Annotated in this window: 50 protein-coding genes (2 of these 50 only partly in view); 25 read left to right on the top strand and 25 right to left on the bottom strand. The window is 67.0% G+C overall.

Annotation, left to right across the window (positions count from 1 at the left end):
* Positions 1 to 804, bottom strand: the 5' portion of a protein-coding gene (locus ACI766_RS13105; RefSeq protein ID WP_003113297.1) for an LLM class flavin-dependent oxidoreductase. The gene continues 198 nt to the left of window position 1, outside the view; 804 of the gene's 1002 nt are visible here — the first part of the coding sequence; its start codon is at positions 802 to 804; the stop codon falls past the left edge of the window.
* Between the two features lie 150 nt (positions 805 to 954).
* Positions 955 to 1569 carry a TetR/AcrR family transcriptional regulator gene (locus ACI766_RS13100; RefSeq protein ID WP_003089808.1) on the bottom strand — a complete coding sequence of 205 codons (615 nt, stop codon included), beginning with the start codon at positions 1567 to 1569 and terminating at the stop codon, positions 955 to 957.
* 187 nt (positions 1570 to 1756) lie between these two features.
* On the opposite strand from ACI766_RS13100, the gene ACI766_RS13095 reads away from it, so the two are divergent.
* On the top strand, positions 1757 to 1876 hold the full coding sequence (locus tag ACI766_RS13095; RefSeq protein WP_003089810.1) for a PA2485 family small membrane protein: 120 nt from the start codon (positions 1757 to 1759) through the stop codon (positions 1874 to 1876).
* Between the two features lie 16 nt (positions 1877 to 1892).
* Positions 1893 to 2087 (top strand): type III secretion system co-regulatory protein PtrC, encoded by a 195-nt coding sequence (gene ptrC, locus ACI766_RS13090; RefSeq protein WP_003089814.1) that lies wholly within the window; start codon positions 1893 to 1895, stop codon positions 2085 to 2087.
* A gap of 25 nt (positions 2088 to 2112) precedes the next feature.
* Here the strand turns inward: ptrC and ACI766_RS13085 are convergent, their stop codons facing one another.
* Positions 2113 to 2385 carry a hypothetical protein gene (locus ACI766_RS13085; protein ID WP_003089816.1) on the bottom strand — a complete coding sequence of 91 codons (273 nt, stop codon included), beginning with the start codon at positions 2383 to 2385 and terminating at the stop codon, positions 2113 to 2115.
* 97 nt (positions 2386 to 2482) lie between these two features.
* On the opposite strand from ACI766_RS13085, the gene ACI766_RS13080 reads away from it, so the two are divergent.
* The 8 genes from ACI766_RS13080 (at position 2483) to ACI766_RS13045 (ending at position 11940) form a co-directional block, all read left to right on the top strand.
* On the top strand, positions 2483 to 3247 hold the full coding sequence (locus ACI766_RS13080) for an AraC family transcriptional regulator (RefSeq protein ID WP_003122659.1): 765 nt from the start codon (positions 2483 to 2485) through the stop codon (positions 3245 to 3247).
* Positions 3248 to 3273: 26 nt separating this feature from the next.
* Entirely contained in the window at positions 3274 to 4089 is an 816-nt protein-coding gene (locus ACI766_RS13075; protein ID WP_003113300.1) for an AraC family transcriptional regulator, read from the top strand.
* An 80-nt stretch (positions 4090 to 4169) separates the two neighbouring features.
* Positions 4170 to 4544, top strand: coding sequence for a cupin domain-containing protein (locus ACI766_RS13070; protein WP_003089825.1), 375 nt, complete (start codon positions 4170 to 4172; stop codon positions 4542 to 4544).
* Positions 4545 to 4920: 376 nt separating this feature from the next.
* Positions 4921 to 5400 (top strand): hypothetical protein, encoded by a 480-nt coding sequence (locus ACI766_RS13065; RefSeq protein ID WP_124082652.1) that lies wholly within the window; start codon positions 4921 to 4923, stop codon positions 5398 to 5400.
* 426 nt (positions 5401 to 5826) lie between these two features.
* Complete coding sequence (locus ACI766_RS13060; RefSeq protein ID WP_079392681.1) at positions 5827 to 6978, top strand: JmjC domain-containing protein; 1152 nt, start codon at positions 5827 to 5829, stop codon at positions 6976 to 6978.
* Between the two features lie 154 nt (positions 6979 to 7132).
* Positions 7133 to 8359 carry an HlyD family secretion protein gene (locus ACI766_RS13055; protein ID WP_023094006.1) on the top strand — a complete coding sequence of 409 codons (1227 nt, stop codon included), beginning with the start codon at positions 7133 to 7135 and terminating at the stop codon, positions 8357 to 8359.
* Positions 8360 to 8368: 9 nt separating this feature from the next.
* A complete protein-coding gene (locus ACI766_RS13050) occupies positions 8369 to 10528 on the top strand; it encodes a peptidase domain-containing ABC transporter (RefSeq protein ID WP_003105688.1) in 2160 nt (719 codons plus the stop codon).
* Positions 10528 to 11940 carry a TolC family protein gene (locus tag ACI766_RS13045; protein ID WP_115282364.1) on the top strand — a complete coding sequence of 471 codons (1413 nt, stop codon included), beginning with the start codon at positions 10528 to 10530 and terminating at the stop codon, positions 11938 to 11940. Before ACI766_RS13050 ends, ACI766_RS13045 begins: the two co-directional genes overlap by 1 nt.
* A 139-nt stretch (positions 11941 to 12079) precedes the next feature.
* Here the strand turns inward: ACI766_RS13045 and mexS are convergent, their stop codons facing one another.
* On the bottom strand, positions 12080 to 13099 hold the full coding sequence (gene mexS, locus ACI766_RS13040) for an oxidoreductase MexS (protein ID WP_003103552.1): 1020 nt from the start codon (positions 13097 to 13099) through the stop codon (positions 12080 to 12082).
* Positions 13100 to 13319: 220 nt separating this feature from the next.
* Between mexS and mexT the strand changes: the two genes are divergently transcribed.
* The 4 genes from mexT (at position 13320) to oprN (ending at position 20334) form a co-directional block, all read left to right on the top strand.
* Complete coding sequence (mexT, locus tag ACI766_RS13035) at positions 13320 to 14234, top strand: multidrug efflux system transcriptional regulator MexT (RefSeq protein WP_003089829.1); 915 nt, start codon at positions 13320 to 13322, stop codon at positions 14232 to 14234.
* A gap of 230 nt (positions 14235 to 14464) precedes the next feature.
* Complete coding sequence (mexE, locus tag ACI766_RS13030) at positions 14465 to 15709, top strand: multidrug efflux RND transporter periplasmic adaptor subunit MexE (protein ID WP_003103549.1); 1245 nt, start codon at positions 14465 to 14467, stop codon at positions 15707 to 15709.
* A 21-nt stretch (positions 15710 to 15730) separates the two neighbouring features.
* Positions 15731 to 18919 carry a multidrug efflux RND transporter permease subunit MexF gene (gene mexF, locus ACI766_RS13025; RefSeq protein WP_412828507.1) on the top strand — a complete coding sequence of 1063 codons (3189 nt, stop codon included), beginning with the start codon at positions 15731 to 15733 and terminating at the stop codon, positions 18917 to 18919.
* A complete protein-coding gene (oprN, locus tag ACI766_RS13020) occupies positions 18916 to 20334 on the top strand; it encodes a multidrug efflux RND transporter outer membrane subunit OprN (RefSeq protein WP_003113303.1) in 1419 nt (472 codons plus the stop codon). The genes mexF and oprN overlap by 4 nt, the downstream gene beginning before the upstream one ends.
* A 154-nt stretch (positions 20335 to 20488) precedes the next feature.
* Here oprN and ACI766_RS13015 read toward each other — a convergent pair whose 3' ends face one another.
* Both ACI766_RS13015 and ACI766_RS13010 read right to left on the bottom strand, forming a co-directional pair.
* Positions 20489 to 21004, bottom strand: a complete 516-nt coding sequence (locus tag ACI766_RS13015) for a DinB family protein (RefSeq protein ID WP_003089838.1) — start codon at positions 21002 to 21004, stop codon at positions 20489 to 20491.
* A gap of 58 nt (positions 21005 to 21062) precedes the next feature.
* Positions 21063 to 21941, bottom strand: a complete 879-nt coding sequence (locus ACI766_RS13010) for a LysR substrate-binding domain-containing protein (protein WP_003122653.1) — start codon at positions 21939 to 21941, stop codon at positions 21063 to 21065.
* A 127-nt stretch (positions 21942 to 22068) separates the two neighbouring features.
* On the opposite strand from ACI766_RS13010, the gene ACI766_RS13005 reads away from it, so the two are divergent.
* Genes ACI766_RS13005 through ACI766_RS12995 form a run of 3 tightly spaced genes read left to right on the top strand, consistent with a single transcriptional unit; the run spans position 22069 to position 24397 of the window.
* The gene (locus ACI766_RS13005; RefSeq protein WP_003109549.1) at positions 22069 to 22701 is read left to right on the top strand and encodes an ankyrin repeat domain-containing protein; all 633 of its coding nucleotides are present in this window, start codon (positions 22069 to 22071) and stop codon (positions 22699 to 22701) included.
* 17 nt (positions 22702 to 22718) lie between these two features.
* On the top strand, positions 22719 to 23174 hold the full coding sequence (locus tag ACI766_RS13000; protein ID WP_034010404.1) for a nucleoside deaminase: 456 nt from the start codon (positions 22719 to 22721) through the stop codon (positions 23172 to 23174).
* Positions 23171 to 24397, top strand: coding sequence for a CynX/NimT family MFS transporter (locus ACI766_RS12995; RefSeq protein ID WP_034010406.1), 1227 nt, complete (start codon positions 23171 to 23173; stop codon positions 24395 to 24397). The genes ACI766_RS13000 and ACI766_RS12995 overlap by 4 nt, the downstream gene beginning before the upstream one ends.
* Positions 24398 to 24440: 43 nt before the next feature.
* Here the strand turns inward: ACI766_RS12995 and ACI766_RS12990 are convergent, their stop codons facing one another.
* Positions 24441 to 24608 (bottom strand): hypothetical protein, encoded by a 168-nt coding sequence (locus ACI766_RS12990; RefSeq protein ID WP_003089849.1) that lies wholly within the window; start codon positions 24606 to 24608, stop codon positions 24441 to 24443.
* A gap of 103 nt (positions 24609 to 24711) precedes the next feature.
* On the bottom strand, positions 24712 to 26052 hold the full coding sequence (locus tag ACI766_RS12985) for a leucine-rich repeat-containing protein kinase family protein (protein WP_003162904.1): 1341 nt from the start codon (positions 26050 to 26052) through the stop codon (positions 24712 to 24714).
* A 117-nt stretch (positions 26053 to 26169) separates the two neighbouring features.
* On the opposite strand from ACI766_RS12985, the gene ACI766_RS12980 reads away from it, so the two are divergent.
* Complete coding sequence (locus ACI766_RS12980) at positions 26170 to 27423, top strand: ankyrin repeat domain-containing protein (protein WP_003116870.1); 1254 nt, start codon at positions 26170 to 26172, stop codon at positions 27421 to 27423.
* A 3-nt stretch (positions 27424 to 27426) separates the two neighbouring features.
* On the opposite strand, the gene ACI766_RS12975 is transcribed toward ACI766_RS12980, so the two are convergent.
* Positions 27427 to 28044 (bottom strand): DUF2185 domain-containing protein, encoded by a 618-nt coding sequence (locus tag ACI766_RS12975; RefSeq protein ID WP_003089860.1) that lies wholly within the window; start codon positions 28042 to 28044, stop codon positions 27427 to 27429.
* A gap of 251 nt (positions 28045 to 28295) precedes the next feature.
* Positions 28296 to 29642, bottom strand: coding sequence for an OprD family porin (locus ACI766_RS12970; RefSeq protein ID WP_003109544.1), 1347 nt, complete (start codon positions 29640 to 29642; stop codon positions 28296 to 28298).
* Positions 29643 to 30004: 362 nt separating this feature from the next.
* On the opposite strand from ACI766_RS12970, the gene ACI766_RS12965 reads away from it, so the two are divergent.
* The gene (locus tag ACI766_RS12965; protein ID WP_003120082.1) at positions 30005 to 30223 is read left to right on the top strand and encodes a hypothetical protein; all 219 of its coding nucleotides are present in this window, start codon (positions 30005 to 30007) and stop codon (positions 30221 to 30223) included.
* Positions 30224 to 30380: 157 nt separating this feature from the next.
* Here the strand turns inward: ACI766_RS12965 and catA are convergent, their stop codons facing one another.
* The 3 genes from catA to ACI766_RS12950 are packed head-to-tail and all read right to left on the bottom strand — an operon-like array spanning position 30381 to position 32801.
* Positions 30381 to 31313, bottom strand: a complete 933-nt coding sequence (catA, locus tag ACI766_RS12960; protein WP_003122649.1) for a catechol 1,2-dioxygenase — start codon at positions 31311 to 31313, stop codon at positions 30381 to 30383.
* Positions 31314 to 31357: 44 nt separating this feature from the next.
* Positions 31358 to 31648: a muconolactone Delta-isomerase gene (gene catC / locus ACI766_RS12955; RefSeq protein ID WP_003089864.1), complete on the bottom strand. Its 291-nt coding sequence runs from the start codon at positions 31646 to 31648 to the stop codon at positions 31358 to 31360.
* A gap of 31 nt (positions 31649 to 31679) precedes the next feature.
* Positions 31680 to 32801, bottom strand: a complete 1122-nt coding sequence (locus tag ACI766_RS12950) for a muconate cycloisomerase family protein (RefSeq protein WP_009876532.1) — start codon at positions 32799 to 32801, stop codon at positions 31680 to 31682.
* 161 nt (positions 32802 to 32962) lie between these two features.
* Here ACI766_RS12950 and ACI766_RS12945 point away from each other — a divergent pair, with 161 nt between their 5' ends.
* Complete coding sequence (locus tag ACI766_RS12945) at positions 32963 to 33835, top strand: LysR family transcriptional regulator (protein ID WP_003089870.1); 873 nt, start codon at positions 32963 to 32965, stop codon at positions 33833 to 33835.
* An 8-nt stretch (positions 33836 to 33843) separates the two neighbouring features.
* Here the strand turns inward: ACI766_RS12945 and ACI766_RS12940 are convergent, their stop codons facing one another.
* Complete coding sequence (locus tag ACI766_RS12940) at positions 33844 to 34845, bottom strand: AraC family transcriptional regulator (protein ID WP_003116868.1); 1002 nt, start codon at positions 34843 to 34845, stop codon at positions 33844 to 33846.
* A 316-nt stretch (positions 34846 to 35161) separates the two neighbouring features.
* On the opposite strand from ACI766_RS12940, the gene antA reads away from it, so the two are divergent.
* Genes antA through antC form a run of 3 tightly spaced genes read left to right on the top strand, consistent with a single transcriptional unit; the run spans position 35162 to position 38085 of the window.
* Positions 35162 to 36556, top strand: a complete 1395-nt coding sequence (antA, locus tag ACI766_RS12935) for an anthranilate 1,2-dioxygenase large subunit (protein ID WP_003113310.1) — start codon at positions 35162 to 35164, stop codon at positions 36554 to 36556.
* Entirely contained in the window at positions 36553 to 37044 is a 492-nt protein-coding gene (gene antB / locus ACI766_RS12930) for an anthranilate 1,2-dioxygenase small subunit (RefSeq protein WP_003116865.1), read from the top strand. The genes antA and antB overlap by 4 nt, the downstream gene beginning before the upstream one ends.
* 18 nt (positions 37045 to 37062) lie before the next feature.
* The gene (antC, locus tag ACI766_RS12925; RefSeq protein ID WP_003109538.1) at positions 37063 to 38085 is read left to right on the top strand and encodes an anthranilate 1,2-dioxygenase electron transfer component AntC; all 1023 of its coding nucleotides are present in this window, start codon (positions 37063 to 37065) and stop codon (positions 38083 to 38085) included.
* Between the two features lie 5 nt (positions 38086 to 38090).
* Here the strand turns inward: antC and ACI766_RS12920 are convergent, their stop codons facing one another.
* The 8 genes from ACI766_RS12920 to ACI766_RS12885 all read right to left on the bottom strand — a co-directional run bounded on the left by ACI766_RS12920 (position 38091) and on the right by ACI766_RS12885 (position 49028).
* Positions 38091 to 38852 (bottom strand): 1,6-dihydroxycyclohexa-2,4-diene-1-carboxylate dehydrogenase, encoded by a 762-nt coding sequence (locus ACI766_RS12920; RefSeq protein ID WP_003113313.1) that lies wholly within the window; start codon positions 38850 to 38852, stop codon positions 38091 to 38093.
* A 25-nt stretch (positions 38853 to 38877) separates the two neighbouring features.
* Positions 38878 to 39891: a benzoate 1,2-dioxygenase electron transfer component BenC gene (gene benC, locus ACI766_RS12915; RefSeq protein ID WP_023084194.1), complete on the bottom strand. Its 1014-nt coding sequence runs from the start codon at positions 39889 to 39891 to the stop codon at positions 38878 to 38880.
* A gap of 33 nt (positions 39892 to 39924) precedes the next feature.
* Entirely contained in the window at positions 39925 to 40413 is a 489-nt protein-coding gene (benB, locus tag ACI766_RS12910; RefSeq protein ID WP_003120077.1) for a benzoate 1,2-dioxygenase small subunit, read from the bottom strand.
* Entirely contained in the window at positions 40410 to 41777 is a 1368-nt protein-coding gene (benA, locus tag ACI766_RS12905; RefSeq protein WP_023089180.1) for a benzoate 1,2-dioxygenase large subunit, read from the bottom strand. Before benA ends, benB begins: the two co-directional genes overlap by 4 nt.
* A gap of 116 nt (positions 41778 to 41893) precedes the next feature.
* Positions 41894 to 42850 (bottom strand): AraC family transcriptional regulator, encoded by a 957-nt coding sequence (locus tag ACI766_RS12900; RefSeq protein WP_003109534.1) that lies wholly within the window; start codon positions 42848 to 42850, stop codon positions 41894 to 41896.
* Between the two features lie 206 nt (positions 42851 to 43056).
* The gene (locus ACI766_RS12895; RefSeq protein ID WP_023086172.1) at positions 43057 to 46212 is read right to left on the bottom strand and encodes an efflux RND transporter permease subunit; all 3156 of its coding nucleotides are present in this window, start codon (positions 46210 to 46212) and stop codon (positions 43057 to 43059) included.
* A 22-nt stretch (positions 46213 to 46234) separates the two neighbouring features.
* On the bottom strand, positions 46235 to 47689 hold the full coding sequence (locus ACI766_RS12890; RefSeq protein ID WP_087823686.1) for an efflux RND transporter periplasmic adaptor subunit: 1455 nt from the start codon (positions 47687 to 47689) through the stop codon (positions 46235 to 46237).
* 52 nt (positions 47690 to 47741) lie between these two features.
* On the bottom strand, positions 47742 to 49028 hold the full coding sequence (locus ACI766_RS12885) for a TolC family protein (protein ID WP_003113317.1): 1287 nt from the start codon (positions 49026 to 49028) through the stop codon (positions 47742 to 47744).
* Between the two features lie 511 nt (positions 49029 to 49539).
* Between ACI766_RS12885 and ACI766_RS12880 the strand changes: the two genes are divergently transcribed.
* Positions 49540 to 50214 carry a heavy metal response regulator transcription factor gene (locus tag ACI766_RS12880; protein WP_003089900.1) on the top strand — a complete coding sequence of 225 codons (675 nt, stop codon included), beginning with the start codon at positions 49540 to 49542 and terminating at the stop codon, positions 50212 to 50214.
* Positions 50211 to 51629, top strand: coding sequence for a sensor histidine kinase (locus ACI766_RS12875; protein WP_019395967.1), 1419 nt, complete (start codon positions 50211 to 50213; stop codon positions 51627 to 51629). Before ACI766_RS12880 ends, ACI766_RS12875 begins: the two co-directional genes overlap by 4 nt.
* A gap of 8 nt (positions 51630 to 51637) precedes the next feature.
* Here the strand turns inward: ACI766_RS12875 and ACI766_RS12870 are convergent, their stop codons facing one another.
* From ACI766_RS12870 to muxC, 3 genes are all read right to left on the bottom strand, one after another.
* Positions 51638 to 51892 carry a hypothetical protein gene (locus tag ACI766_RS12870; RefSeq protein WP_003111752.1) on the bottom strand — a complete coding sequence of 85 codons (255 nt, stop codon included), beginning with the start codon at positions 51890 to 51892 and terminating at the stop codon, positions 51638 to 51640.
* 112 nt (positions 51893 to 52004) lie between these two features.
* Positions 52005 to 53504 (bottom strand): multidrug efflux RND transporter outer membrane subunit OpmB, encoded by a 1500-nt coding sequence (gene opmB / locus ACI766_RS12865; RefSeq protein ID WP_003120075.1) that lies wholly within the window; start codon positions 53502 to 53504, stop codon positions 52005 to 52007.
* On the bottom strand, positions 53501 to 55925 hold the 3' portion of the coding sequence (gene muxC, locus ACI766_RS12860; protein ID WP_087823688.1) for a multidrug efflux RND transporter permease subunit MuxC. It continues 686 nt past the right edge of the window; 2425 of the gene's 3111 nt are visible here — the last part of the coding sequence; the start codon falls outside the window, past its right edge; it ends in the stop codon at positions 53501 to 53503. The genes opmB and muxC overlap by 4 nt, the downstream gene beginning before the upstream one ends.

Raw genomic sequence — 55925 nt, 5'->3', positions numbered from 1 at the left:
CAACGGCGCCATGCTTTCCACCGGCGGCTTCTGTTTCAGGCTCTCGCCGCGGATCAGCGCCAGCACGCGCTGGAAGGCGGTAGTGGCGAGGAACTCGGCCTCTTCGTCGGTAGGTGCGGCGATCAGCGGCACGCCGATCATCGCGTAGGGTTTGTCGAGTACCGCCGAGGGCTGGAAGTTGCTGCGGTAGATGCGCAGCGCCTCGTGCAGGTAACGCGGTGCGAAATGCGAAGCGAAGGCATAGGGCAAGCCTTTCTGCGCCGCCAGGTGAGCGCTGAACAGGCTCGAACCGAGTAGCCAGATCGGCACCTGGGTACCCTCGCCCGGCACCGCCAGCAGGCTCTGCTGGGAACGGCGCGGGCCGAGCAGCATTTCCAGCTCGGCGACCTGCTCGGGGAAGTCGTCGCCGTTGCCCAGGCGGTCGCGACGCAAGGCGCGCATGGTCGCCTGGTCGGCGCCGGGGGCGCGGCCAAGGCCGAGGTCGATGCGGCCCGGGTAGAGCGTCTCCAGGGTGCCGAAGTTTTCCGCCACCACCAACGGCGCATGGTTCGGCAGCATCACCCCACCCGAGCCGACGCGGATCCGCGAGGTGCCGCCGGCGATATGGCCGATCAGCAGCGCGGTGGCGGAGCTGGCGATGCCATCCATGTTGTGGTGCTCGGCCAGCCAGAAACGGTTGAAGCCCAGGCGCTCCACATGGCGCGCCAGGTCCAGGGAGTTGTGCAGGGCTTCGGCCACGCTGCCGCCGGTGCGCACCGGCACCAGGTCGAGCATGGACAGGGGAATATCAGCAAGCGTTGTCATGAAGGCTCCAATCGGCAGCGGGCGATGGCCAGGGCGCGAGACACGCGCGGAAGGACCTCGCCCGGGGTTTGGATCAATTCTATATCACGCGTTATAGTTTTTGCCCACGGAGAATCCATGGGCTTTTTCCAGTCAAGGCGCGCTGTGGCGTCAGGCGGCCTCGACCGCCAGCAGGGAATCCCAGGCCGCCATCGCGCAGCGGCCGATGGCCAGCAACTGCTGGCGGCTGGCGCCGTCGCGGGCCTGGATCGACAGGCCCTGAAGCACGCTGCTGTAGAAACTGGTGAGCGCGTCGAGATCGGCTCCGGCCGGCACGTCGCCGTCGGCCACGCCTCGTGCGAAACGCTCGCGCAGCAGGCGCGCGGCGCGCCGCCGGTGATCGCGCAGGTAGTCTTCGACGCCTTTGTTGGCCGGCGAGAAATTGGTCGTGCTGAGGTCGACCAGGCAACCGCGCGGCTTGCCTTCCGTGGTGTAGCTGACGGCGGCGCTTTCCAGCAGCGCGGCGATCGACTCGCGCGCCGTCGGCAGGGCGAAGGCGCCCTTGGAAAGCTGGCACTCCTGGCTCAGGTAGAGTTCCACCGCCGAACGGAACAGCGCCTCCTTGGAACCATAGGCGGCATACATGCTCGGCGCGCAGATGCCACCCATGGCCTCCTTCAGCGCGGCCATGGTCGCGCCTTCGTAGCCGGCCTCCCAGAACACGTCGAGCGCCCGGCGCAATGCCTGTTCACGATCGAAGCCGCAGGGGCGTCCACGCTTGGCCATGGGAATTCCTGAGAAAAAAACACGTCATATGGTAACACCGGCGAACAGTCGCAAGGCTGGAGGGGGTCGCTTGATCCATCACCGCGCTCGATATACACCATGCAGGCTTTTTACTTCTGCCGGTTCTCCCGCTGGGCAAACATGCTCTCCAAGGGCAGACGCCCACCCTTCCCCAGGAGAACCGATCATGTCCAGCTTCAGCGCCCTCGCCAGCTACTTCGCCGCTTCCGCGTTCTACAGCAATGCAGTGACCCCTACTCGCCCGGTTCAGGCCAGCGCGCCCGCGCCGACCAGCGAGAAGAAATGAGCCCAAGGAGGCATCCATGCTCTCAGCCCGCTCCCGCAAGGCCCCGACCTATGGCGTCACCTATGTGAGCCTCGAGGATTGCACCCTGCACTTCGAGACCGAGTACATCATCGAGCGCCGCGACGGCAGCCTCGCGCACATGCCGATGCGCACGCCGGTCAGTGAGCGCGAAGCCCTGCAACGCCTGATCGAAAGCTGCATCGACGACTGATACCTCCAGTGCCCGTGTGCCGCTCTCAGGAGCGGCCAGCGGCGTTTTCCCAATCCGCCACCAGCGTCCGCAGTCGCGCGTCGCGCAGTTCGAAGAGTTCCAGCAGCCCCAGTGCCCGGATCGCCGGCAGCAGGGCGCGCAGGTCTTCTTCAGCCTGCCGCCGTTGCGCCGCGGGCAGTTCCTCCTCAAGCAGCAGCCGGGCGTTGGCGATGAACGCGCCGACGCTGCCCTTGCGTATCTCCACGCCGCCCAGGCGGATGCGGTCCTGTCGGTCGGGAAGGATGTCTTCGGCTTTCATGGCGTGCTCCAGGCAAGAATGATGAGCCGCCAGGCTACATCCGCAGTCGAATGGCCTATTATCCATCCCGAGCCAATCATCGTCGCTTTTCCGCCAAATGCTTCCGGAACCCCTGCCCGTCCCGCTCTTCGCCCTGCGCATCGACCGCGCAGCCAGCCGCACGGCCTCCCACCGCCATGCCTGCGGCCAGCTCTACTGCCTGGAGCGCGGTCTTCTGGTGGTCGAGGACGAGCATGGCCGCCAGGCCCTGCCTCCGCGCCAGATCGCCTGGATCCCACCGGGTCACCCACACTCGGCGCACTCCCACGGCAGCCTGGCGGGCTGGAGCGCCTACCTCGCCGCCGAACACTGCCGCGACCTGCCCCGGCACCCCGGCGTGCTCGCCTGCTCGGCTTTCGTGGCGCTGATCGTCGAACGCGCCACCCGCTGGCCGACCGGCTCCGCCTGGAGCACCGAACGCGAGAACCTGCTGCGCGTGCTGCTGGACGAACTGCGCCACGCCGTGCCCCAGCGGACCCGCCTGCCCTATCCGGGGGATTCGCGCCTGCGCAGGATCGCCGAGGCATTGCTGGCCAACCCCGGCGATCCGCGACCGGCGGCCGAATGGGCACGCTGGGCGGGCCTCAGCAGCCGTAGCCTGAGCCGGCTGTTCGGCGCCGAGACCGGTATGAGCTTCGCGCAATGGCGGCAACTGGCGCGACTGCACGCGGCCGTCGAACGGCTGGCAGCGGGCCAGGCGGTCGGCGAGGTCGCCTGGTCGCTCGGCTACGAAAGCCCGAGCAGCTTCGCCAGTGCCTTCCGCACAGTATTCGGCGAGACGCCGTCCGGCTATTCCAGTCGCGCCAACGAAGCGCTAGCCTGAACCTTCCGCGCCACGAGCCTTTCCCCATGAGCCACGCCAATACGCCCCGCGACTGGGTTCGACGCGCCCCGCAACACGGTGCGGTGGAACGCATCGAGGCTTACTTCGCCGGCCACGGCTACGATCCGCATCGCCACGACACCTATGCCATCGGCCAGACCCTGGCCGGGGTGCAGAGCTTCCGCTATCGCCGCAGCCAGCGCCACAGCCTGCCGGGCGGCTGCCTGGTGCTGCATCCCGACGAGCTGCACGACGGCGAGGCCGGCAGCCAGGAAGGGTTCCGCTACCGGATGCTCTACGTCGAGCCGGCGCTGATCCAGCAGGCCCTCGGCGGCCGGCCGCTGCCGTTCGTGCGCGGGGGCTTGTCCGACGACCCGCGCCTGATCGCCGCCAGCCGGGCCCTGCTACAGGCCATGGATACCCCGCTGGAGCCGCTGGAAGAACAGGACGCCCTGTTCGAACTGGCCCACGCCCTCGACGCCGTGGCCGGCAACCGGGCGCGCGGCAGGCGCCACTTCGACTTCGTCGCCGCCGAGCGCGCCCGGCAGTACATCCACGCGCACCTGGAGCGCCCGCTGGGCCTCGACGAACTGGCGCAGGTCGCCCAGCGCGAACGCTGGAGCCTGTCGCGCGATTTCCGCGCGCTGTTCGGCACCAGCCCCTACCGCTACCTGATCCAGCGCCGGCTGGACATCGCCCGCCGGCTGATGCTCGGCGGCCAGACGCTGGCCGAAGCCGCGCTTGCCGCCGGTTTCGCCGACCAGAGCCACATGACCCGCCATTTCGGCCAGAGCTACGGCCTGCCGCCGGCACGCTGGCTGCGTATGCTCGGCCGCGCCTAGCCAGGTTGCACGATCATCCAAGACCGCCCGCTCCGTAGCCGCCTACCCTGGCGCCAGAGACCAACCACCGGAGCGCACCGATGTCCACCAGCACAACCCAAGCGATCAACTTCGCCGCCAAGCTCGCCCTGTTCGACGACCGCTGGCAACCCAGGGTGATCGCCCAGATGAACGACTACCAGTTCAAGCTGGTGAAGATCGAAGGCGACTTCGTCTGGCACAGCCACGCCGACACCGACGAGACCTTCATCGTCCTCGCCGGTCGCCTGCGCATCGATTTCCGCGACGGCGCGGTGCACCTGGGCCCCGGCGAGATGTATGTGGTGCCGCGCGGCGTGGAGCACAAGCCGTTCGCCGAGGGCGAGGTGCGCATGCTCCTGGTGGAGCCCTGCGGCGTGCGCAATACCGGCGACCAGGGCGGCGAGCGGACGGCCGTCAACGATCTGTGGATCTGAACGAATAAGCAGTGTGCTTTGGCGGCAATGTATATTCGCGCCGCCATAGCGCCTACATATACATGCAAACCTGCCATTGGAGACATCCTCTAAAACACAGCACGCTCAAGAATAAAAACTGCCAAGGCACATAATAAATTTCCAAAACCGCCAGAAACGACACATCTCCACATCCTTCAAAAACCCCTCCCAAGGGCATTTCAAAAGCGCCACCCCACCTAGACCGTCAAACATGCTTCTGTCTACTCCATGATACCCAAAGCCTCTCACGCAAGAAAAATCCATTAGTTTTCACAGAATTCTCTTACACACATCAAGAACGATATCGTGCTAAAAAACTAACGCCACACCACCCCAACCAGCAGGGAATATAAAATTGTCAGAACACAATTTTAGCAAACTCAAGATAGATAAAATCAGGAGAAGTCCTACACTCATAATTTCCGGCTACGGAGCGGGAATCGCCATACTCTTCTCAATCTTCAATGACCAACTAGGAATGGAGAAAAAATGGCTAGCAACCATTGACGCAACATTATCAATCTGCGCCATAATATTTTACACAGGAATCATTCATCTTATTTCAACAACAAAAGCGCTTAAAGAGCTAAACAAAGAAAAATCTAACCAACTAGAGCCACGAAAACGCATTCAAACACTTAGCGGGCTTCTAATCATGATCTCCACAGGTTTATTCGGCCTCTATCTGATTGGCAATAGCGATATATCACCAGGAGCAAAACTGTCATCATCTACAACCGGCCTAATACTACTTAGCTCTTGCATTATCGCTTTACTAATAACTTTTGAAAAAATCTCAAAGGAGTTATCAGGTGCGCGAACTAAGCATCATTGAAATGGATATTGTGTCAGGAGGAAACAGTCTTGATGCCGCAGCAACAGGAGCTGGTGGAGCTATAGGTGCAGGACTCGGAAAATTTGGCGGAAGTGCGGCCGGAGCTTGGGCAGGTGCAACTGTCGGCGGTGTTCTAGGAGGACCCGTTGGAGCAGTTGTCGGCCTTATCAGTGGCAGAGTTGCCGGCGGTGCTTTTGGTACCGTTGCAGGAGCAGCTGCTGGTTCGTATGCAGGTTCGGCGGCAGCTAGCGCATGGAGCAGAGGCGACAAGGCAGGTACCAACTATGATGGAGAGGGGTGTGATTATCACTAAGAAAATATTTCAAACCCAATAGAGCCAACCTCCTCCAATGGTGCTTCCGGAAAAAAGCACCATTATTTTGAAATTAAAATATAGCCTACTCAGAAACACATATGACAGCCTCCATGAACTTCAAAGCAAGCATATCTCAGAGCGAATTTCTTAGCCAGTACCAAGAAAATCAACCATTACATATGAAAGGTGCTGTCCTGCCAATAAATTTTTCATGGAACGATGTAAATCGACTAATTGAACGAAGCGATCCCTCATCACCCGACTTCAAGTTATCCCTAGACAGAATCCTCCCCAAAGAAAAATATGTCGAAAAATATTTAGACATTGGAACCATTCGCCAACGAATCATAAAGCCAGCTTTATATGATTACCTAAGTCGTGGTGCCACGCTAATCATCAACAAGATAAAGAGCGATCCAAAAATAACGGAAATCACACAACAAATAGGATTATTCACTGAAAGAAAGATTGTCAGCAGTGCCTATTTAGCATTTGGCAAGAAAAGCTCCTTTCGTTGCCATTGGGACACAAGAGACGTTTTTGCAATCCAACTAATAGGGAGAAAACGCTGGGTAGTATACGAACCATCCTTTGAACTCCCTCTTTACACTCAGCAAAGCAAAGATCTTGAGCATATTTACCCGTGCCCTATCAACCCTTACATGGATATCACCTTGGAGCCAGGGGATGTATTCTATCTACCAAAGGGCTGGGGGCATAACCCACTACCAATTGGACAACCGAGTTTCCATTTGGCACTTGGCACTTTCCCGGCATTAGGAATTGACTATCTGCAATGGACTTTATCCCACATGGAAAACTTCCTTGGAGCCAGAAAATCTTTGAGCAAATGGGCCTCAGACCAGGAAAACCTAGCAAATATTGCAAACCACATACATAGACTAATCAACAATCATGAACACTATTTGAACTTCATGAAAAATCACTTGATAGGAACCAGAATAGACTCCCCACTGGCCGTAGAGGCATTTTGCCGAGCAGACACTGAAACCATTCCCCTTCATTCACAACTATGCCTATGCACAAACAACAAATTCGGCATAGAGCAAAACTATTTAATATGCAATGGAACAAAGCTAAACATAGACCCTCACAGCATGCCAATAATTAACCACATCGCAGCATCCCCCGGCACAAGCCTTGAAGATCTCATTCATAATTTCCCCCAGCATGAATCAACTGACATTAAGAAACTCATCACCGCCCTCTGCAAAGAGGACATACTTAGCATCACCTTATAAAGATCGCTCCATCAAGAAAGAACCTGCCACACTTATCAAAAACAACAAAGCTACGCAGAGCAGTCAAACTCAAGTTAGTTACAGGAATCCACCTAAAAAATTAATCAATGACACCTCAAAATGATTTTTCCGCGCGGAAGCCCTTAATAGAAAGATGTACCAAGCTTTAGGAAAAGTAACGCTAACGCGCCCGGTCTCCTTCACTTTTCTCACCCTGCTGGCCGCGGCGATGGCGCTGCTGGTGGTGGGCTTCTTCCTGTTCGGCAGCTACACCAAGCGCAGCACCGTCAGCGGCCAATTGGTGCCCGCCAGCGGCCAGGTCAAGGTGCACGCGCCGCAGGCCGGCATCGTGCTGCGCAAGTTCGTCCAGGAAGGCCAGGCGGTACGACGCGGCGAGCGCCTGATGGTGCTTTCCAGCGAACGCTACGGCAGCGATGCCGGCCCGGTGCAGGCCGGTATCAGCAGGCGCCTGGAACAACGCCGCGACTCCCTGCGCGACGAACTGGAAAAGCTTCGCCGCCTGCAAGACGACGAGCGCGACAGCCTGACCAGCAAGGTCGCCAGCCTGCAGCGCGAACTCACCACCCTCGCCGCCCAGACCGACAGCCAGCAACGCCTGCTGGCGCTGGCCAGCGACGCCGCCGCGCGCTACCAGGGGCTGATGGACAAGGGCTACATCTCCATGGACCAGTTGCAGCAGCGCCAGGCCGAGCTGCTCGGCCAGCGCCAGACCCTGCAAGGCCTGGAGCGCGAACGCACGTCGCTGCGGCAGCAGTTGACCGAGCGCCGCAACGAACTCGCCGGGCTTTCCGCGCGCCAGGCCAACCAGCTCGCGGAAACCCGCCGCCAGCTCAGCGCGGTGGAGCAGGACCTGGCCGAAAGCGAAGCCAAGCGCACCTTGCTGGTCACCGCGCCGGAGAGCGGCATCGCCACCGCCGTGCTCGCCGAAGCCGGGCAGACCGTCGACAGCTCGCGTCCGCTGCTGAGCATCGTTCCCGCCGACACCCCGTTGCAGGCCGAACTCTACGCGCCGAGCAAGTCCATCGGTTTCATCCGGCCGGGCGATGCGGTGCTGATCCGCTACCAGGCCTATCCGTACCAGAAGTTCGGCCAGTACCACGGCAAGGTGCAGTCGATCTCCCGCGCCAGCGTCTCCTACGCCGAGCTTTCCAGCATGGTCGGCGGCGTCCCGGGGCTCGGCCAGGATGGCGAGCAGCTGTACCGGCTGCGGGTAACCCTCGACGACCAGGCGGTGACCGCCTACGGCCAGCCGCGTCCGCTGCAGAGCGGCATGCTGCTGGACGCCGACATCCTCCAGGACACCCGGCGCCTCTACGAATGGGTGCTGGAACCGCTCTACAGCCTGACCGGCAAACTCTAGGAACGACCCATGGCCTTTCTCGACGCTCTCGCCCTGCGCCTGGGCCGCCGCCTGCCGCTGGTGCTGCAGACCGAAGCCACCGAATGCGGCCTGGCCTGCCTGGCGATGATCGCCGGCTACCACGGCCACCATACCGGCCTGATGGAACTGCGCCGGCGCTTCTCCGTATCGCTCAAGGGCATCTCCCTCAAGCAACTGATCCAGACCGCCCACCGCCTCGGCCTGGGCACCCGCGCGGTGAAGCTCGACCTCGGCGACCTCGGCAAGCTCAAGCTGCCCTGCGTGCTGCACTGGAACTTCAACCACTTCGTCGTGCTCAAGGCGGTCGACGGGCGCGGCGCGGTGCTCCACGACCCCGCCCACGGCCAGCGCCGGCTGGGCCTGGAGGAAGTCTCGCGGAGCTTCACCGGGGTAGCCCTGGAACTCTGGCCGGAGAGCGGCTTCGAGAAACAGGAGGCGCCGCCGCGGATCAAGCTGCTGGGCATGCTCGGCAAGGTCACCGGGCTGTACCGCTCGCTGGCCCAGGTGCTGCTGCTCGCCGGCGCGCTGGAAGTGTTCTCGCTGATCAGTCCGTTCTTCCTGCAATGGACCATCGACAACGTCATCGTCAGCGAAGACCGTGACCTGCTCAGCACCCTGGCCATCGGCTTCGGCCTGTTGCTGCTGATGCAGCAGGCGGTCAGCGGGGTGCGCGCCTGGGTGATGATGCACATGAGCACCCTGCTCGGCGTGCAGTGGCAGGCCAACGTCTTCAGCCACCTGCTGCGGCTGCCCGCGCAGTATTTCGAGAAGCGCCACCTGGGCGACGTGGTGTCGCGCTTCGGCGCGGTGAACAGCATCCAGCAGACCCTCACCGCGGCCTTCCTCTCGGCGGTGCTGGACGGCCTGATGACCGTCGCCACCCTCGGCATGATGCTGCTCTACAGTCCGCCGCTGGCGGCCATCGCCATCGCCGCCATGAGCCTCTACGCCCTCGGTCGCTGGATCTGGTACCGGCCGTTGCGCAACGCCACCGAGGAGCAGATCGTCCACGCCGCGCGCCAGCAGAGCCACTTCCTCGAGACGGTGCGCGGCATCCGCCCGCTGAAGCTGTTCCAGCGCCAGGACGAGCGCCGCTCGGTATGGCTCGGCCTGCTGGTGGAACAGATCAACGCCGGCCTGCGTACGCAGAAGCTGCAACTGTTCTACCAGCAGCTCAACGGCCTGCTGTTCGGCGTGGAGAACCTGCTGGTGATCTGGCTCGGCGCGACCATGGTGATGGACGGCCAGTTCAGCGTCGGCATCCTGATGGCCTTCAACGCCTACAAGTCGCAGTTCGACAGCCGCGTCGGCAGCCTGATCGACAAGTTCTTCGAGCTGCGCATGCTCCAGTTGCAGGGCGAGCGCCTGGCCGACATCGTGCTCCAGGCCCCGGAGGTCAGCCACGGCGACATCCTCCCGGAGAACCTCCGCGAGCGCGAGGCGAGCATCGAGATCCAGGGCCTGCGCTACCGCTACGCGGAACAGGAGCCCTGGGTCCTCGACGGCCTCGACCTGCGCATCGCCGGCGGCGAGTCGGTGGCCATCGTCGGCCCCTCGGGCTGCGGCAAGAGCACCCTGTTCAACGTCCTGCTGGGCATCCTCCCGCCAGTGGAGGGACAGATCCGCATGGCCGGCCTGGACCTTGCGCAACTGGGCCTGGACGGCCTGCGCGAACTGGTCGGCACGGTGCTGCAGGACGACGTGCTGTTCGCCGGTTCGCTCAGCGACAACATCAGTTTCTTCGACCCGCAACCGGACATGCCCTGGCTGCTGCAGTGCGCGCAGATGGCTGCCATCCACGATGACATCCAGGCCATGCCGATGGGCTACAACACCCTGGTCGGCGACATGGGCACGGTGCTCTCCGGCGGCCAGAAGCAGCGGGTGATGCTGGCCCGAGCGCTGTACAAGAAGCCGCGCATCCTGTTCCTCGACGAAGCCACCAGCCACCTCGACGTACACTGCGAACAGCGGGTCAACGCCGCCATTCGAGCGCTGCGCATCACCCGCATCATGGTCGCCCATCGGCCCGAGACCATCGCCTCGGCGGACCGCGTGATAGTCCTCGGCCAGGGCAAGGTAAGCCTCGACGAAAGCACCGCGCGCCTGGCCGAACGCCAGGCCGCCGCGGCGCGGGAGCAGGCCTGATGCGTGCCCTCGCCGGCCTGTTGTGCGGCCTGCTCGGCCTGGTTCCCGGCGCCGCCGCCTACGAGCCGGACGTGTTCGGCACCGCCGGCCAGGTCGCCGGCCAGGCGGTCTACGACCTCGGCGGCAGCGGTTTGCCCTGCCGCGGCGGGCCGCCACCGACCGAGCTGAGCCTGGAGGAAGCCATCGAGCGGATCCTCTGCCACGCCCCACAGACCCGCCTCGCCTGGGCCAATGCCAAGGCCCAGGCGGCCCAGGTCGGGATCGGCAAGTCCGCCTACCTGCCGCGCCTGGACGGCCGTCTCGACGCCAGTCGCGGCTACAGCGACATGGATTATCGCGATGCCCCCTACCTCTCCGGCGACGGCCATCGCCACCGGCGTGGCGCCAGCCTCCAATTGAGCTGGGTGCTGTTCGACTTCGGCCGCCGCAGCGCCGCCCTGCGCAACGCCCAGCAGTTGCTGCTGGCGGCCAACGCCAGCCAGGACGCGACCCTGCAGAACACCTTCGCCCTCGCCGCCCAGGCCTACTACGACGCCCTCGCCGCCCAGCGCAGCCTGGCCGCCTCGCGTCAGGTCGCGGAGCTGGCGGCGCAGAACCTGGAAGCCGCCGACGCCAAGTACCGGGCCGGCGCCGCCGCCCTTTCCGATCGCCTGCAGGCGCAGACCGCGCTGTCCCAGGCGAGCCTCGCCCAGGTCCGCGACGAAGGCGCCCTGAGCAACGCCCTCGGCGTCATCGCCCTGCGCATGGGCCTGGCGCCGGATACCCCGCTGCGCCTCTCCGGCGAGCTGGAGGCGCAACCCGACACCGGCTTCGTCAAGGCCATCGACGAGATGCTCGCCGAAGCCCGCCGCGAGCATCCGGCGCTGCTCGCCGCCCAGGCGCGGCTGAAAGCCGCCGCCGCCTCGGTGGAGGAAAGCCGCGCCGCCGGCCGGCCGAGCCTGGCGCTGAGCGCCAACCTGGCACGCAGCCATAGCGACCAGGCGATGGCGTTCAACGGCGATACCCGCGAACGCGACCGCAGCATCGGCCTGCAACTGAACATCCCGTTGTTCGAAGGCTTCGAACGCACCTACCAGGTCCGCAACGCCCTGGCCCGCCGCGAAGCCAGCGAAGCGGAGCTGGCCGACACCGAGCAGCAGGTTTCGCTGGAGGTGTGGAACAACTACCAGTCGCTCAGCGTCGAGACCCGCAGCCTGGCGCGCACCCGCGAACTGGTCGAACAGTCGCGGCAAAGCCTGGAGGTGGTGCAGGGCCGCTACCGCTCAGGGGTCGGCAGCATGATCGAGCTGCTCAACGCCCTGACCGCCTACGCCAGCGCCGAGGACCAGCACATCCGCGCCCTCGGCAACTGGCAGACCTCGCGCCTGCGACTGGCGGCGAGCCTCGGTCGCTTGGGGCTTCAAATGATCTGAAGCCGGATTACAGATATTTTCAAGAAGAGTCGAACTGTCCCTTTGCTCTCCTAACGCGCTGGCGACCAGAACCCAGAGACCTCTGTCCCCCACGAAAAAGCCCGGCTCGATGGCCGGGCTCTTTCGCTGCGGATCGTCCTCAATCGGCGACGTGGATCACCACCCGGCCGCGCTTCGGACAGGTTTCCATGTAGCGGTGCGCCTCGACCACCTGGTCGAACTCGAATACCCGGTCGACCACCGGCTTGAGCAGGCGATCGCGGGTCAGTTGCTCGATGTGCGCGAGGGCCTTGCTCACCGACTCGTCGTTGCGTTCCAGGCCCATCTCTGGATGACCGGTGAAATCCATCAGGCAGTGGCGGTAGAACTGCAGGTGCTTCTTGAACGCGGCGCAGGCCGGGAACGCCGACTCGTTGCCGCCGTTGCAGCCATACAGCACCAGCTTGCCGCGGGTGGCGGAGACATCGCCGAGCAGGGTCATCTGCGGGCCGCCCAATTCGTCGAGGATGACATTGACGCCCTTGCCCTCGGTGAAGCGCTCGACTTCCAGGACCAGGTCCTGCTCGTCGGTCACCACCACCTTGTCGGCGCCCTGCTCGCGGAGGAACTCGCGCTCCTCGGCGGACTTGGTGGAAGCGATCACCCGCGCGCCGAGAGCCTTGGCCAACTGGATCGAGACCGGCCCGTACATGCGCGCCGCCTCGGTGATCAGCACGGTCTGCCCGGCCTTCAACCCGGCCAGGTCGACCAGGCCGAAATAGGCCACCAGCAGGCCGGTGTAGTAGACGCTGGCCTCCACCGGGGTGAGTACCTCGGGGTAGACCGCCAGGGCCGCGCGCGGCATCAGCACCACGTCGCCATAGGCCGGATAATGATCGGGGGTATGGGCGGGGAAACTGGCCACGCGGGAACCCAGCGGCAGGTCGCCGACGCCGGCGCCGACCGCCAGCACCTCGCCGGCCAGTTCGAAGCCGAGACCGGACGGCAGCGCAGCCTGCTCCGGGGCCAGGTTCTGACGCCAGAGCACATCCTTCCAGCTCACGCCGATCGCCTGGACACGCACCAGGACTTCCCCTGCGGCCGGCGCCGGGGTCGGCAGCTCTTCGCATTTGAGGACCTCTGGCGGGCCAAACTGATGAAAACGGATCACTCGGGACATCGCAAACCTCTGCAGTGCATCACGGGGTGAATAACCTCATGGGTTGTGACTGTATCCGCCCATGCCTGACAAAACCACCCGTCGTTATTGATAATGGCTATGCCTGTCAGTGATCCTATGCCCCTCCGGCACCTCGCCAGGCCCCGCCCCGTCTCGCACGCAAGGCTTGACGGCGAGCCCCCGCGGTTGCAGCCTCTAGCCCCTGGAAACGAGGAACGCCATGAACCGAAACGACCTGCGCCGCGTCGATCTGAACCTGCTGATCGTGTTCGAGACTCTGATGCACGAACGCAGCGTGACCCGCGCCGCAGAGAAACTGTTCCTCGGCCAGCCGGCCATCAGCGCCGCGCTGTCGCGCCTGCGCACGCTGTTCGACGACCCGCTGTTCGTCCGTACCGGACGCAGCATGGAACCCACCGCGCGAGCCCAGGAAATCTTCGCCCACCTGTCGCCGGCGCTGGATTCCATCTCCACCGCCATGAGTCGCGCCAGCGAGTTCGATCCGGCGACCAGCACCGCGGTGTTCCGCATCGGCCTTTCCGACGACGTCGAGTTCGGCCTGCTGCCGCCCCTGCTCCGCCGCCTGCGCGCAGAGGCGCCGGGGATCGTCCTCGTCGTGCGCCGCGCCAACTATCTATTGATGCCGAACCTGCTGGCCTCGGGGGAGATCTCGGTGGGCGTCAGCTACACCGACGAACTGCCGGCCAACGCCAAGCGCAAGACCGTGCGCCGCAGCAAGCCGAAGATCCTCCGCGCCGACTCCGCGCCCGGCCAGCTGACCCTCGACGACTATTGCGCGCGACCGCACGCGCTGGTGTCCTTCGCCGGCGACCTCAGCGGCTTCGTCGACGAGGAGCTGGAAAAATTCGGCCGCAAGCGCAAGGTGGTCCTGGCGGTGCCGCAGTTCAACGGCCTCGGCACCCTCCTGGCCGGCACCGACATCATCGCCACCGTGCCCGACTACGCCGCCCAGGCGCTGATCGCCGCCGGCGGCCTACGCGCCGAGGACCCACCGTTCGAGACCCGCGCCTTCGAACTGTCGATGGCTTGGCGCGGCGCCCAGGACAACGATCCGGCGGAACGCTGGCTGCGCTCGCGGATCAGCATGTTCATCGGCGATCCGGACAGTCTCTGAGCCCTCCGGCAGCTACCCGCACGAGGCGTCGCAACGGGAAAATCGATCGCGCGCCGCGGGTGTGCGGCTTATTCCATCGAAAGCACTGTCCATAACCATCGACTGTTACAGAAAACGAAAAACCATGTATCACTGTTCGTGATAATCAAAATCTCGTCGTTCGATTAGTTCCCTGCCGGAGCAGCCCGCAGACTTCGCCAATCCCGAAAAACCGACTGGCGGAGTCAAGCATGGAACAGTCATCCCACTTCTCCTGGCGCTACCCCCTCGCACTCGCGGCCGTACTGGTCCTGAGCGCCTGCGGCAAGGCCCCGGAAACCACCCAAGGCATGGCGGCGCCCAAGGTCAGCGTCGCCGAAGTCATCGAACAACCGCTGAACGAGTGGGACGAATTCACCGGCCGCCTGGAGGCCCCGGAGTCGGTGGAGCTGCGCCCGCGGGTGTCGGGCTACATCGACCGCGTGGCCTTCCATGAAGGCGCACTGGTGAAGAAAGGCGACCTGCTGTTCCAGATCGACCCGCGCCCGTTCGAGGCTGAGGTCAAGCGCCTCGAAGCCCAGCTGCAACAGGCCCGCGCGGCCCAGGCGCGGAGCGTCAACGAAGCCCAGCGCGGCGAACGCCTGCGCGCCAGCAACGCGATCTCCGCGGAACTCGCCGACGCCCGCACCACCGCCGCCCAGGAAGCCAAGGCGGCGGTCGCCGCGACCCAGGCGCAACTGGACGCGGCGCGCCTGAACCTGAGCTTCACCCGGATCACCGCGCCGATCGACGGTCGCGTCAGCCGCGCCGAGGTCACCGCCGGCAACCTGGTCAACTCCGGGGAAACCCTGCTCACCACCCTGGTCAGCACCGACAAGGTCTACGCCTACTTCGACGCCGACGAACGCGTGTTCCTCAAGTACGTCGAGCTGGCCCGCCAGGCCGGTCGCGACACGCGCAGCGAGAGCCCGGTGTACCTCGGCCTGAGCAGCGAGGACGGCAACCCGCACCTGGGCCGGCTGGACTTCCTCGACAACCAGGTCAACCCGCGTACCGGCACCATCCGCGGCCGCGCCGTGTTCGACAACGCCAAGGGCGAGTTCACCCCGGGCCTCTACGTGCGCCTGAAGCTGGTCGGCAGCAAGACCTACGCCGCCACCCTGATCAAGGACGAAGCGGTCGGCACCGACCTGGGCAAGAAGTTCGTGCTGGTCCTGGATGGCGACAACAAGACCGTCTACCGCACCGTCGAGATGGGACCGAAGCTGGAGGGCCTGCGCATCGTCCGCAGCGGCCTGAGCAAGGGCGACCGGATCGTCGTGAATGGCCTGCAGCGGGTCCGCCCGGGCATGCAGGTGGATCCGCAGAAGGTCGAGATGGCCAGCGCCGACACCCTGGCCACCCTCGCGCGCCTGCGGCAGTCGGTCGGCGACAGCGAACCACCGAAGGTGGCGGCGTCCAAGGACAACGCCACTCGCAACGAGCCGCGCGGCTGAGCGCGGCGATAGGAAGAACCGATGAATTTCTCCCAATTCTTCATCCAGCGGCCGATCTTCGCCGCGGTGCTGTCGCTGCTGATCCTGATCGGCGGTGCCATCTCCCTGTTCCAGCTACCCATCAGCGAATACCCGGAAGTGGTGCCGCCGACCGTCGTGGTCCGCGCCAACTTCCCCGGCGCCAACCCGAAAGTCATCGGCGAGACCGTCGCCTCTCCCCTGGAACAGGCGATCACCGGGGTGGAGAACATGCTCTACATGTCCTCCCAGTCGACCTCCGACGGCAAGCTGACCCTGACCATCACCTTCGCCCTCGGCACCGACCTGGACAACGCCCAGGTGCAGGTGCAGAACCGCGTCACCCGGACCGAGCCGAAGCTCCCGGAAGAAGTGACCCGGCTCGGCATCACCGTCGACAAGGCCTCGCCCGACCTGACCATGGTCGTGCACCTGACCTCGCCGGATAACCGCTACGACATGCTCTACCTGTCGAACTACGCGGTGCTCAACGTGAAGGACGAACTGGCCCGTCTCGACGGCGTCGGCGACGTCCAGCTGTTCGGCCTCGGCGACTATTCGCTGCGCGTCTGGCTGGACCCGAACAAGGTCGCCTCGCGCAACCTCACCGCCACCGACGTGGTCAACGCCATCCGCGAGCAGAACCGCCAGGTCGCCGCCGGCACCCTGGGCGCGCCGCCGGCGCCGAGCGACACCAGCTTCCAGTTGTCGATCAACACCCAGGGTCGCCTGGTCACCGAGGAAGAGTTCGAGAACATCATCATCCGCGCCGGCGCCAACGGCGAGATCACCCGTCTGCGCGACATCGCCCGGGTCGAGCTGGGCTCCAACCAGTACGCCCTGCGTTCGCTGCTGAACAACAAGCCGGCGGTGGCGATCCCGATCTTCCAGCGTCCCGGCTCGAACGCCATCGAGATCTCCAACCTGGTGCGGGAGAAGATGGCCGAGCTGAAGCACAGCTTCCCGCAGGGCATGGACTACTCCATCGTCTACGACCCGACCATCTTCGTCCGCGGCTCCATCGAGGCGGTGGTGCACACCCTGTTCGAAGCCCTGGTGCTGGTGGTGCTGGTGGTGATCCTGTTCCTGCAGACCTGGCGCGCCTCGATCATCCCGCTGGCCGCGGTGCCGGTGTCGCTGATCGGCACCTTCGCGGTGATGCACATGCTCGGCTTCTCGCTCAACGCGCTGTCGCTGTTCGGCCTGGTGCTGGCCATCGGCATCGTGGTGGACGACGCCATCGTGGTGGTGGAGAACGTCGAGCGCAACATCGGCCTCGGCCTCAAGCCGGTGGAAGCCACCAAGCGTGCCATGCGCGAGGTGACCGGGCCGATCATCGCCACGGCGCTGGTGCTCTGCGCGGTGTTCATCCCGACCGCGTTCATCTCCGGCCTCACCGGGCAGTTCTACCGCCAGTTCGCCCTGACCATCGCGATCTCCACGGTGATCTCGGCGTTCAACTCGCTGACCCTGTCGCCAGCGCTGGCGGCGGTCCTGCTCAAGGGCCACCACGAGCCGAAGGACCGCTTCTCGGTGTTCCTCGACAAGCTCCTCGGCAGTTGGCTGTTCCGTCCGTTCAACCGTTTCTTCGACCGCGCCAGCCATGGCTACGTCGGCACGGTGAACCGGGTCCTGCGCGGCAGTTCGATCGCCCTGCTGGTCTACGGCGGACTGATGGTGCTGACCTACTTCGGCTTCTCCAGCACGCCGACCGGTTTCGTCCCGCAGCAGGACAAGCAGTACCTGGTGGCCTTCGCCCAGTTGCCCGACGCGGCCAGCCTGGACCGTACCGAGGCGGTGATCAAGCAGATGTCCGAGATCGCCCTGGCGCAGCCCGGCGTGGCAGACTCGGTGGCCTTCCCCGGCCTGTCGATCAACGGCTTCACCAACAGCCCGAACAGCGGCATCGTGTTCACCCCGCTGAAGCCGTTCGACGAGCGCAAGGACCCGAGCCAGTCGGCCGGGGCCATCGCCGCCGCGCTGAACGCCAAGTACGCCGACATCCAGGACGCCTACATCGCGATCTTCCCGCCGCCGCCGGTACAGGGGCTGGGGACCATCGGCGGCTTCCGCCTGCAGATCGAGGACCGTGGCAACCAGGGCTACGAGGAGCTGTTCAAGCAGACCCAGAACATCATCACCAAGGCCCGTGCGCTGCCTGAGCTGGAACCCAGCTCGGTGTTCTCCAGCTACCAGGTCAACGTGCCGCAGATCGACGCCGACATCGACCGCGAGAAGGCCAAGACCCACGGCGTGGCGATCAGCGACATCTTCGACACCCTGCAGGTCTGCCTCGGCTCGCTGTACGCGAACGACTTCAACCGCTTCGGCCGTACCTATCAGGTCAACGTCCAGGCCGAGCAGCAGTTCCGCCTCGAACCCGAGCAGATCGGCCAGTTGAAGGTGCGCAACAACCTCGGCGAGATGGTCCCGCTGGCGTCCTTCATCAAGGTCAGCGACACCTCCGGTCCGGACCGTGTGATGCACTACAACGGCTTCATCACCGCCGAACTCAACGGCGCCCCGGCCGCGGGCTACAGCTCCGGCCAGGCGCAGGCGGCGATCGAGAAGCTGCTGAAGGAGGAACTGCCCAACGGCATGACCTACGAGTGGACCGAGCTGACCTACCAGCAGATCCTCGCCGGCAATACCGCGCTGTTCGTCTTCCCGCTCTGCGTGCTGCTGGCCTTCCTCGTGCTGGCCGCCCAGTACGAGAGCTGGAGCCTGCCGCTGGCGGTGATCCTGATCGTGCCGATGACCCTGCTGTCGGCGATCACCGGGGTGATCCTGGCCGGCAGCGACAACAACATCTTTACCCAGATCGGCCTGATCGTTCTGGTGGGGCTGGCGTGCAAGAACGCGATCCTGATCGTCGAGTTCGCCAAGGACAAGCAGGAGGAAGGCATGGACCGCGTCGCCGCGGTGCTGGAAGCCTGCCGCCTGCGCCTGCGGCCGATCCTGATGACGTCCATCGCCTTCATCATGGGCGTGGTGCCGCTGGTGATCTCCACCGGCGCCGGCGCCGAGATGCGCCATGCGATGGGCGTGGCGGTGTTCTCCGGGATGATCGGGGTGACCTTCTTCGGCCTGCTGCTGACGCCGGTGTTCTACGTCCTCATCCGCCGCTTCGTGGAGAACCGCGAAGCGCGCCGCGCCGCCAACGACAAAGGCCTGCCAGAGGTGCATGCATGATTCACGCGCAGTCGATCCGGAGCGGGCTCGCGTCCGCCCTGGGTCTGTTCAGTCTGCTGGCGCTCAGCGCCTGCACGGTGGGTCCGGACTACCGGACCCCCGACACCGCGGCGGCGAAGATCGACGCCACGGCGAGCAAGCCCTACGACCGCAGCCGCTTCGAAAGCCTGTGGTGGAAACAGTTCGACGATCCGACCCTGAACCAGTTGGTCGAACAGTCGCTGAGCGGCAACCGCGACCTGCGCGTGGCCTTCGCCCGCCTGCGCGCCGCCCGCGCCCTGCGCGACGACGTGGCCAACGATCGCTTCCCGGTGGTCACCAGCCGCGCCAGCGCCGACATCGGCAAGGGCCAGCAACCGGGAGTGACCGAGGACCGGGTCAACAGCGAGCGCTACGACCTTGGCCTGGATAGCGCCTGGGAGCTTGACCTGTTCGGGCGCATCCGCCGTCAGCTGGAGTCCAGCGACGCCCTCAGCGAAGCGGCCGAGGCCGACCTGCAGCAACTGCAGGTCAGCCTGATCGCCGAGCTGGTGGACGCCTACGGCCAACTGCGCGGCGCGCAACTGCGCGAGAAGATTGCCCTGAGCAACCTGGAGAACCAGAAGGAGTCGCGCCAGCTCACCGAGCAACTGCGCGACGCCGGGGTCGGTGCCGAACTCGACGTACTGCGCGCCGATGCGCGCCTGGCGGCCACCGCCGCCAGCGTGCCGCAACTGCAGGCGGAAGCCGAGCGCGCCAGGCACCGTATCGCCACCCTCCTCGGCCAACGGCCGGAAGAGTTGACAGTGGACCTTTCGCCGCGCGACCTGCCGGCGATCACCAAGGCCCTGCCGATCGGCGATCCCGGCGAACTGCTGCGCCGCCGGCCGGACATCCGCGCCGCCGAACGGCGCCTGGCCGCCAGCACCGCCGACGTCGGCGTGGCCACCGCCGACCTGTTCCCGCGGGTCAGCCTCAGCGGCTTCCTCGGCTTCACCGCCGGGCGGGGCTCGCAGATCGGCTCAAGCGCCGCCCGCGCCTGGAGCGTCGGCCCGAGCATCAGTTGGGCCGCCTTCGACCTCGGCAGCGTGCGTGCCCGCCTGCGCGGCGCCAAGGCCGACGCCGACGCCGCGCTGGCCAGCTACGAACAGCAGGTGCTGCTGGCCCTGGAAGAATCGGCGAATGCCTTCAGCGACTATGGCAAGCGCCAGGAGCGCCTGGTCTCGCTGGTCCGCCAGTCGGAAGCCAGCCGCGCCGCCGCGCAACAGGCGGCGATCCGCTACCGCGAAGGCACCACCGATTTCCTGGTGCTGCTGGACGCCGAACGCGAGCAACTCTCCGCCGAAGATGCCCAGGCCCAGGCCGAGGTCGAGCTGTACCGCGGCATCGTGGCGATCTACCGCTCCCTCGGCGGTGGCTGGCAACCCAGCGCCTGAACCGGCTATCCCCCGGCCGATGGAAATCGGCCACTCCAGCCCCGCGATTGCAGCTCCTGGTCGCGGGGCTTTTTTATGCGCAGCGCGGGGGCTCGGTCGAGCCCCACGTCGTTTCTCGGCGATGGCGTAGAGGCTCGGCGGCCATTGCCGCGGGCTATTCCCGCCGCTCCGGCTGCGCGGAGTGGATATACAGGGTGTAGGTATCCGCCGGCCGGGGCGCGCCCGCCAGGTCGAGGGCATGACCGATGGCGCCGCGATGGTAGGTGCCATGGTTGACGATATGGAAGAGGATCTCCTGGCGCGTCATGCCGCCGTCGCGGCCATCGGCGAAGCGGAAGCGCAGCCATTCGCCGCGACGCTCCAGCGGCAGCTCGGCGACATAGCCGGCGAACCAGGCGGCCGAATCCTCCAGCCGGCGACGCAGGACGTCGTAGCCAGGCACCACCTCGCTGTTGGTCTGTTGGTGGGGCGCCGGCTCGCCCAGCAGGCGTGCCCTGAACAGTTCCTCGACGATCGCCATGTGATTGAGCTGTTGCAAGGCGAAGGCCAGCGAGGCCGGGAACGCCTCGGCGTCGATCCGGGCGATGGCATCGAGGGTGCGGCGGTCGGACCAGGCCTTGTAGTTGAAGGACTCGACCAGCAGGTCGACTTGCAGGGTGGGTCGGGACATGTGGCGGGCTTCCGTGTCCATTCGCTGAGGGAGCCGGATCATAGCCCGGAGACAGCGCTCAGCGCTCGCCCTGCAACCCTTCCAGGCGTGCATCGCAGAGGTCGCGCAGGCGGTCGCGGAGGGTGCGCCCGGCGCTGTCCAGCTCGGGCCGCGCGTAGAGCGCCAGCTCCAGGCCAGCGATGGGCGGGAAGCCGGCCTGCGCGCCAAGCAGGCGATGCTCGGGCCCGACGCAGCCCAGCGGCAGCAGGCTGACCCCCAGTCCGGCGCCGACCGCGGCCACCAGGCTGGCCAGGCTGGCGCTGGAATAGCCGATGCGCCAGCGACGCCCGATGCTCTCCAGGGCATGGATCATCTCCTGGCGATACAGCGCGCCGACCGGGAACACCACCAGCGGCACCGGCTCCTCCGGCGAACCCTCGCCGAACGGCCGCGTGGCGCTGCCGAACCAGCCCAGCGGCTCGGCCCAGCGTGCATGGCAGTCGCTGTCGGCCCCCCACTGCTTGACCAGCAGCAGGTCCAGCTCGCCGCTGCGATAGAGGCGCAGCAGGTGATGGCTGAGACCGCTCTCGACCTCCAGGCGCAGTCGCGGACGCTCTTCGGTGAAGCGCGTCAGCACCGGCATCAGCACTTCGCCGGCGAGGTCTTCCGGCACGCCGAGGCGCAGCACGCCGTCGCCATGGGCCGGGCTGAGGGCCTCGCTGGCCTCGTCCGAGAGCCGCAGCAGGCGCCGCGCGTAGCCAAGCAGACGCTCGCCTTCCTCGGTCGGCAAAACCTGCCGCTGGCTGCGGTCGAGCAGGCGGCAACCGAGGTTCTGTTCGAGGCGGATGACCTGCTGGCTGACGGTGGACTGGGTCAGATGCAGGTGTTCGCCGGCGCGGGTGAAGTTGCCGGTGTCGACAACGCTGACGAAGGTACGGAGCAGGACCAGATCGAGCATGCACACTCCCACTGAAAGGCATTACATCATTTAATTTCAGCATACATGACATCGACGCCATACTTTTCGCCAACGCCTATCGGAGCCCATCGACATGTCCCTGGCCAATCTATGCAGGAGCGGAGCCATGCTGGTCTGCGCAGCATTCAGCGGAGGCGCCGGCGCGAGCGACGCCGGAGCATTGCTCGAAGCCGCGCGTCGCGGCGATACCGCGCAGGTCGCCAGCCTGCTCGAACGCAAGGTCGAGGTCGACGCGCCCAGCGCCGACGGTAGCACCCCGCTGCTGCTGGCCACCGCCAACGACCACCTGGCGGTGGCGCGCCAGTTGATCGAGGCCGGCGCCGACGTCAACCGGCAGAACAGCCGGCTCGACAGCCCGTATCTGCTGGCCGGCGCCGAGGGCCGCCTGGAAATCCTGCGCCTGACCCTGCTCCACGGCGCCGACCTGAAGAGTACCAACCGCTATGGCGGCACCGCGCTGATCCCGGCCTGCGAACGCGGCCATGTGGAAGTGGTGAAGACGCTGCTGCAAGCCGGGGTCGATCCCAACCATGTCAACAAGCTCGGCTGGACCGGGCTGCTCGAGGCGATCCTGCTGAGTGACGGTGGTCCGCGCCACCAGGAGATCGTGCGCCTGCTGATCGACGCCGGCGCCGACGTCAACCTGGCCGATGCCGACGGCGTCAGCCCGCTGGCCCACGCCCGCCAGCGCGGCCAGGGCGGGATCGAGCGGCTGCTGCTGGCCGCCGGCGCCCAATGAAAGCGAAGGAGAAAGACATGTCCGATGAAATCTTCATGCGCGAGGCCATCGCCCTCGCCCGCGCCAACGTCGAGGCCGGCGGCCGCCCGTTCGGCGCCGTGCTGGTGCGCGACGGGCGGGTCCTGGCCCGCGGCGTCAACCAGATCCACGAGACCCACGATCCCAGTGCCCACGCCGAACTGCAGGCGATCCGCCAGGCCAGTCAGGCGCTCGGCAGCCCGCGTCTGGACGGTTGTGTGATCTACGCCAGCGGCCATCCCTGCCCGATGTGTCTGGCCGCCATGCATCTCTGCGGCATCCAGGCGGCCTGGTTCGCCTATTCCAACGAGGACGGCGAACCGTTCGGCCTGTCCACTGCCACGCTCTACGCCGAGATGGCGCGCCCGCCACAGCGGCAGAGCCTGCCGCTACGCGCCCTGCGTTCTGCCGGCGAAGAGGGTCTGTACCGGCAATGGCGGCAACGCCAGGCATGAGCGCGCGAATCCCTTCCGGCGGCCAGGCCGCCAGCGGCGTCGGCGCGGCGGAGGTCAGTTGGGTCGGCCTGCTGGTGATCTTCTGCCTCGGCATCAACCTGCGACCGATCCTCACCGGCATCGGCCCGCTGCTCGAGGAAATCACCGCCGGCACCGGTCTCGGCTTCCAGGGCGCGTCGCTGCTGACGGTGTTGCCGGTACTCTGCATGGGCCTGGTGGCGCTGTTCCTGCCCTGGCTCGGGCGCTGGCTGGCCGAGCACCGCGGCATCGTCTGCGGACTGCTGGCCATCGCCGCAGCCTGCCTCTGGCGCCTGGAACTGGATAGCGGGCTGGCGCTGATCGCCAGCGCCGCGCTGGCCGGCAGCGGCGTGGCGATCATCCAGGCGCTGGTACCGGGCGTGGTCAAGCGCTGGTTCCCGAGGCGGGTCCCGGCGGCGATGGGCCTCTACTCGGCCTCGCTGATGGCCGGCGGCGGAACCGCGGCGGTGCTCAGCCCGCGGATCGCCGAACACTTCTCCAACTGGCAGGCCGGCCTCGGCGCCTGGGCCGTACCGGCCCTGCTAGCGCTGCTGCTGTGGATGTTCGCGCGGCCAAGGGAGGTGCTGCCGAGCGCTGGCGAGGGGCCGGTCCGGCACTTCTTCGGCAATCGCCGTGGCTGGCTGCTGGCGGTGTATTTCGGGCTGATCAACGGCGGCTACACCAGCATGGTGGCCTGGTTGCCGGTGTACTACCGCCAGCTCGGCTGGAGCGCCCAGGACAGCGGCGGGCTGGTCGGGATCATGACCATCTTCCAGGTGCTCGCCGCGCTCAGCGTGCCGCTGCTGATTCGCCGCCGCCTCGACCGCCGGCCCTGGCTGCTGGCCGCGCTGCTGGTCCAGCTCGGCGGCTTCTGCGGCCTGCTGATGATGCCGCTGCAGCACGCGGCACTGTGGGTGGCGTTGATCGGCTACGGCCTGGGCGCCTGCTTCGCCCTCAGCCTGACCCTGACCCTCGACCACCTCCACGAGCCGCGTGCGGCGGGAAGCCTGGCGGCCTTCGTGCAAGGCATCGGCTTCATCATCACCGGCATCGTGCCCTACCTGACCGGCTGGCTGCGCGACGCCACCGGCAGCTTCCAGGCCTCCTGGCTGCTGCTCGCGGCGAGCGTGGTGGCGATGTTGCTGGTGACCCTGCGCTTCGCCCCGTCCGGCTATGCCCGGGCCATGGGCGAGACGCGCGACTGAGCGGCGGACCTCCGCGCCCGCCATTGCAGGCGCGGGTGGCGCTTCAGTAATGGGTGGCGATATAGATGCGGTAGCTGATGATGGCCAGCATGCAGATCACCCCGACCCACATGAGGAACAGGCCGAACGGCGTGTCGCGCTTGGTGAAACCCGTGCCGATGAAGAGCATGCCCAGCACGATGATTGCGAAAGTGACGCCGTAGGAATCCATGTTTACCCTCGTTGGCCGCGTTCCTGACATACTTGTCAGTCTAGCTCCAAGCCCGCTAGAACTACGTTGATATTTATCAGCCTGCGGTCAATTTCGGACAAATTCATCGAACTTGAGGAAACGCCTGGCTGCGAGCGGCAAGGTCGCGCAAGATCGCCTGGATCTCGCCGAAGTCCGGCCGCTCGCTCACCCGTGGCAGCGCGCAACGTCGCTGCAACTCGACCAGCGCCGCACGTAGCGAGGCCTGCCCCGGCGGCGCCTCGCTGCGCTCGAGCAACTCTTCCAGCAGGCAGGCGAAGGCACGTACTTCCAGGCGCCGCAGGGCGCCGGCGAGCACGGCGTCGTCCGGGAGAAAGGACGCGGCGCCGAAATCGCCCAGCAGGCAGGCGCCATCCTCGCGCCAGAGGATGTTATGCGCATAGAAGTCGCCATGGCTGATGCCGCGTCCATGCAGATGGGCCATCAACGCGGCGAGCGAGGCCGCCAGGCGCAGCGCCGTGGCCAGCTCGAAGCGCAGTCCCGGCGGATAGACGTCGCGGGTACAGGACTCCAGGCTCGGCGGCCCCGCCAGGTTGCGATAGGCGTCGTCGAGCAGCTCCAGCACCAGCCCGTCGCGCCCTTGCGGATGCCCGGCGAGCTGGCCGAGCACCTCGATCAATTGCGCATGGCGCCCCGCCGCCAGGCAGGCGGCCATCTCGCTGGCGGGGGTGCCATCGCTGGTCACTTCGCCCTTGAACAGCTTCAGCGCCACCGTGCGCGTCGAACCGTCCGGCTGGTGCCAGCCGGCGCGATGGATGACCCCGGAGGCTCCTTCGCCGATCAAACCGTCCAGGCTCAGCTCGCTCCAGTCCAGCGCAGCGATGCCGCTGTCGGCCAGCGCCGGCAGACGGCACAACGGGTTGCCGGCGTAGGCCAGCCAGGCCAGGCGCGGCAGCGTCGCCAGCCAGGCCGGCAGGCGCTGGAAACGGTTGGCGGCGATCCGCAGCAGTTCCAGGCCTTCGCAAGCGGCCATGCTCTCGGGCAAGGCCTCCAGGCGGTTGCCGGCCAGCATCAGCTTCTGCAACGGCCGGCGACCCAGTTCCTCGGGCAGCGTGGCAATCCGGTTGTCGGTGAGGATCAGCCAGCGCAGCGCTGGCGGCAGGGCCGCGGCCGGCACCCGCTCGATGCGGTTGGACTTGAAGCCGACCATGCTCAGCGCCGGACAGTCGCCCACCGCCGCCGGCAATTCGGCGAAGTCGTTGGCGGAACAGAACAGCACCTTGAGACGATGCAGCCGCCCGAGGTCGTCCGGCAGGCTGTCCAGGGCGTTGCCGCTGAGGTTGAGCACCTCCAGGGAGTCGGCCAGCTCGAAGATTTCCCGGGGGAACTCGCGCAGGCCGCAGGACAGGTCCAGGCGCGTGGCGCCGGCCAGTTCGCCGCTGCGCAGTTGCTGCAAGGTGTGCATGGTTCGACGGACTCCGGCCAGGGCGGATGGAAAGCCGCGCATGATAGCCAAGGCGTTGCGGAACGCGCACCCTCGCCGTGCTAGAGTGGCCGCCCCGAATCGACAGGACCACAGAGAATGGAACTCTCCCCCGCCGAACGCCAACTCCTGCTGGCCCATCGCCTGGCCGTGTTCGACGGCTGCGTGGTGTACGACGCCCAACCGCCGGTGTCCGCCGAACACGTCCAGCGTCTTGCCGAAGGCCTGGCCGGACCGATTCCAGAAGACCTGCTACGCCTCTGGCGCACCTGTTTCGGCGGGCGCCTCGGCTATGACCTGGAAGTCGACTACGACGGCCACCGCCACCCGTTCTCTTTCAGCGAACTGTTCTATCCGGACAGCGACGGCTACCACGACCTCTGGGGCTGGATCGAACACGAGCGCGAGCTGGCGGCGGAAGCCGCGGCAGAAGAAGGCCGCGACTGGAACGGCAAGCTGGCCTACCTGCCGTTCGGTGGCTTCGAGTACCTGGAGCGGCTCTACGTCTGCGTCGAACCCGGCCCCGAGCATGGCGCGGTAATCGCCTGGAGCCACGGCCTGCCGCCGGCCTGGGCCGGACGCCTGCACCAGGATTCGGTGACGCGCCTGGCCGACGATGTCGGCGGGCTGTTCCGCCTGTTGTCCTTCGAACAGGATCCGTTCGATGCCGAGAACGCCTGCGGCGTGGCCGACGAGCTACTGGAAGCGCTGGACGCCCTGGAGGCCGCTGGGGAGCCCGGCAAGGCGCTGAAGGGCCGCCTGGAAGTCCTGCTGCGCCAGCGCATCCTCGACTGGCGGCCGGCCCTCGCCGACGGCAGCCTGGCCGCCGAGCCAAGGCTGCGTCAACTGGCCCTGGCCGAAGCTGCGCAAGACGGCGACATCGACCTGCTGCAACGCCTGCGCGATGCCGGCTGCGACTTCGCCGAAACCTTGCGCGGACGCGGCGGTGTGCTGGAGGCCTGCCTCGCCCGCGGGCGCCTGGAGGCCGCCAGATGGCTGCTCGACCAAGGCGTCGCGGTGCACCAGGACAGCCTGCAGATTGGCGCCGCGCACCTCGATGCGGTCCTGGCCGAACGCCTGTTGCGGCTCGGCGCGATCTCCGACCCGAATACGGTGCTCCTCGCCCTGCAATACGGCGACGCCGACGCCGCGCGGATCATGGCGCGACCGCTGCTGGAGGAGTCGCCGGCGAGGGCCAGCGCCCTGCGTCTGGCCCTCGCCAGCCGCGCCGAGCGCGAGCGCAGCGACGCCAGGCGGGTCAGGTCGGGAAAGATGGGCAGCAACCGCAGTCCCGACGACTACCTGGCCCTGGCCGAGCGCCTGGAGCGCTTCCTCGCCGAGCTGCCAGGCTGAGGCTCAACCCTCCGGTCCCTGCACCTCGATGAAGGAACCGTCGGCCAGCCGCTCGAACGCCCGTCCCGGCGGCGCGTCGAGCAGCGGCAGGATGCTGTCGTCGGCGTTCAGCACCGAGCCCAGGCTGACGTAGGCGGTGGTCCCGGCGGTATTCATGTAGTCGTCCGACTCGTCGCCGGCCATCAGCCGCCAGCCGCTGTCGTTTTCCTCTTCCGGCGCCTCGCGGTAGAGGTAGCCGACCGCCTTCCCCTCGTCTATCACCCGGCGCGTCACGAAGCAGCGCCGGGCATAGCGCGAGATCGGCGTTTCCCGCGGGTCGTGCTCGGTGTTGATGATGTGCCGCGCCTCGAAGACGATGCGCTCGCCCAGCGACAGGTCGCGGATGTATTGCGGATAGTTGTCCAGGCGGCCGCTGAAGGCGCCATCCGCCTCGATGCCCTCGACCGTCACCCAGAGCCGCTCGGCGCGCGGCGCATCGGGGTTGTCGGTATCGAAGGCGAAGATCAGCTTGACGCTTTCCCCGGCGGCGACCCGGTCGATGGTCTCCGCGTCCGGTTTGTAGAAGGTGTAGGGATGGCGGACAGCGATCGCACTGGCGTCCACCAAGGTCCACGAGGCCATGTCGACTCCCGCTTGGCTGGCTACGCGGCGCCCGTAGCCTGGGCTGCCACGGGCACGCCGGTGCCCGGGCGGCATGGGTGGAATGGCGTGGCCGAGGTTCGGGTCGCGGCGCCCACCGGCAGGTCGAAGCCATGCCCGGCCAGGAACCGCCCTTCGGCCCGCCTACCCAGAGGAAAGTAGCAGCGCCGCCGCGCAGCCGCCAGCAACGGGCTGTCGCAGAGCGCCGCCCCGGACGGGGCGGCGGCGCGCCTTCAGAGGACTTGCAGCGGGTATTCGACGATCAGGCGGACTTCGTCGAGGTCCGACTCGAAGCTGTCGGAGCGCACGGTGGCCTGGCGCACGCGGAACGCCAGGTCCTTGGCCGCGCCACCCTGCACCACGTACTTGACCTCCACGTCGCGTTCCCAGCGGCCCTGGTTGGTCAGCGGGTTGCCGTTGGCGTCGGTGCGCATGTAGACGCTGTTGGCATTCGAATAATCGGCGTCCCAGCCCTTGCCATAGCGGGTCATGAAGCTCAGCCCCGGCACGCCGAAGGCGGCCATGTCGAGGTCGTAGCGGAGCATCAGCGAGCGTTCCTTGGGCGAGTTGAAGTCGCTGTACTGGATCGAGTTGTCCAGGTAGATGGAGTCGGTCTGGCGCAGGTAGTCGAAGTCGTCGTCGCCGTTGTTGCGCTGGTACGACAGCAGCACCTGGTGCGGACCGTAGGCGAAGCCGCCGCGCACGCTCCAGATGTCGTTGTCGAGTTCGCCCATCACCTGCCTGCCCTGGTCCTTGACCTTGTAGTAGTTGGCGCCGCCGAGCAGGGACAGCTTGTCGTCCAGCGGATAGTTGAAGCTGGTGCCGGCGTAGTACTGGTCCCAGGCGTCCTTCTGGCGGCTGCCGTAGAGGCTGACGCTCCAGTGCTCGGTGGCCTGGTAGTCGCCGCCGGCGTAGGCGACCCACGGCGAGTCGATGCGCCGGCCGGTGTAGAAGCTGTAGAAGTCGTCGCTGCCGCTGGTGCTGTTCGGTTGGGTCATCGAGTTCAGCTTGCCGGCCTGCAGGGTCAGGCCCTTCGCCAGGCTGTCGTTGACCAGGGTGAAGCCACGGAAGCTGGAGGGGAACAGCCGGCTGTTGCCGTACTGGATCACCGGGGTTTCCGGGAACACGTCGCCGACCCGCAGCACGGTGCCATACCAGCGCAGCTTGACCGCGCCGCCGGCTCGCGAATAGTCGTCCTGCGGCCGCCCCTGGTCGTCATAGGGCAGCAGGTCGACGCTACCGCCGGCGCCGGAACGCCCGCCGCCGCTGTCCAGGCGCACGCCGAGCTGGGCGAAGGCGTCGATGCCGACGCCCAGCGTGCCCTGGGTGAAGCCCGAGGAAAAGTTGGCCATGAAGCCCTGCACCCACTCCTCGGTGTAGCCGCCGCCCGCCGGGCTCGATTGGCCCTTGCGGAAGTCGCGGTTGAAGTAGAAGTTGCGCAGCAGCAGGTTGACCTCGCTGCCCTCGATGAAACCTTCCTTGCTCCGCTCGGCGTTCTCCTCGGCGACGGCCGAGGCCATCAGTCCGGCGCCCAGCAGCAGTGGAAGCGTCCACAGTCGTTTCTTTCCATCCCCTTGCATGGCGATTGCTCCAGATCGGTTCATGTCTGTTTTTCTTCTGCGGCCATGCCTTGCGGCGCTGGCTGTGCGTGAACTTCTGGTCGATCGCGCCCCCGCGCAGTCCTGCCGCAACCGGCATTGACCGTGGGGCTGATTCTGGAACCGGGGAAATGACGCAGACATGAGGCGGGGATTACTTTTCCGCAATCTTAACTCGCACTTAATGCGCTTCGCGCAGACTCCTCCGCCATGCAACGGAGCATCGCCGAAGTTATCGGAAACGTAATTTTCCACTCACCCTCGGGTAATCCGTCCGCTCTTACTCTTTGCTCAAACGGGACGAATACCTCGCCCCGGCGACGAGCCAACCCGAGAGGTTTGCCATGAAGATCATCCCGATGCTGCTGGCCGCCCTGCTGGCGACCGGCGCCGCCACTACCCAGGCCCAGGACGGCAGCGAACGCTCCTGGCAGTACAACGCCGAATTCCGCGCCGCGCAGAAAGAACTGCGCGAAAAGCGCCTGCAGAAGCAACAACTGGAAGCGCAAGCGCAGAAGACCGACCGCAGCAAATGCGCCGAGCGCAAGAACGGCAACGGCTGAGCAGCCTTTCACCGAGCAATACACTTGTCCTTTTTGGGTTGCTCCTTTGGACAAGTCCTGAGGCGCCAGTCATGGCGCCTTTTTTTATCCGCCGTCGCGCCTGGCGAAAGAAGGCGGCATGGTCGCCAGCGACCAGCCGCCCTCCCCGTTTCCCACCTTACTCCTGCAATGCCCGCGGCCGCTGGCTGCGGCGCTCGGCGGCGGGCGCCGGGCTGGACTGGAGCTGGAAGTCGAAATCCAGTTCGGCGAAGCGTCCGCCCTCCACGCCGCGGTCGCGGGCCGCGGCGGGGTCGTCGTTGAAGCGCAGGTCGCCGATCAGCCCATCGCGGGTGGCATAGGCGAAGTCGTCCCACAGGTAGCGGTCGCCCGCCAGGTTGATCTGGGTGGTCAGGTGGCGATGGCCGGGCGCCGAGACGAAGAAGTGAATGTGCGCCGGCCGCTGGCCGTGGCGGCCGAGGCGGTCGAGCAGTTCCTGGGTCGGGCCGTCGCTCGGGCAACCGTAGCCGGACGGCACGATGCTGCGCGCACGGTAGCGGCCGTCGGCGTCGGTGCGGATGCGCCGGCGCAGGTTGTATTCGGACTGGCTGCTGTCGAAGTAGGAATAGGTGCCTTGGGTATTGGCGTGCCAGACATCGACGATGGCCCCGGCCAGCGGCTGGCCGTCGGGACCGCTGACGCGGCCCTGGAGGAACATCACGGTGCCGGCGTCGCGGCCGTCGTCCATCCGTGCCTCGCCATCGCTCAGCGGCGCGCCGGCGACGTACAGCGGCCCTTCGATGGTGCGCGGCGTGCCGCCGGTGAGGCCGGCCTCGGCGTCCTGGGCGTCGAGCAGCAGGTCCAGGTAATGCTCCAGGCCCAGCCCGGCGGCCAGCAGGCCGGCCTCCTGGCGGCTGCCCAGGCGGTTCAGGTAGTCCACCGCTTTCCAGAATTCGTCGGGCGTGACCTGCATTTCTTCGATCAGCTTCGCCGTGTCGTCGAGGATGCGCCGCACCAGGGCCTTGGTGCGCGGATCGCCGCGTTCGTTGAGCTGGCCGCTGGCCTCTTCGAAGAAGCGCTGGACGTCGGCAGTCTGGGAAATCTTCACGGTCATGGCGTTTGCCTCTGCTTGTTGTTGTCGGGCGTGGGAAGGGAATCTCAGCGGTCGTCGGCATGGATCGACGAGGGATGCCGGCAAAGCCCGTCGATCTCGATGTCCATGTAGGGAAACAGCGGCAGCCGGGTCAGGGTGTCGTGCAGCGCCTCGACGCTGGGCAGGTCGAACAGGCTGTAGTTGGCGTAGTGCCCGGCGATCCGCCAGAGGTGCCGCCAGCTGCCCTCGCGCTGGAGGCGCTGGGCCATTTCCTTCTCCTCGGCCTTGAGCCGCTCGGCCTGTTGCGGGTCCATGTCGACGGGCAACTTCACGGTCATCTTCACGTGGAACAGCATCGGTCGTTTCTCCTCTGTCTGCGGGACGGCTTCAGCACCGGCGGAAGCGCGCCAGGCGCTCCTCGTCGAGCGCCAGGCCGAGACCCGGCGCACGCGGCACGTGCAAGTGGAAATCCTGGTAGCGCGGCGACTCGAGGAGGATGTCCTCGGTCAGCAGCAACGGGCCGAACAGTTCGCTGTGCCAGGCCAGGCGGTCGAGGGTGACGAAGGCGTGGGCGGCGGCCAGGGTGCCGATGCCGCCCTCGAGCATGGTCCCGCCGTACAGGCCGATCCCGGCCGCCTCGGCGATCGCCGCGCTACGCAGCACCGCTCGCGGTCCGCCGTTCTTGGCGATCTTCAGAGCGAACACCGGGGCGGCGCCCTCGCGAGCCAGGTGGAAGGCATCCTCGACGCTCTCGATGGCCTCGTCGGCCATGATCGGCGCGCCGCCGCGGCTGCTCAGGCGCGCCAGGCCTACGCGGTTGTGGCGGGCGATGGGCTGTTCGATCAGGGCGATGCCGTTGTCGCCGAGCGTCGCGCAGGCACGCTGGGCAACGCCTTCGTCCCAGGCCTGGTTGACGTCCACCCGCACGCTGGCGCGCTCGCCGAGGGCGCGCTTGATGGCGATCGCGTGGGCCACGTCGGCATCCACCTCACCGGCGCCGATCTTCAGCTTGAAATGCCGGTGGCGGCGCAGGTCGAGCATCCGCTCGGCTTCCTCGATGTCGCGGCCGGTGTCGCCGCTGGCCAGGGTCCAGGCCACCTCCAGGCTGTCGTGCAGGCGGCCGCCGAGCAGTTCGCTGACGGCCAGGCCGAGGCGCTTGCCATGGGCGTCGAGCAAGGCGGTCTCGACCGCCGAGCGGGCGAAGGTGTTGCCCCTGATGTGTCGGTCCAGGCGCTGCATCGCGGCATTCACGTTGTCCGCCGGCTGGCCCAGCAGCAACGGGGCGAAATGCGCGTCGAGATTGCTCTTGATGCTCTCCGGGCTCTCGCTGCCGTAGGCCAGGCCACCGATGGTGGTGGCTTCGCCGAGGCCCTCGATGCCGTCGCTGCAACGCAGGCGGAGGATCACCAGGGTCTGCCGGTTCATGGTGTGCATGGCCAGCTTGTGCGGGCGGATGGTCGGCAGGTCGACGATGATCGACTCGAGGCTTTGGATCACGGCTTGGCTCATTCTCGGGGGTCCACCAGGGTTGCGGTCGGGTTTTCGACGGTTCGCTGCTCAAGGCTCGCTCGATACCGAGCGGGTTTCGCCGTCGTTTCGGCCAAGCATCCATCGCCTTCTTCACTGGGGTCCAATATCATCTTCCTCTCGAACCATACCCTGGAGGTATCATGGAGCTTCGTCACCTGCGCTACTTCCAGGCGCTGGCCCGGACCCTCAACTTCACCCGCGCCGCCGAGCAGTTGCACATCGCCCAGCCACCGCTGAGCCGGCAGATCCAGCAACTCGAGGAAATGCTCGGGGTGGCCCTGCTGGAGCGCGGCCGGCCGCTGCGCCTGACCGAAGCCGGGCGCTTCTTCCACGAACAGAGCGCGACGCTCCTGGACCAACTGGAAAGCATCTGCGACAGCACCCGGCGGATCGGCCAGGGCCAGCGCCAGTGGTTCGGCATCGGCTTTGTGCCCTCGGCGCTGTATGGCGTGCTGCCGGAGCTGATCCGCCACCTGCGCGGCGACCCGGAGCTGGAGCTGGGCCTGCTGGAGATGACCACCCTGCAACAGGTCGAGGCGCTGAAGAGCGGGCGTATCGACATCGGTTTCGGACGCATCCGCATCGACGACCCGGCGATCCGCCAGAGCGTGCTCAGCGAAGAGCCGCTGGTCGCCGCCCTGCCCGCCGGGCACCCGTTGCTCGGCCAGCCGCTGAGCCTGGAGCGCCTGTCGCGCGAGCCGTTCGTGCTCTACCCCGGCCAGCCGCGGCCGAGCTACGCCGACCACGTGCTGGCGCTGTTCGCCACCCACGGCCTGAGCCTGCGCGTGACGCAATGGGCCAACGAGATGCAGACCGCCATCGGCCTGGTCGCCGCCGGACTCGGCGCGACCCTGGTGCCGGCCTCGGTGCAGTTGCAGCACCGCGACGACGTCGCCTACCAGGCCCTGGCCGACGCCTCCCTGACCTCGCCGATCATCGTCAGCCGGCGCCAGGGCGACGGCTCCCCGCACCTGCGGCGCTGCCTGGCGCTGATCGGCCGCGAGGACGCCTGAACGCCCTCTCAGGAGCGCCGCGCAGCGCGGCGCTGGGTCATGCTCGGGGTTTCCTCGAAGCGCTTGCGGTAGTCCACGGAGAAGCGTCCGAGGTGGCTGAAGCCCCAGCCCAGGGCGATCGTCGAGATGCTGCGGGCGCCGCCGCTGGCGAGGATTTCCTCGCGCACCGCGGCGAGCCGGTAGTGCTTCAGGTAGCTCATCGGTGACACCCCGAAGTAGCGACGGAAGCCCTCGAACAGCTTGAACCGCGAGACCCCGGCGGCGCGTTCCACGTCCTCCAGGCTCAGGGTCTCGCGGGCGTTGGCCTGGAGAAACTCGCGGGCGCGCAGCAGGTAGTGCGGCGGGCGCCCGCCAAGGCCCTGCTGCAGGGCCTCGCTGTAGTTGTTCGGCTGGGCCAGGATCAGTCCCTTGATCAGCGCGCGTTCCAGGTCGCTGCTGAAAAACGCCTGGGCGTAGAGTTCGCTGCGCGCCATCTCCTCGCTGATGTGCCGCACGGTGCGCCACCAGGACGCGGAGGCGCCATCCAGGGCATCCATCTCCGGATCGAAGCGCAAGGGCGTATCGATCGGCCGCTGCAACATCTCCTCCAGGACCTTGCGCATCGCCGTGCGGCCGATCACCACCTGCAGCTTGCGGCAGTCCCCGGCGATGCTCAGCTCCTGGCGCTCGTTGGGCGCGATGATCACCCCGCGGCGGACGTCGGAGAGCAGGCGCAGCCCGCCCCGGCACAGCTCCTGCTCGCCGCTGAGCGGCAGGCTCAGGCTGTAGGCGTTGAACGCCGCGGCATCCTCGACGGTGATGGTGACGTCGGTACCGTAGCCGATGTAGCCAAGGGTGGTGCACATCGACTTCAGCACGTTGCCGTGGTGCTCGAACTGCACCAGTCCCGGGCTCGCCGCTTCGAGCCGGTGCGGCCCGCAGACCTTCGACATCCAGGAACGGGCGGCGGCCAGGTCCAGGTGGTCGGCATGGAGATCGCCACGATCGGCGACGGGATGGGTCCTCATCATGGTTCGGCACTCGACACGGCAAGGCTGGGGGTGCGCTCTGCTGGCGCTCTGTTTTCAGCAAAATGCAAGGCATATGCCGGCGCAAGGCCGACTCCCCGCATCCTCCACTATCCGGATAGCGTTCGCCGACTTTCCGGACAAAGCGTCCGCCGCAAGCGCCGCTCGAACCTCGGCCGAGCCCTCCGCGAGCCCCCCGGCCGCTCCTCGGCGGCCGCGGATTTTCGGGATGCGCATCGTCGACTAAGCGGATAGCCCGCCCCCGCTCGCGGCCGTTGAATGGGTCACCCATAACGACAACGCACAAGGGTGAGAACGCATGAACGCTACTCGCAGAAGCCTCGAACAGTGGCGCGACTATGTCGGCGGCTGCCTCGACTTCCGTCCCGAGGAGGGCATCTTCCGCATCGCCCGGGACATGTTCACCGAACCGGAGCTGTTCGACCTGGAGATGGAGCTGATCTTCGAAAAGAACTGGATCTACGCCTGCCACGAAAGCGAACTGGCCAGGCCCCACGACTTCGTCACCCTGCGCGCCGGACGCCAGCCGCTGATCGTCACCCGCGACGGCAACGGCCAGTTGCACGCGCTGGTCAACGCCTGCCAGCATCGCGGCGCGACCCTGGTGCGGGTCGGCAAGGGCAACCAGTCGACCTTCACCTGTCCGTTCCATGCCTGGTGCTACAAGAACGACGGCCGGCTGGTGAAGGTCAAGGCGCCGGGCGAATACCCGGAAGGCTTCGACAAGGCCACCCGTGGCCTGAAGAAAGCGCGCATCCAGAGCTACAGGGGCTTCGTCTTCGTCAGCCTGGACGTCGCCGGCGAGGACGACCTGGTGGACTTCCTCGGCGACGCCCGGGTGTTCCTCGACATGCTGGTGGCGCAGTCTCCCAGCGGCGAGCTGGAAGTGTTGCCCGGCACCTCCACCTACACCTACGAAGGCAACTGGAAGCTGCAGAACGAGAATGGCCTGGACGGCTATCACGTCAGCACAGTGCACTACAACTACGTAGCCACCGTGCAGCACCGCCAGCAGGTCGAGGCCGAGCGCGGCGGCGTGGCCGCCACCCTCGACTACAGCAAGCTCGGCGCCGGCGACGCGGCCACCGACGACGGCTGGTTCTCCTTCGCCAACGGCCACAGCGTGCTCTTCAGCGAGATGCCCAACCCCGCCGTACGCCCCGGCTACGCCAGCGTGATGCCGCGGCTGGTGGCGGAATACGGCCAGGCCCGCGCCGAGTGGATGATGCATCGCCTGCGCAACCTCAATCTCTACCCCAGCCTGTTCGTCATCGACCAGATCAGCTCGCAGCTGCGCATCGTCCGCCCGCTGGCCTGGAACCGTACCGAGATCGTCAGCCAGTGCATCGGCGTAAAGGGCGAGTCGGACGCCGACCGGGAGAACCGGATCCGCCAGTTCGAGGACTTCTTCAACGTCTCCGGGATGGGCACGCCCGACGACCTGGTGGAGTTCCGCGAAGCCCAGCGTGGCTTCCAAGCCCGCCTGGAGCGCTGGAGCGACATCTCCCGCGGCCACGGCAAGTGGCTCGAAGGCGCGACGCCGAACAGCCAGGCGCTGGGTATCGCGCCGCTGCTGACCGGCACCGAGATCACCCACGAAGGCCTCTACGTCAACCAGCACGCGCATTGGCGGCGCTTCCTCCTCGACGGCCTGGAGCGCCTGGCCCTGCGCGCGAAGGAGGTGACCCCATGAACGCCGGACTGCAGTACCGCGTCGAACAGTTCCTCTACCGCCACGCCGAACTCTGCGATGCCCAGGACTGGGACGGCTACCTCGCGCAGTTCGACGAACAGTGCGAGTTCCACCTGCCGCAGTGGGAGTCCGAGCAGCGCTACACCCGCGATCCGAAGCGCGAGATGTCGCTGATCTACTACCCCAGCCGTGCCGGCCTGGAAGACCGGGTGTTCCGTATCCGCACCGGCAAGGCCGCGTCCACCGTGCCGATGCCGCGCACCCTGCACCAGATCGGCAACGTGCGCATCGCCGAGGAAGGCGAAGGCCTGCTGCGAGTGCGGGTCAACTGGCAGACCCTGTTCCAGCGCCTGGACCAGACCGGCAGCTTCTTCGGCCATGCCACCTACCGCCTGAAACCCCATGGCGAGGCCTGGCTGATCGCGCGCAAGCACATCGTCCTGCTCAACGACCGGATCGACTCGGTCCTCGACTTCTACCACCTCTGAACGGCGGGCCCCGTCACGATGAATCACAAAGTCGCCCTCAGCTTCGCCGACGGCAAGACCCTGTTCCTGCCCGTCGGCCACGACGACCTGCTCCTCGACGCCGCCCTGCGCCACGGCATCAACCTGCCGCTGGACTGCCGCGAAGGGGTCTGCGGCACCTGCATGGGCCGCTGCGAGGCGGGCAGCTACAGCCTGGACTACGCCGACGAGGACACCCTCTCCGCCGCCGACCTGGAGCAGCGCAAGGTGCTCGCCTGCCAGACCCGGGTGCGCTCCGACGCGGCCTTCTACTTCGACTTCGCCTCGACCCTCTGCCACGCCGCCGCGGCCCAGGCGCACAGCGGCGTGGTGCGCGAACTGCGCCTGCTCTCCGAGGACACCGCGCTGCTCCGCCTCGACGCCGGCGCCGCGGGCCGCCAGTTGGACTTCCTGCCCGGCCAGTACGCGCGCCTGCAAGTACCCGGCAGCGACTGCCGGCGCGCCTACTCCTTCGCCAACCGGCCGAATCCGCAGAACCACCTGCAGTTCCTCATCCGCCTGCTCCCGGGCGGCGCCATGAGCGACTACCTGCGCCAAGGTTGCCGGGTCGGCGACGAGATCCGCTTCGAGGCGCCGCTGGGCACCTTCTACCTGCGTCAGGTGGAGCGCCCGTTGCTGCTGGTGGCCGGCGGCACCGGCCTGTCGGCGTTCCTCGGCATGCTCGACGAACTGGCCGAGCGCGGCTGCGAGCGGCCGGTGCATCTCTACTACGGGGTACGCCGCGCCGCCGATCTCTGCGAATTGCAGCGGATCGCCGGCTACGCCGAGCGGCTTCCCGGCTTCCGCTTCGTCCCGGTGCTCAGCGAGGCGGACGCCGACTGGGACGGCCGGCGCGGCTACCTGCACGAGCATTTCGACGCCGCCCGCCTGCGCGACGAAGCTTTCGACCTCTACCTGTGCGGGCCGCCGCCGATGGTCGAGGCGGTCCGCCAGTGGCTGCGCGAGCGCTCCCTGGAGCATCTACGGCTGTACCTGGAGAAGTTCACCGAAAGCGGCGACTGATGCGCTCAGCCGAGGTCGCCGCCAGCTACCGGCAGGGTCACGCCGGTGATGTAGGACGCCTCGTCGGAGGCGAGGAAAAGGATCGCCGCGACCTGCTCGTCGATGCTGCCGTAGCGCTTCATCAGGCTGCTGTCGAGGGTCTGCTCGACGATCTGTCGATACCAGCGCCGCTCCTCCTCGCTCTGCGCCGCGGCGTTGCGCGGAATCCTTCGCGGCGGCGCGTCGGTGCCGCCCGGCGCCACCGCGTTGACGCGGATGCCCTGGTCGGCGGTCTCGAACGCCAGGCAGGCGGTCAGCGCGTTCACCCCGCCCTTGGCGGCGCCATAGGGCACCCGGTTGACCCCGCGGGTGGCAACCGACGAGACGTTGACGATCGCCCCGCTACCCTGCCCCAGCATCGCCGGCAGCGCCGCGCGGCAACACCACAAGGTGGGCAGCAGCGAACGCCGCAGCTCGGCCTCGATCTCGTCCTCGGCGTAGTGCTGGTAGGGCTTCGCCCAGAGGGTGCCGCCGACGTTGTTGACCAGGATGTCCAGCCGGCCGAAACGCTCCAGGGTCCGCTCCAGTACCCGCTGGCATTCGGCATAGCGCTCCAGGTCGGCGGTCAGGCACAGGCAGGCGTCGCCGGCCAATTCGTGGACCAGCTCGGAGCGGTCCACCGCCACCACCCGCGCGCCTTCCTCCAGCAGGCGCCGGGCCACGCCCAGGCCGATGCCCTGGGCGGCGCCGCTGACCAGGGCGACCTTGTCGCGGAATCTGTCGTTCATGGGAATCTCCTTGGCTCGCTCGGGTTCAGGCCGCGCTGGCGGCGAACTTTTCGTAGTAGAAATTCGCCGGGCGCACGCCCTGCTCGCGCAGGTAGCGCTCGACCACCTCGACCATCGGCGGCGGCCCGCACAGGTAGATGTCGACGTCGCCCTCGTGCAGGTGCTGCGCGGCGATGTGCTCGGTCACGTAGCCCTTGCGCGGATAGTCGCTGTCGGCGCTGGCCACGCAGGCGCTCCAGGTGAAGCCGGGAATCCGTTCGGCGAACGCCTCCAGGCGCTCGAGCCCGACCAGGTCGACGTCGTGGGTCACCCCGTAGACCAGGTGCAGCGGGTGCGCGCTGCCCTGCTCGGCGATCCGTTCGAGCATCGCGGTGAACGGCGCCAGGCCGGTGCCGCCGGCCAGCATCAGCAGTGGCCGGTGAATCTCGCGCAGGTAGAAACTGCCCAGCGGGCCGTCCATCGCCAGGCTGTCGCCGGCCCTGGCCGTGCCACTGAGGAAGCCGCTCATCAGCCCGCCGGGGACGTTGCGGATCAGGAAGCTGACCTCGCCGTCCTTCGCCAGCGAGCTGAAGGAGTAGGCGCGGCGCTGCTCGCTGCCGGGCACCTGGAGGTTGACGTACTGCCCGGGCAGGAACGCCAGGCTGGCCAGCGCCTCGCCGCGCAGCGACAGGCCGATGGTGCTCGGCGACAGTTGCCGGACTTCGCTGATGCGCGCCTCGTAGCGCGCCTGGCCGGTCCTGCACAGGGTCGAGGACGCCGGCACGCGCAGCACGCAGTCGCTTTCGGCGCGCATCTGGCAGGTCAGCACGTAGCCGCGGGCGGCTTCCTCGGCGCTGAGGGCATCGTCGATGTAGTCCTGGCCCAGCGCATAGCGCCCGGCCTCGGCCAGGCACTTGCAGGTGCCGCAGGCGCCGTCGCGGCAGTCCAGGGGGATGTTGATGCCCTGGCGGTAGGCCGCGTCGGCCACGGTCTCGCCGGGCGCGGCATGGATGAAGCGGGTCACCCCGTCTTCGAAGTTGAGTGCGATCCGATGGTTCATGGCATGTCCCTCGACAGCCCGCCGGCGCGGGCGTCAGACGTGGTAGACGTCGATCAGCTGGCGAACGTAGTCGTTCTTCAGGATCACTTTCTTGGCCTTGATCAGCGGACTCTCGCCGCGTACGTCGAGGTCGTAGAAGGTGGTGCCGAAGTAGCTGTCCACGGTCTTGTAGCGATAGCTCAGGGTGTGCCAGTTGCAGCGCGCGCGGCAGATGCCGTCGTCCTCACCGAGCAGTTCGATGTTGCTCAGGTTGTGCGAGGTGCGGGTGTCCGGCAGGGTCGCGCTGGAGCGCTCGGTGCGGATGCGGAATACCCGGTCCTCCAGACCGCCGCGGTTGCCGTACCAGATCAGCGAGATTTCCCGCTGCGGGTCCTCGGTGAGCTGGTCGCGGTCGTCCCAGGACGGCATCCAGAAACTGGCGTCCGCGGCGTACAACGCCAGCCAGGCGTCCCAATCCTTGTCGTCGAGATAGCGCGCCTCGCGGTAGAGGAAATCGCGCAGGGCGTCGTAGCCCAGGCTCATGACGCCACCTCCCGCAGCGCCACGCGCTGCGTCCGTTCGCGCTCCAGGGCGGCGAGCAGCGCCTCCTGCCAGTAGCGATGCTGCAATACGAACAGCCCTTCGTCCTCGGTGCGCACGCCGCTCAGGCGCGGCCGCAGGTCGATGGCCGCGGCCGCCGCGTCGGCGCCCTCTATCCAGTGTTCGGCGCCGCGCGACAGGTCGTTCCAGCCGACCACGCTGCCCTGGTAGCCCTGCTGGCAGGAACGGAACTCCTCCAGGTCGTCCGGGGTGGCCATGCCGCTGACGTTGAAGAAGTCCTCGTACTGGCGGATGCGCCGGGCGCGCGCCTCGGCGCTCTCGCCTTTCGGCGCGATGCAGTAGATGGTGATTTCCGTGCGGTCCACCGACAGCGGCCGGGCGATGCGGATCTGCGAGCTGAACTGGTCCATCAGGTAGACGTTGGGGTACAGGCAGAGGTTGCGCGAGTTCTCGATCATCCAGTCGGCGCGGGCCTCGCCGAAGTCGCGGGCAAGCTCGGCGCGGCGCTCGAAGGCCGGCCGGTCCTCGGGGTTGGCCCAGCGACTCCAGAGCAGCATGTGGCCATGCTCGAACGAGTAGAAGCCGCCGCCCTGCCGGGCCCAGCCCGCGGCGCTCATGGTCCGCAGCGGGTCCGCGGCGTCGCGCTGCTGGCGCTGGCTCTGGGTCGCCGCGTAGTTCCAGTGCACCGAGCTGACGTGGTAGCCGTCGGCGCCGTTCTCGGCGGTGAGCTTCCAGTTGCCTTCGTAGACATAGCTGGAAGAGCCGCGCAGCACCTCGAGGCCTTCCGGCGACTGGTCGACGATCATGTCGATGATCTTCGCCGACTCGCCCAGGTGCTCGGCCAGCGGCCTGACATCGGGGTTGAGGCTGCCGAACAGGAAGCCACGGTAGGACTCGAAGCGCGCCACCCGGGTCAGGTCGTGCGAGCCCTCGCAGTTGAAGCCCTGCGGGTAGCCGGCCTCGGCCGGGTCCTTGACCTTGAGCAGCTTGCCGGAGTTGTTGAAGGTCCAGCCGTGGAACGGACAGGTATAGCTGCTGCGATTGCCGCTCTTGTGCCGGCAGAGCATCGCGCCACGGTGGCTGCAGGCGTTGATGAAGGCGTTGAGCTGGCCGTCGCGGTTGCGCGCGATGACGATCGACTGGCGGCCGATCTGGGTGGTCAGGTAGTCGTTGACTCCGGCAACCTGGCTTTCGTGGGCGAGATAGACCCAGTTGCCCTCGAAGATGTGCTTCATCTCCAGTTCGAACAGGCGTGGATCGGTGAACATCTCCCGCTTGCAGCGGTAGACGCCGCTCTCGGGGTCTTCCTCGAGCAGAGAACGCAAGTAATCGCTACCCAGGGACATGGCCGGGGCCTCCGTTGTTATTGTTCAGGCCCGGTCAGGTTAGGTAGCGCGTGCTGCTGGGGATATCCGTTGCCTGCGGATCGCTGGCCGATTCCTGCACGCCGTGGCGGTCGGCGCTAGGCGCGCCGGCGCAGGGTTTCCGAAGGCAGCTCGCCGAACTGCCGGCGATATTGCTCGGCGAAGCGGCCGAGGTGGGCGAAACCGAAGTCCAGGGCCAGTTCGGTGAGGTTGCGTACCCGGCAGCCGGGGTCTTCCAGGCAGGCGCGGATGCGCTCCAGGCGCAGCCGGCGAATGTATTGCCGAGGGCTCTCGCCAAGCTGGCGCTCGAACAGCGCGTACAGCGAACGGGTGCTCATGTGCGCCTGCTCGGCCAGCGCCGCGACCTCGATCTCGCTCTGCAGATGGCGGCGGATGTAGGCATCGAGGCGGGCGAAGACGACCTGCGCATCGCCGGGGTCCTCGCGGCTGACGTTGGTCTTCAGCAGGGTCAGCAGCTTGCTGCCGAGGATCTGCTCGAAGTGGCTGTCGACCCGCGCCAGCCGCTCGCCGGACTCGGCCTCGCGGCAGACCAGGGCGAGCAGGCCGACGAAGCCTTCCAGCTGGTCCAGGCGATAGCGATGTTCGAGGAAACGCACGCCGCGCGCCGGATGGCTCCAGCGCTGCTCGGCGCAGATCGCTTCGAGCAGCGCGCAGGGCAGCTTGACGATGAATTTCTCGCAGTCCGCCGAATAGGTCAGGTCGACCGGATCGTCCGGGTTGATCAGCAACAGCTCGCCCGGCGCCAGGGCGTGTTCCTGCCCGCCGCCGCGCCACAGGCAGTGGCCGCGCAGGAGGATCTGCAGGTGGAAGATGCTCTCCAGCGCCGGCGAGGTGACCCGTACCGCCGCGCCGTAGCTGATCCGGCACAGGTCGAGGCTGGCGAAGGTGCGGTGGTCGAGGCTGGCTTGCGGCCTGCCGGCGGCCGGCAGGCGTATGCAGTGCGTACCGACGTGCCGGTTGACATAGCCGGACACCGCATAGGGGTCGGCACGTTCGAACACCCGGCTGCGCTCGCTGAGCAAGGAGGCATTCATGGGCAGGACACTCAGGCTGCTATCGTTGTTGTTATCGCCGCGCGGCGCCAAGCGCCGGGCGCGGAAGGTCCACCCACACTACGCAAGCCCTCCGCCGGCGACAATCCGGGCCGGCAATCGCGTGCGGTAATCGAACGGAATCCGTCCAACGGCCAACGAAAAAGGGCCGCCAGGGTTTCCCCTGCCGGCCCGCTTGCGCGCCCGCTTCAGCCGGCCGCCGGCGTCTCCTCGCGCGGTCCGGCGTCGCGCTCGTGGGTCCAGCGATAGAGCACCGGCAGCACCAGCAGGGTCAGCATGGTCGAGGACAGGATGCCGCCGATCACCACCGTCGCCAGCGGCCGCTGCACCTCGGCGCCGGTGCCGGTGGCCAGGGCCATCGGCACGAAACCGAGGGACGCCACCAGGGCGGTCATCAGCACCGGACGCAGGCGGGTGATGGCGCCCTCCCACACCGCCTGGTCGAGGCTGCGTCCTTCCTGCAACAGGTTGCGGATGAAGGAGATCATCACCAGGCCGTTGAGCACCGCCACCCCGGACAGGGCGATGAAACCCACCGCCGCCGAGATCGACAGCGGTATCCCGCGCAGCCACAGGGCCAGCACCCCGCCGGTGAGGGCGAAGGGGATGCCGGTGAACACCAGCAGGCCGTCCTTGACGTTGTTGAACATGGCGAAGAGCAAGGTGAACACCAGCAGCAGCGCCACCGGCACCACTACCTGCAAGCGCTTGGCGGCGGACTGCAACTGTTCGAACTGGCCGCCCCAGGTGGTCCAGTAGCCGGCCGGGATCTTCACCCCGTCCTGCAGCTTCTGTTGCGCTTCCAGCACGAACGAGCCGATGTCGCGGCCGCGCACGTTGGCGCTGACCACGATGCGCCGCTTGCCGTTCTCCCGGCTGATCTGGTTCGGTCCCGGCGAGAGGTCGAGGCGCGCCACGTCCGACAGCGGGATGAAGTCGATCCGCGCCAGGTTGTTCGGCGGCAGCGGGATCAGCAGGTTGGACAGTGCCGGCAGGTCGGCGCGCAGGGTTTCCGGCAGGCGGATGACGATGTCGAAGCGGCGGTCGCCCTCGAACAGGGTACCGGCGTTGCGTCCGCCGAGGGCGGTGGCCACGGTGTCCTGGATGTCGCCGACATTGAGGCCGAAGCGTGCCGCCTTGTCGCGGTCGATGTCCACCGTCAGCACCGGCAGGCCGGTGGTCTGCTCGACCTTCACCTCGGAGGCGCCGTCGATGCCTTGCAGCACCTTGGAGATCTTCTCCGCGGTGTCGTTGAGCACCTGCATGTCGTCGCCGAAGACCTTCACCGCGACGTCGCTGCGCACCCCGGAGATCAGTTCGTTGAAGCGCAACTGGATCGGCTGGGAGAACTCGTAGACGCTGCCCGGCACCTCAAGGGCCGCGGCCTGCAATTCTTCCAGCAGCGCCTCCCGCGACTTCTTCGGGTCCGGCCACTGGCTCTGCGGCTTGAGCATCACGTAGCTGTCGGAGGCGTTCGGCGGCATCAGGTCGGAGGCGATCTCGGCGGTCCCGGTGCGGGCGAAGACCCGCTCGATCTCCGGGAACTTGCCCATCAGCTTCCTCTCCAGGGTCTGCTGCATCTCGACCGACTGGGTCAGGCTGGTGCCCGGCACCCGCAGGCCCTGCATGGCGAAGTCGCCCTCGCTGAGGCTGGGAATGAACTCGCTGCCCATCCGCGAGGCCACCAGCCCGGTGAGCAGGATCGCGCCGAGGGCGCCGCCGACCACCAGCGCGCGGTGCCCGAGCACCCAGCGCAGCGCCGGTTCGTAGGCCAGACGCGCGCGGCGCATGACGAAGTTCTCCTCCTCCTTGACCTTGCCGGTGATGAACAGCGCGATCGCCGCCGGGACGAAGGTCACCGAGAGGATCATCGCGCCGAGCAGCGCGGTGACCACGGTGAACGCCATCGGGTGGAACATCTTCCCCTCGACCCCGGTGAGGGCGAAGATCGGCAGGTACACCACCATGATGATGATCTGGCCGAAGACCAGCGCCCGGCGCGCCTCCCTGGACGCGGCGAAGACCTCGTGGAAACGTTCCGCGCGGGTCAGCTGGCGGCCGTGGTGGGCCTGGGCGTGGGCCAGGCGGCGGATGGCGTTCTCGACGATCACCACGGCGCCGTCGACGATGATGCCGAAGTCCAGCGCGCCGAGGCTCATCAGGTTGGCGCTGACCCTGTTGCCGACCATCCCGGTGAAGGTGAACAGCATCGACAGCGGGATGATGGTGGCGGTGATCAACGCCGCGCGGATGTTGCCGAGGAACAGGAAGAGCACCGCGATCACCAGCGCCGCGCCTTCCACCAGGTTCTTCTTCACCGTGGCCACGGCCTTGTCCACCAGGGTGGTGCGGTCGTAGACGGTGATCGCCTTGACCCCCTTGGGCAGGGTCCGGTTGATCTCCTCCAGGCGCTGGCCGACCGCCTGGGCCACTTCCCGGCTGTTCTCGCCGATCAGCATGAACACCGTGCCGAGCACCACTTCGCGGCCGTTCTCGGTGGCCGCGCCGGTGCGCAGCTCCTTGCCCAGGCCGACCTCGGCGACGTCGCGGATACGGATCGGCACGCCGTCGACGTTGGAAACGATTATCCCGCGGATATCGTCCATGTCCTTGACCTGGCCCGGCGCGCGGATCAGCAACTGCTCGCCGCGCCGCTCGATGTAGCCGGCGCCGACGTTCTCGTTGTTGCGCAGCACGGCGTTCTGCAGGTCGCCGAGGGTCAGCTTGTAGGCCGCGAGCTTCTTCGGATCCGGGGCGATGAGGAATTGCTTGGCGTAGCCGCCGATGGTGTTGATCTCGGCCACGCCCTTCACGTTGCGCAACTGCGGACGGATGATCCAGTCCTGGATGGTGCGCAGGTCGGTGGGCGTGTAGGCGCTGCCGTCCTCCTTGGTCGCGCCCTCCTCGGCCTCAACCGTCCACAGGTAGATCTCGCCGAGACCGGTGGAGATCGGCCCGAGGGTCGGCGAGATGTCTTCCGGCAGTTGCTCGCGCGCCGTGCTCAGGCGTTCGTTGACCTGCTGGCGGGCGAAGTAGATATCGGTGCCCTCCTCGAAGATCACCGTCACCTGGGAAATCCCCGGCCGCGACAGCGAACGGGTTTCCTGCAAACCCGGCAGGCCGGCCATGACGGTCTCCACCGGGTAGGTGATCCGCTGCTCCACTTCCAGCGGCGAGTAGCCGGGGGCGGCGGTATTGATCTGCACCTGGACGTTGGTGATGTCCGGGACCGCGTCGATGGACAGCTTCTGGTAGCTGCCGATGCCGACCCCGGCCATCCCCAGCACCGCCAGCAGGACCAGCCAGCGTTGCTCGATGGCGAATTGGATGATGCGTTCGAACATGCGAAGACTCCTGGAGCGGGACTCAGTGACCGTGTTCCGCCGAGCCCTTGCCCAGTTCGGATTTGAGGATGAAGCTGCCGCTGGCGGCGACCTGGCTGCCGGCGCGCAGGCCCTCGAGGACCTCGACGCGCTGGCCGTCGCTGATGCCCAGCTTGACCGGCTGGACCACGAAGCCATCGGCCACGCGGACGAACACCACGTCCTCGCCGTCGACGTTCTGCACCGCGCCGTCGGCGACCGTCAGGACTTCCTTGCGGGTCGCCTCGGCCACCTGCACGGAAACGAACAGGCCCGGGCGCCAGGTGCTCTCGGGGTTGCTCAGGGTGACCCGGGCGGTGGCCGCGCGGGTCTGCTCGCCGAGCAGGTCGCCGATGTAGGACACGGTGCCCTCCACCTCGCTATCCAGCGCCTGGGCGAGCACCTTGACCTTGCTGCCGACGCGGACCTGGCCGAGCAGTTGCGCGGGCACGTTGAAGGTGGCCCAGACCGAGGACAGGTCGGACAGGGTGAAGACGTTGGCGGTGCCGTCCACCGGCTCGCCCTGGGTCAGGTGCTTTTCCACCAGCACCCCGGCGAACGGCGCGCGCAGCTCGTAGCGGTTGCCGCCCTGCAGGCTGGGATTGCCGCCGAGCGCGGCGATCTTCGCCCGCGCGTTGTTCAGCGCGATCTCGGCTTCCTGCAAACCCTGGCGGGCGAGCAGGAATTCCTGCTCGGCGGAAATGCCCTCCTTCCACAGCTGCTGCTCGCGCTTGTAGGTGCTCTGTGCCAGGCTCAGGCGGCGCTGGGCGGCGGCGAATTCGCTGCGCTGGTCGGACAACTGCGGGCTGCTGATCACCGCCAGCAGCTCGCCCTGCTTCACCGCCTGGCCAAGATTGGCCGGCACGCTGTCGACGATCCCCGGCAGGCGCGGGACGATATGCGCGGTGCGGTCCTCGTTGAAGCGGATCTCGCCGGGCAGCGAGACCACCTGGGCCAGGCTGATCGTCCGCGCCGTATCGAGGGTGATGCCGGCGGCCTCGATCTGCTCGGCATCCAGCTCCAGCTTGCCCTCCTCGCGGGTGAAGGCGAAGTCGTAGCCCTGCTTGCCGGCCATCAGCTTGAGGCGCGCGGTGAAGGCATGCGGCTCGGCGATCCCGGCATTGGCCACCAGGCCATCGCCGCTGGCCTTGAACAGCAGGTCCTCGACCTCGCCGGTGGCACGCTCGACGTCGGCGCCGAGGACCACCTCCTGCGGCGCCAGCGCCTTGCCGCCGCGCTCGACCCAGGCCTTGAGCGGGCTGCCGTCCTCCGGCACCAGCAGTTCCAGGGTCAGGTCGCCCTGGCGCAACAACATGCCGCCGCGCGGTCCGCTGCCCTCGCCCTCGGCGACCGCTTCGCCGGCGCCGGCCGGCGCCTTGCCGCCCAGCTCCAGGTAGGCGCCGCCGCCCAGGCCGAGCAGTGCCAGTGCGGTCACCGCGATAATCGTCTTCTTGCCCATTCTGTTCTCCCGAACCGTTCGGGGGGCGCGCCGGCGGCCCGCCCCGGAAATCTCACTGGCCGAGGTGGCCGATGTCTTCGCCGAGCAGGCGCTCCATGCTCACCCGCGCCTGTGCCGCGGCGTCCAGCGCGCGCACGTACTGGGCACGGACGCCGACCAGGGTGCGCTGGGCATCGAGCACGTCGAGGAAGTTGAACTTGCCCATCTCGAAGCCGCGGGTCATCGAGTCCAGCGCGCTCTGTGCGCCGGGCAGCAGGTCGCGACGGACCAGCGCCAGCTCCTGTTCCGAGGTGCGCAACTGGTCGTAGGCCTGTACCGCTTCGCTGCGCAGGCGCAGCAGGGTCGCGCGCTGCAGGTCGCGGGCCTGGTCGGCGCGGCTCTGGGCGGCGTAGATGTTGCCCTGGTTGCGGTCGAACAGCGGCAGCGGCATCGACAGGCCGATCAGGTTGACCCGTTCGCCACGTCCGTCGCGGGCGGTCTGGTCGTACTTGCTGCCGATGCTGACCGTCAGGTTGGGGATGCGCTGGCGCTTCTCCAGGTCGACCTGGGCCTCGCCGCGCGCTACCTCCTGGGCCGCCAGGCGCAGGGTCGGCGACTCGTCGAGATGGCGCAGCAAGGCGCCACGGGTGATGCTCGCCGGCACCGCGTCGAGCGCGCCGCCGACCCTGGCGAAGCCTGGCTGCGGCTCGTCCCAGGTGCTCGACAGCTGCACATAGGTGCGCTGCTGCTCCAGCTCCGCCTGGCTCAGGTCGAGCTGGGCGTTGTCCGCCAGGACCTGGGCGCGAACCCGTTCCACCGAGGAGATGCTGCCGGCCTTGACCCGTCGGTCGGCGGCCTGCAGAGCGCGCCTGGCCAGGTCCAGGGAGGTCTTCGCCAGGCGCACCCGCTCCTGCGCGGTCAGCGCCGCGTAGTAGGCGCCGCGGACCTGGGCCCGCAGTTCGGCGCGACGGACTTCCAGTTGGGTCCAGGCGATCTCGCTGCCGCGTTTCGCCACCTCCACCCGCGCACCGCGCTTGCCGCCCAGCTCCAGCGGCTGGGCGATGCTGACGCTGGTCTGGCGATTGCCCTGGCGGGTGTCCTCGACGCTCCAGGACAGATCCGGGTTGGGGATCAGCCCGGCCTGCTGCCGCGCGCCGCTGGCGATCTCGGTCTCGCGCCCCACCGCCGCCAGCTCGGGGTTGCTCCGCAGGGCCCGCTCCAACGCCTGCTCGAGGCTGATCGAAGTACCGTTGAAACTCACCGGCGCCTCGTTCGCCAGGGCCGGCAGGCCCAGGCAGAGTCCCATCAGTAGCCAGCAGGCGCGTTTCCCCGCGCTGGCCAGTGGCCGAAGTATCGGCATGTTCCGCTCCTCGTCTGCTGATCGTCGTCGGCGACGGCGATCCATTACCGGCCCGGAACCACGCAACCGTTCATCGGCGATATCTCGCCGGCGATATTCGAAGTTGCACTTCCGGGATGCGGCAGATGTTAGGTAGCGGGGCTTATCGGCAAGGTGACGGAAGAATTACAAGTCGGTAATGAATATTCTCCACGGACAATTAGCGGTTACACTTCGGCAACCTTCGAAGAGACTGGCAATAGTTGGATGAAACATAGGGACAAAGCAACATGCGCTTACAAAAGGCATTGCCCCTCACGCCCAGCGGTGCTTGCGCCGCGGACATTTCCAAAGTTCTCAGGCGGACTCCCGGGAGAACTACCCGGTCATTCGATAATTATCATCGAAGCAGCGCAACGATATGAAATTACATTTCCAGGATTCTATCCAGGCAACGCCCGCAATGTAACTTTATAGCAATGCACTTAAACATTTACTTGCAAATGAATCCATACTTTATATAGGGGCGAACATGCGCATCCTTATTATCGAAGATGAAGTCAAGACTGCCGACTACCTGCACCAGGGCCTGACCGAAAGCGGCTACATCGTCGACCGCGCCAACGATGGCATCGACGGCCTGCACATGGCCTTGCAACACCCTTACGAACTGGTGATCCTCGACGTCAACCTACCCGGCATCGACGGCTGGGACCTGCTCCGCCGCCTGCGCGAACGCAGCAGCGCGCGGGTGATGATGCTCACCGGGCATGGCAGGCTGACCGACAAGGTGCGCGGCCTCGATCTCGGCGCCGACGACTTCATGGTCAAGCCGTTCCAGTTCCCCGAACTGCTGGCGCGGGTCCGCTCGCTGCTGCGCCGCCACGACCAGGCACCGATGCAGGACGTCCTGCGGGTCGCCGACCTGGAGCTGGACGCCAGCCGCCACCGGGCCTTCCGCGGCCGGGTGCGGATCAACCTGACGACCAAGGAGTTCGCCCTGCTGCACCTGCTGATGCGGCGCAACGGCGACGTCATCACCCGGACGCAGATCATCTCGCTGATCTGGGACATGAACTTCGACAACGACTCCAACGTGGTGGAAGTCGCCATCTGCCGCCTGCGGGCGAAGATCGACGACGGCTTCGACCTCAAGCTGATCCATACCATTCGCGGCGTCGGCTACGTCCTGGAAGCGCGCCGATGACGCCACCAGGCCGACTGTCGCTGCGCCTGGCCCTGCTGGTCGGCGCCCTCGGCGCGCTGCTGGCCCTGGCGCTCGGCGCGATGGCGCACTGGAACCTCGGCCGCGAGCTGGAAGCCCGCGAGCGGGAAAACCTGCAATTGAAGCTGGAGCAGATCCGCCACAGCCTGGAAGACGATCTCGACCTGCGCAGCGACCCGGCCGTACAGGCGCATGCCCTGCAGGACCAACTGGTGGCCCACAGCGGCCTGCACCTGAGCATTCTCGACAGCCGCAGCGGCCAGCCGCTGATGAGCTTCGGTGACCAGGCCGCGGCCAGCGTCGCGGCCAACCGCGCGCTTCTCGCCCGCTTGCAGGCGGATGCCCGCCAGCCGGTGTTCCAGAGCTGGAGCACCGGCAACGACCAGCGCCTGCTGAGCATCGGCGCTTCCATGCGCATGAAGAACGGCACCCCGGTACAGGTGTTGCTGAGCAGCGAGCGCAACGCCGACGAGCGCCTGCTCGACGGTTTCCTCCGCGCCACCCTGCTGGCCCTGCCCTTCCTCCTGCCATTGATCGCCCTGGCCGCCTGGTGGGTGGTGCGTGCCGGCCTCGAACCGTTGAACCGCTTCCGCCGGGTGGCCGCCCAGGTCAGCCCGCAGGATCTCTCCTACCGCATCCCCGAGCAGAACCTGCCGCGCGAGCTGGACAGCCTGGCCCGCAGCTTCAACCACATGCTCGCCCGCCTCGAGGATGGCGTACGCCAGCTCTCGCAGTTCTCCGACGACCTGGCCCACGAACTGCGCGCGCCGATCTGCAACCTGCTGGTGCGCAACCAGGTGCTGCTCAGCCAGCATCGCGACAGCGCGGCATACCGCGAAGCCCTGGAGTCCAATGCCGAGGAACTGGAGCGGCTGTCGCGGATCGTCACCGACATGCTGTTCCTGGTGCAGGTGGACAACCCGGCGATCCAGGCCCAGTTCGGCTGCGTCGCCCTGCACGAGCAGGCGGCCAAGGTCATCGACCTGTACGAGATGGTCGCCGAGGACAAGGGCGTCGAACTGCGCCTCTCCGGCAACGGCTTCGCCCACGGCGACAACCTGATGATCCAGCGCGCCATTTCCAACCTGGTGTCCAACGCCGTGCGCCACACCCCGCAAGGCGGGCGCATCGACGTGCGGATCGGGGAACGCGCGGGGCACACCGAGGTGAGGGTCAGCAACGACGGCCCGGGCATCCCACCGGAGTACCTGCCGCACCTGTTCGAGCGCTTCTACCGCCGCGCCGGACACCAGACTGGAGCCCAGGCCGGCACCGGCCTGGGACTGGCCATCGTGCAATCGATCATGGCCTACCACGGCGGCCGCGCCGAAGCGGAAAGCGTACCGCAGCAGAAGACCCACCTGCGCCTGCTGTTCCCTTCGACGGGCGCTGCCTGACGCCGGTTTCAGCAACCGGCGCGGCGCCGCCACAGGCGGTACTCGCCGCAGAAACCGGCGAGGAACAGCGCCAGGCCGAGCGCCAGCAGGGTCCAGGGCGTCCGCAGCGGGGCGCGCTGGAGCGGCGGATCGCCGTGCAGCAGGACGAAGCATTGCAGCAGCGCCCAGAACATCGCGGCGACGCCGCCAAGCATGGCCAGGCGGCACAACCAGCCGAGCCAGTAGCCTCGGCGCGAGGGCTTTTCCGGAAACTTCCCCGACACGTATTCACCTCCACATCCGCCGCCGCACTCTAGCCGAGACGCGGACGGCGGTGTGTCATGCAAGCGCAATAGCGGGGAAAGGCATTCGTCAGGAACAGGCAGCGAGAAGAACTCAGGGCGAAGGCGGCAGGCCCTCCTCGACCCGGCCGAGCCGCTCGTCGGTCCGCTCGATGTCGGCGCTGTCCCAGCCGCCGCCCATTGCGGCGATCAACTGGACGCTGGCGGTCAGGCGGCTGCCGAGCAGTGTCAGCACGGTGCGTTCGTTGCTCAGCGCGGTGGCCTGGTTGGTGACCACGTCGGTGTAGTCGACGGTGCCGGCCTTGTACTGATTCTCGGCCAGGCGCAGTGCCTCGCGGGCCGACTCCAGGGCTTCGCGCTGCACCCCGCTCTCCTCGTCGAGGACGCTCAATTGCACCAGGTAGTCCTCCACCTCGCGGAAACCGTCGAGCACGGTCTGCCGGTAGGTCGCCACGGTCTGGTCGTAGGTCGCCTCGGCCTGGTCCACCTGGGAGCCGATCAGGCCGCCGTCGAACAGGGTCATGGCGAACTGCGGGCCGATCGACCAGAAGCGGTTCGGCGTGCTGATCCAGTTGCTCAGGCTGCCGCTGCGGTAGCCGCCGGCGGCGCTCAGGGTGAGGTCGGGGAAATAGGCGGCCTTGGCCACGCCGATCTGGGCGTTGGCGGAAATCACCTTGCGTTCCGCCGAGGCGATGTCCGGCCGTCGTTCGAGCAATTGCGACGGCACCACTGCCGGCAGGTCCGGCAGCTTCGGCACGCTCGCCACCGGCGGCAGGTTGAATTGCGCCGGCGGCAGGCCGACCAGCACGGCGATGGCGTGCTCCAGCTGGGCACGCTGGTACTTCAGGTCGATGGCCTGGGCCTGGGTGCTTTTCAGCTGGGTGCGGGCCTGGGCCACGTCGGCCCTGGTGACGATGCCGGCGCGGTATTTGTTCTCGGCCACCTTCAGCGAACGCTCGTAGGCCGTCACCGTGTCGTTGAGCAGGCGGATCTGTTCGTCCATCACCCGCAGTTGCAGGTAGTTCTGCGCCAGTTGCGACTGCTGGCTGAGGCGCACCGCGGCGAGGTCGGCGGCGCTGGCATGCAGGCTCGCCTGGTTGGCCTCCAGTTGCCGGCGCAGCTTGCCCCAGAGGTCGACCTCCCAGCTGACGCCGAGGCTGGTCGAGTAACTGTTGCTGATCGCACCGGAACCACCGCCGCTGCTCACAGTGGAGCCGTCGGGCAGGCGCACGGTGCTGTCGCCGCCGCCCTGGCCGCTGCGGGTCTTGCCCACGTTGCCGGTGATCGACGGGAAGAACGCCGCCCGCGCGCCGCGCACCAGCGCCTCGGCCTGGCGGAACTGCGCCACCGACTGGGCCAGGGTCTGGTTGGAACGTTCCAGGTGCATCTGCAGGTCGTTCAGGGTCTGGTCGCCGTACAGCTCCCACCAGGCGCCGCGCTGGAACACGTCGCGCGGCTCGGCGCGGCGCCAGCCTTCGGCTTCCTTGAATTCGGCGGGCACCGCCAGGTCCGGTCGCTGGTAGTCGGGGCCGATGGCGCAGCCGCCGAGGGCGGCGACCAGGGCCAGGGCGAGCAACGAGGGGGTGTGTTTCATAGGGGTGTCTCCAGCGCACCGTCCGTGCGTACGCCGCGTTTCTGGTTGACCCAGTGGCGCAGGCGGTCGAGATAGAGGTAGACCACCGGGGTGGTGTACAGGGTCAGCAACTGGCTGCCGATCAGCCCGCCGACGATGGTGATGCCCAGCGGCCGGCGCAGCGCGGCGTCGCCGCCGATGCCGAAGATCAGCGGCAAGGCGCCGAGCAAGGCGGCCAGGGTGGTCATCATGATCGGCCGGAAGCGCATCATGCAGGCCTCGAGGATCGCCTCGCGCGGGCTCAGGCCGTGGTTGCGCTCGGCCTCCAGGGCGAAGTCGATCATCATGATCGCGTTCTTCTTGACGATGCCGATCAGCAGGATGATGCCGATCAGCGCGATCAGGCTCAGCTCGCTGCGGCAGAGGATCAGCGCGAGCAGCGCGCCGACCCCGGCCGAAGGCAGGGTCGAGAGGATGGTCAGCGGGTGCACGTAGCTCTCGTAGAGGATGCCGAGGACGATGTACACCGCCAGCAGCGCCAGGAGGATCAGCCAGGGCATCTGGTTCTGCGTGTCCTGCACCGCGCCGGCGTTGCCCTCGAAGCTGGTCTGCACGTCCACCGGGATGTGCAGCGGCTCCAGGGCCTGCATGATGGCCTCGCGGGTCGGGCCGATCTGCGCGCCCGGTGCCAGGTTGAAGGACAGCGTGGTGGCGGCGAACTGGCCCTGGTGGTTGACCTCCAGCGGTGCCCGGCTCGGTTCGTAGTGGCTGAACGCGGACAGCGGCACGCGCTGGCCGTCGTTGCCGATCACCTGGACCTGGCGGAGGATTTCCGGGCTCTGCTGGTACTGCTGGTCGACCTCCATCACCACCCGGTACTGGTTCAGCGGGTTGAAGATGGTCGACACCTGGCGCTGGCCGAAAGAGTCGTTGAGCACCGCGTCGACCATTTCCACGTTGATCCCCAGGGTCGCCGCGCGGTCGCGGTCGATCACCAGGCGGGTCTGCACGCCCTTGTCCTGGGAGTCGCTGTTGACGTCCACCAGCTGCGGCAGCTTGCGCATCGCCGCCTCGACCTTCGGCGCCCATTCGCGGAGCAGGGTCAGGTCGTCGCTGCGCAGGGTGAATTCGTACTGCGCGTTGCTGTCGCGGCCGCCCAGGCGCACGTCCTGGCCGGCGTTGAGATAGAGCGCCGCGCCGGGCACCTTGGCGATCCGCTCGCGCAGCCGGGTGAGGACCTTCTCCACCGGGTCGCGCTCGCCGATCGGCTTGAGAGTGACGAAGAACGAACCGGTGTTGCTCGACTGCCAACGGCCGCCACCGATGAAGCCGACTACGTTTTCCACCGCCGGATCGGAAGAGAGGATCTTGCGGTACTCGCCCATCTTCGCGCTCAGGGACTGGAACGAGATGCTCTGGTCGGCCACCGCGTAGCCGCGCAGGCGCCCGGAGTCCTGCTGCGGGAGGAAGCCCTTGGGCACCACCACGAACAACCAGAGGTTCATGGCGATGCAGGCCAGCATGATCACCACCATCAGCCGCGAGTGCTCCAGCGCCCAGCCCAGGCTGGCGCGGTAGCGCAGCATGAAGGTGGCGAAGAAGCGATCGCTGCGCCGCGCCAGGGAAGCGCCTTCGGGCCGTTTCAGCGGACGCAGCAGACGCGCGCAGAGCATCGGCGTGAGGGTCAGGGATACCACCAGGGACACCAGGATCGCCGCCGAGAGAGTCACCGCGAACTCGCGGAACAGCCGTCCGGTGAGGCCGCCCATGAGCAGCAGCGGGATGAACACCGCGACCAGCGAGAGCGTCATCGACAGCACGGTGAAACCGACCTGGCGGGCGCCGGTGATCGCCGCCTGGATCGGCGGATCGCCCTCCTCGATGCGTCGGGCGATGTTCTCCACCACCACGATGGCGTCGTCCACCACGAAGCCGGTGGCGATGATCAGCGCCATCAGCGACAGGTTGTTCAGGCTGAAGTCGCACAGGTACATGACCGCGAAGGTGCCGATCAGCGAGACCGGCACCGCCAGGCTGGGGATCAGCGTGGCGCGGCCGTTGCGCAGGAACAGGAAGACCACCAGGATCACCAGCGCCACCGAGATCAGCAGGGTCAGCTCGGCCTCTTCCAGCGACGCACGGATCGACGGGCTGCGATCGTCCATCACGTTCAGCTTGACCTGCGGCCCGAGCAGTTCCTGCAACACCGGCAGTTGCGCGTGGATGGCGTCGGTGGCCTCGATGATGTTGGCGCCGGGCTGGCGGGTGACGATCAGCAGCACAGCCGGCAGGTCGTCGGAAAAGCCGGCGTTGCGCACGTCCTCCACCGAGTCGCTGACCTTGGCCACGTCGCCGAGGCGCACCGCGGCGCCGTTGTCGGCGTTGTAGTGGATCACCAGCGGCTCGTACTCGCGGGCCTTGCGCAACTGGTCGTTGGCGTCC

Source organism: Pseudomonas sp. DL, from assembly GCF_047199225.1.
Lineage (GTDB): Bacteria > Pseudomonadota > Gammaproteobacteria > Pseudomonadales > Pseudomonadaceae > Pseudomonas > Pseudomonas aeruginosa.
The sequence above is the reverse complement of the archived record's forward strand: the minus strand, read 5'-3'. Positions and strand labels throughout refer to the sequence as shown.

Bases quoted from the DNA above. Each gene is read 5' to 3' on its own strand.
- ACI766_RS12980 (WP_003116870.1), top strand. From the start codon at position 26,170: ATGGAACTCTCCCCCGCCGAACGCCAACTCCTGCTGGCCCATCGCCTG.
- mexS (WP_003103552.1), bottom strand. From the start codon at position 13,099: ATGTCCCGAGTGATCCGTTTTCATCAGTTTGGCCCGCCAGAGGTCCTC.
- antB (WP_003116865.1), top strand. From the start codon at position 36,553: ATGAACGCCGGACTGCAGTACCGCGTCGAACAGTTCCTCTACCGCCAC.
- antC (WP_003109538.1), top strand. From the start codon at position 37,063: ATGAATCACAAAGTCGCCCTCAGCTTCGCCGACGGCAAGACCCTGTTC.
- ACI766_RS12985 (WP_003162904.1), bottom strand. From the start codon at position 26,052: ATGCACACCTTGCAGCAACTGCGCAGCGGCGAACTGGCCGGCGCCACG.
- ACI766_RS12970 (WP_003109544.1), bottom strand. From the start codon at position 29,642: ATGCAAGGGGATGGAAAGAAACGACTGTGGACGCTTCCACTGCTGCTG.
- ACI766_RS12920 (WP_003113313.1), bottom strand. From the start codon at position 38,852: ATGAACGACAGATTCCGCGACAAGGTCGCCCTGGTCAGCGGCGCCGCC.
- ACI766_RS12975 (WP_003089860.1), bottom strand. From the start codon at position 28,044: ATGGCCTCGTGGACCTTGGTGGACGCCAGTGCGATCGCTGTCCGCCAT.
- benC (WP_023084194.1), bottom strand. From the start codon at position 39,891: ATGAACCATCGGATCGCACTCAACTTCGAAGACGGGGTGACCCGCTTC.
- ACI766_RS13005 (WP_003109549.1), top strand. From the start codon at position 22,069: ATGCTGGTCTGCGCAGCATTCAGCGGAGGCGCCGGCGCGAGCGACGCC.
- ACI766_RS13045 (WP_115282364.1), top strand. From the start codon at position 10,528: ATGCGTGCCCTCGCCGGCCTGTTGTGCGGCCTGCTCGGCCTGGTTCCC.
- ACI766_RS12945 (WP_003089870.1), top strand. From the start codon at position 32,963: ATGGAGCTTCGTCACCTGCGCTACTTCCAGGCGCTGGCCCGGACCCTC.
- ACI766_RS12880 (WP_003089900.1), top strand. From the start codon at position 49,540: ATGCGCATCCTTATTATCGAAGATGAAGTCAAGACTGCCGACTACCTG.
- ACI766_RS12965 (WP_003120082.1), top strand. From the start codon at position 30,005: ATGAAGATCATCCCGATGCTGCTGGCCGCCCTGCTGGCGACCGGCGCC.
- mexE (WP_003103549.1), top strand. From the start codon at position 14,465: ATGGAACAGTCATCCCACTTCTCCTGGCGCTACCCCCTCGCACTCGCG.
- mexT (WP_003089829.1), top strand. From the start codon at position 13,320: ATGAACCGAAACGACCTGCGCCGCGTCGATCTGAACCTGCTGATCGTG.
- ACI766_RS13010 (WP_003122653.1), bottom strand. From the start codon at position 21,941: ATGCTCGATCTGGTCCTGCTCCGTACCTTCGTCAGCGTTGTCGACACC.
- ACI766_RS13060 (WP_079392681.1), top strand. From the start codon at position 5,827: ATGAACTTCAAAGCAAGCATATCTCAGAGCGAATTTCTTAGCCAGTAC.
- oprN (WP_003113303.1), top strand. From the start codon at position 18,916: ATGATTCACGCGCAGTCGATCCGGAGCGGGCTCGCGTCCGCCCTGGGT.
- ACI766_RS13085 (WP_003089816.1), bottom strand. From the start codon at position 2,385: ATGAAAGCCGAAGACATCCTTCCCGACCGACAGGACCGCATCCGCCTG.
- ACI766_RS13055 (WP_023094006.1), top strand. From the start codon at position 7,133: ATGTACCAAGCTTTAGGAAAAGTAACGCTAACGCGCCCGGTCTCCTTC.
- catA (WP_003122649.1), bottom strand. From the start codon at position 31,313: ATGACCGTGAAGATTTCCCAGACTGCCGACGTCCAGCGCTTCTTCGAA.
- benA (WP_023089180.1), bottom strand. From the start codon at position 41,777: ATGTCCCTGGGTAGCGATTACTTGCGTTCTCTGCTCGAGGAAGACCCC.
- ACI766_RS13075 (WP_003113300.1), top strand. From the start codon at position 3,274: ATGAGCCACGCCAATACGCCCCGCGACTGGGTTCGACGCGCCCCGCAA.
- ACI766_RS12875 (WP_019395967.1), top strand. From the start codon at position 50,211: ATGACGCCACCAGGCCGACTGTCGCTGCGCCTGGCCCTGCTGGTCGGC.
- ACI766_RS12940 (WP_003116868.1), bottom strand. From the start codon at position 34,845: ATGATGAGGACCCATCCCGTCGCCGATCGTGGCGATCTCCATGCCGAC.
- ACI766_RS13070 (WP_003089825.1), top strand. From the start codon at position 4,170: ATGTCCACCAGCACAACCCAAGCGATCAACTTCGCCGCCAAGCTCGCC.
- catC (WP_003089864.1), bottom strand. From the start codon at position 31,648: ATGCTGTTCCACGTGAAGATGACCGTGAAGTTGCCCGTCGACATGGAC.
- ACI766_RS13050 (WP_003105688.1), top strand. From the start codon at position 8,369: ATGGCCTTTCTCGACGCTCTCGCCCTGCGCCTGGGCCGCCGCCTGCCG.
- ACI766_RS12900 (WP_003109534.1), bottom strand. From the start codon at position 42,850: ATGAATGCCTCCTTGCTCAGCGAGCGCAGCCGGGTGTTCGAACGTGCC.
- antA (WP_003113310.1), top strand. From the start codon at position 35,162: ATGAACGCTACTCGCAGAAGCCTCGAACAGTGGCGCGACTATGTCGGC.
- ACI766_RS12950 (WP_009876532.1), bottom strand. From the start codon at position 32,801: ATGAGCCAAGCCGTGATCCAAAGCCTCGAGTCGATCATCGTCGACCTG.
- ptrC (WP_003089814.1), top strand. From the start codon at position 1,893: ATGCTCTCAGCCCGCTCCCGCAAGGCCCCGACCTATGGCGTCACCTAT.
- benB (WP_003120077.1), bottom strand. From the start codon at position 40,413: ATGAGCCTGGGCTACGACGCCCTGCGCGATTTCCTCTACCGCGAGGCG.
- ACI766_RS13000 (WP_034010404.1), top strand. From the start codon at position 22,719: ATGTCCGATGAAATCTTCATGCGCGAGGCCATCGCCCTCGCCCGCGCC.
- mexF (WP_412828507.1), top strand. From the start codon at position 15,731: ATGAATTTCTCCCAATTCTTCATCCAGCGGCCGATCTTCGCCGCGGTG.
- ACI766_RS13100 (WP_003089808.1), bottom strand. From the start codon at position 1,569: ATGGCCAAGCGTGGACGCCCCTGCGGCTTCGATCGTGAACAGGCATTG.
- ACI766_RS12990 (WP_003089849.1), bottom strand. From the start codon at position 24,608: ATGGATTCCTACGGCGTCACTTTCGCAATCATCGTGCTGGGCATGCTC.
- ACI766_RS13015 (WP_003089838.1), bottom strand. From the start codon at position 21,004: ATGTCCCGACCCACCCTGCAAGTCGACCTGCTGGTCGAGTCCTTCAAC.
- ACI766_RS12890 (WP_087823686.1), bottom strand. From the start codon at position 47,689: ATGGGCAAGAAGACGATTATCGCGGTGACCGCACTGGCACTGCTCGGC.
- ACI766_RS12995 (WP_034010406.1), top strand. From the start codon at position 23,171: ATGAGCGCGCGAATCCCTTCCGGCGGCCAGGCCGCCAGCGGCGTCGGC.
- ACI766_RS12895 (WP_023086172.1), bottom strand. From the start codon at position 46,212: ATGTTCGAACGCATCATCCAATTCGCCATCGAGCAACGCTGGCTGGTC.
- ACI766_RS13080 (WP_003122659.1), top strand. From the start codon at position 2,483: ATGCTTCCGGAACCCCTGCCCGTCCCGCTCTTCGCCCTGCGCATCGAC.
- ACI766_RS13095 (WP_003089810.1), top strand. From the start codon at position 1,757: ATGTCCAGCTTCAGCGCCCTCGCCAGCTACTTCGCCGCTTCCGCGTTC.
- opmB (WP_003120075.1), bottom strand. From the start codon at position 53,504: ATGAAACACACCCCCTCGTTGCTCGCCCTGGCCCTGGTCGCCGCCCTC.
- ACI766_RS12885 (WP_003113317.1), bottom strand. From the start codon at position 49,028: ATGCCGATACTTCGGCCACTGGCCAGCGCGGGGAAACGCGCCTGCTGG.